Below are 55,425 nucleotides of genomic sequence, written 5' to 3' on the forward strand. Positions count from 1 at the left end.
CGTCACCGCCGTCGTGCGCGCCGCCCAGCTCTCCAGCCAGACGGGCAGCGAGCAGAAACTCGAAGTCTTCGTCAACCTCGCGCGCCGGCTCCAGTCGCTCGTGCACCGGGAGATCTCGATCCTCGACGAGCTGGAGAACGAGATCGAGGACCCGGACCTGCTCAAGGGCCTGTTCCACGTGGACCACCTGGCCACCCGCATCCGGCGCCATGCCGAGAACCTCGCCGTGCTCGGCGGCGCCGTCTCCCGGCGCCAGTGGAGCAACCCGGTCAGCATGACCGAGGTCCTGCGCTCCGCCATCGCCGAGGTCGAGCAGTACTCGCGGGTGAAGCTGGTGCCGCCCATCGACGGCGAACTGCGCGGCCACGCCGTCGCCGACGTCATCCATCTGCTCGCCGAACTCATCGAGAACGCCTCGGTGTTCTCCGCCCCGCACACCCAGGTGCTGCTCCGTGCCGGCCTCGTCACCTCGGGGCTCGCCGTGGAGGTGGAGGACCGCGGTCTGGGCATGCCCGTCGGCGAACAGAACCGGATGAACGCCCTGCTCGCCGACCCCGACCAGGTCAACGTCGCGAGCCTGCTCGCCGACGGCCGCATCGGTCTCTACGTCGTCTCCCAGCTCGCCCGGCGGCACGGCATCCACGTGCGCCTGCAGAGCAACATCTACGGCGGTGTGCAGGCCGTACTCGTCGTCCCGCAGGCGCTGTTGGGTACGGCGCCCGGCGCGGTCGCCGGAACCGGCGCACCCCAGCCGCACGCTCCGGCCGGCACCGGCGCGGCGCCCCCCGTGCGGATCCCGGGACCGGGGCAGGGACAGGTGCCGGTCCCGGGGCACCAGCACGGGTACGCGCAGGGCGAGGGGCATGCCCTCGGACAGGGACACGGGGCCGGGCGGGCGCCGGGGCCGGTGGCCGCGCCGAACGGTGACGGCACCAGCCCGGCGACAGGGGCTGCCCTGCCCGCCTCCGGGGCGGCCCCTGTCGCCCCCGCGGGCGAGACCGGCTCCGGTGCCGGACAGGCACCCGCGACCGGGCGGCGGCGGCACGCCCAGCCCGGAAGCGGGTGGCGCGGTACCGGGAGCGGCGGGGAAAGCGGCACCGGAAGCGGCACGGAAAGCGTCACGGGGAGCGGTGACAGCGGGCGGAACGACGGCGCTCCGGTGCCGCTTCCGGTGCGGGGCCTGCGGCAGGAGCGGCCCACCCCCGCCGCGGCCGTGCCCGGCGTCAGTGCCGAGGACCGGGCGGCGGTCGAAGCGCACGCGGGCATCCTGCCCACGCCACGCACCGGCATCGTGCGCGGGACCATGGGCAAGCCGCCGCTGCCCCGCCGCCGTGCCCAGGAGCACATCGTCCCCCAGCTGCGCGGCGGCCCCGCTCCCCGCCAGGACGCGGACACCGTCCCGGGCCACGACCCCGGGCTGATGGCGGCCTTCCAGCGCGGGATCGGACTCGCCGAGGCGCAGCAGCACATGGAGCGCATGGAGCACATGGAGAGCCAGGACCACATGGGCTCCGCCCACATGGAGTCCGCCCACATGGAGTCCGCGCACATGGACTCCGCGCATCTGATGAGCCACCAGCTTCAGCCGTCACTGCCGGAGTTCACCGACCCGGCGCCCCCCATAGCCCAGCAACGCGCCCCCGCGCCCGTATCCGACGGTGCTCGTGGTGCCGGCCGGCCCGATGGGAGCACCCCGGCCGGCTGAACACCCGCACCGTACCCACCCCCACCACCCCAACCCATCCACCCCCCCAGCGCTCCCGCAGACCTTACGTACCCCAAGGAGTCGATCCACCATGGCGAGCGATGCGCCGACCGCCCACGCGTCCGACCTCGACTGGCTGCTGAGCGGCCTCGTGCAGCGCGTACCGCACACCACCAGCGCGGTGCTGCTGTCCTGCGACGGGCTCGTCAAGTCCGTGCACGGTCTCGACATCGACAGCGCCGACCACATGGCGGCGCTGGCCTCCGGCCTGTACTCCCTCGGCCGCAGCGCGGGCGTCCGGTTCGGTGACGGCGGGGACGTCCGCCAGGTCGTCGTCGAACTCGACTCGACCCTGCTGTTCGTCACCACCGCCGGCTCCGGCACCTGTCTCGCCGTGCTCGCCGGCCGCGAGGCCGACGCCGCCGTCCTCGGCTACGAGATGGCGATGCTCGTCAAGAGCGTCCGGCCCTACCTGGTGACCGCGCCCCGGCAGCACGCGGTCGAACCCACGGCGACGAGGCCTTGAGGGTGGCCGCAGCCGGCGACGGGCCCTGGCTGGACGACGCGGCCGGACGGCTGGTGCGCCCGTTCACGGTCAGCAACGGACGCACCGAGCCCAGCGTCGCCATGGACCTGATGTCGCAGGTGATGGCCACCGGCGTCACCCCGCTCGGCTACCTCGGCCCCGAGCACGCCCAGGCGCTCGACCTGTGCCGTTCCCCCGTTTCGGTCGCCGAGGTCGCCGCACATCTGAAACTGCCCGCGGTGGTCACCAAGGTGCTGCTCTCGGACCTCGTCGACGGCGGGGCGCTGACCACCAAGCCCCCCGTCTTCCACCACACACCCACTGACCGGTCTCTGCTGGAGGCAGTGCTCGATGGACTACGACGACAGCTCTGACCCGTTCCCCACCGCGCTGAAGATCCTGGTGGCGGGCGGGTTCGGGGTCGGCAAGACGACCTTTGTGGGCGCGGTCAGCGAGATCGCGCCGCTCAGCACCGAGGAGCTGCTCACCACGGTCAGCGTCGGCACGGACAGTCTCGACGGCGTCGAGAACAAGATGGAGACCACCGTCGCCATGGACTTCGGCCGGATCACCCTCGATCCGGACCATGTGCTGTACCTGTTCGGCACACCGGGCCAGGAGCGGTTCTGGTTCATGTGGGACGAGTTGTCCGAGGGCGCGCTCGGCGCGGTGATCCTCGCCGACACCCGCCGGCTGCAGGACTGCTTCGCGGCCGTGGACTTCTTCGAGGAGCGCGGGCTCGGCTTCATCGTCGCCGTCAACGAGTTCGACGGCGGCCACCGCTACGACCCCGAGGAGGTGCGTGCCGCCATCGACCTCGACCCCGAGGTCCCCGTCGTCCGCTGCGACGCCCGGATCTCCAGCTCGGGCGTGCAGACCCTGCTCACCCTCGTACGCCACCTCCTCGCCCACGCCCCGGCGCCCGCGCCGAGCCATGGCGCCCACATGTGATCCCGCCCCATAGCCCACGGAGCCGCCCTATGAGCCACGCCCACAGCGCCGGAGCCCGGCCATGACATACGAGCCGCCCCGGCCGGTCCGGGGTCTGCTGCTCACCCCCGAGGACAAGGAGGCCCCCGCGCGCGTCCACCGGCTGCGCCTGCTCGGCCTGGCGGACCGTCCCGACCCGGCGCTGGACGCCTTCGCGGACCATCTCGCCCGGCTCACCGGCGCGCCCTACGCGATGGTCAACTTCATCGGCGAGGACCTCCAGTTCTTCGCGGGCCTGCGCGTCCCCGTCGTCCCGCCGTTCCTCCGCGAGGACGGCAGCAGACCGGAGCTGGGCCGGGTCCTGCCGCGCGACCACGGGTTCTGCCCCCATGTGGTGGTCCGCCGCAAGGCACTGGTGCTCGACGACGTCCGCGACTATCCGCGGTTCGCCGGCAACCCGGTCGTGGACGAGTACGGCATCCGCTCCTACCTCGGCGCCCCGCTCATCGACAGCTCCGGCATGGCGCTCGGCACCGTGTGCGTGGCCGACACGGCCCCGTGCACCTGGGGGCGGGAAGGCCTGGAGGCCATCAAGGCGCTCGCCGCCGACCTCGTCGTACGCCTCGAACGAAGTGCCGAGGACGGCCTGCCGCTGTGAGGGGGCACGGCATGGCCTACGCTCCCGGCACCAGGGGCGTGAAGGAAAGCTGAGGCGGCGGTTAAGAAAAGCTCGATGGACCCGCGCCCCTCGCATACGGCAGATTGCACGGTGATTCCACCCCTCTGACCCGGTGCGGGCTTCTTCGGCATGCCCGCGGGCCGGGACCTCACCCCCAGGAGCGGCACGCGTGAAGGCGCTGGTCAAGGAGAAGGCGGAGCCGGGGCTCTGGCTGACGGACGTCCCGGAGCCCGAGATCGGTCCCGGCGACGTGCTGATCAAGGTCATGCGGACCGGTATCTGCGGGACCGATCTGCACATCCGGGCCTGGGACGGCTGGGCGCAGCAGGCGATCCGCACGCCGCTCGTGGTCGGGCACGAGTTCGTCGGACAGGTCGTCGAGACCGGGCGGGACGTGACCGACATCCGCATCGGCGACCGGGTCAGCGGCGAGGGCCATCTGGTGTGCGGCAAGTGCCGCAACTGCCTGGCCGGCCGGCGCCATCTGTGCCGCGCCACCGTGGGCCTCGGCGTCGGCCGCGACGGGGCGTTCGCCGAGTACGTCGCCCTGCCCGCGTCGAACGTGTGGGTGCACCGCGTCCCCGTCGACCTCGACGTCGCCGCGATCTTCGACCCGTTCGGCAACGCCGTGCACACCGCGCTGTCCTTCCCGCTGGTCGGCGAGGACGTCCTGATCACCGGCGCCGGACCGATCGGCCTGATGGCCGCCGCCGTCGCCCGGCACGCCGGCGCCCGCAACGTCGTCGTCACCGATGTCAGCGAGGAGCGCCTGGAGCTGGCCCGCAAGATAGGGGTGAGCCTCGCCCTGAACGTCGCCGAGTCCACCATCGCCGACGGGCAGCGGGAGCTGGGCCTGCGCGAGGGCTTCGACATCGGACTGGAGATGTCCGGCCGTCCCGAGGCCATGCGGGACATGATCGCCAACATGACGCACGGCGGACGCATCGCCATGCTCGGCCTGCCCGCCCAGGAGTTCCCGGTCGACTGGTCCCGGATCGTCACCTCGATGATCACCATCAAGGGCATCTACGGCCGCGAGATGTTCGAGACCTGGTACGCGATGTCGGTGCTCCTTGAGGGCGGCCTGGACCTCGCCCCCGTGATCACGGGCCGGTACGGCTACCGCGACTTCGAGGCCGCGTTCGCGGACGCCGCGAGCGGCAAGGGCGGCAAGGTCATCCTGGACTGGACCGTCTGAGACGCAGAACGCGCAACTCCCTCACCCCGTCAGCACTTTCAGGAGCCCTCCTCATGTTCGAAACCGTCCGCGACGACCTGCGCGCCACCCTCGACGAGATCCGGGCCGCCGGCCTGCACAAGCCCGAGCGGGTCATCGGCACCCCGCAGTCCGCGACCGTCGACGTCACCGCCGGCGGCCGCCCCGGCGAGGTCCTCAACTTCTGCGCCAACAACTACCTCGGCCTCGCCGACCACCCCGAGGTCATCGCCGCCGCCCACGCCGCGCTCGACCGCTGGGGATACGGCATGGCCTCCGTCCGCTTCATCTGCGGCACCCAGGAGGTGCACAAGGAGCTGGAGGCCCGGCTGTCGTCCTTCCTGGGCCAGGAGGACACGATCCTGTACTCCTCCTGCTTCGACGCCAACGGCGGTGTCTTCGAGACCCTGCTCGGCGAGGAGGACGCGGTGATCTCCGACGCCCTCAACCACGCCTCCATCATCGACGGCATCCGCCTGTCCAAGGCCCGCCGCTTCCGCTACGCCAACCGCGACCTCGCCGACCTGGAGACCAGGCTCAAGGAGGCGTCCGACGCCCGGCGCCGCCTGATCGTCACCGACGGCGTCTTCTCCATGGACGGCTATGTGGCGCCCCTGCGCGAGATCTGCGACCTCGCCGACCGCTACGACGCGATGGTCATGGTCGACGACTCGCACGCCGTCGGCTTCGTCGGCCCGACCGGCCGCGGCACCCCCGAGCTGCACGGCGTCATGGACCGCGTCGACATCGTCACCGGCACCCTCGGCAAGGCCCTCGGCGGCGCCTCCGGCGGCTATGTGGCCGCCCGCGCCGAGATCGTCGCCCTGCTGCGCCAGCGCTCCCGGCCGTACCTCTTCTCCAACACCCTCGCCCCGGTGATCGCCGCGGCCTCCCTGAAGGTCCTCGACCTGCTGGAGTCCGCCGACGACCTGCGCGTCCGCCTCACCGAGAACACGGCTCTGTTCCGCCGCCGCATGACCGAGGAGGGGTTCGACATCCTCCCCGGCGACCACGCCATCGCCCCGGTGATGATCGGTGACGCGGCGCAGGCGGCCCGTATGGCCGAGCTGCTGCTGGAGCGGGGCGTGTACGTGATCGGCTTCTCCTACCCGGTCGTCCCGCAGGGCCAGGCCCGCATCCGTGTCCAGCTGTCCGCCGCGCACTCCACGGACGACGTCAACCGCGCGGTCGACGCGTTCGTCGCGGCGCGCGCCGAACTGGAGGCCTGACCAGGGCGGACGCCTGGGATACTGGAGGGCATGATCGAAGCACGGCGGCTCCACATCCTCCGCGCGGTGGCCGACCACCGCACGGTCACCGCGGCGGCCGCCGCGCTCTACCTCACCCCCTCGGCCGTCTCCCAGCAGCTGACCGCGCTGGAGCAGGAGACCGGACACCGCCTGGTCGAGCGCGGCGCCAAGGGGGTGCGGCTCACCCCGGCCGGCGAGATCCTGCTCAGCCACACCAACGCCGTACTCGCCCAGCTGGAGCGGGCCGAGGCGGAGCTGGCGGCCTACGGCTCGGGCGAGGCGGGCACGGTCACCGTCGCCGCCTTCGCCACCGGCATCGCCCAGGTCGTGGCTCCGGCCGTGGCCCGGCTGGCGCACACCGCGCCCGGCATCCGCATCCGCGTCCAGGACGCCGAGGGCGACGCGAGCCTGCCCATGGTGCTGGACCGGCAGGTCGATGTGGCGGTCGCCGTGGAGTACCGCGGCGCCCCGCCCGCCGACGACCCCCGGCTCGCCCATGTCCCGCTGTACGCCGAGCCGTTCGACGCGGTCGTCCCCCTCGTCCACCGCCTCGCGGACGCCGCCGAGATCCCCCTCGCCGAGCTGGCCAAGGACCCCTGGATCGGCCCGTACCCCGGCAACCCCTGCCACGACGTCGTCGTCCTCGCCTGCGAGCACGCCGGCTTCCAGCCCCGCCTGGAGCACTCCTCCGACGACTTCCGCGCCGTCGTGGCCCTCGCCTCGGCCGACGTGGGCGTGGCCCTCGTGCCGCGCTCCGCCCTGAACGGCATGGACCTCACCGGCGTCGTCGTACGCCCCGTCGACGGCGTGGCGCCGACCCGCCGCGTGTTCGCCGCCGTACGGCGCGGCGCCGAGGAACATCCGCTGATCCGGCCGGTGCTGGAGGCGCTGGCGCGGGCGGCACAGGAGGCGTGAGGGTCCCGGGCCAACGGCTCGGAGGGTGACTGTCAGTGGGAGGGGCTACGGTGCGTTGCATGCCGGACGCACACGATGTACGCCGTATCGCCCTGTCCCTGCCGGACACCACGGAGAAGATCGCCTGGAGCATGCCCACGTTCCGGGTCGCCGGGAAGATGTTCGCGACGCTGCCCGAGGACGAGACGTCTCTCGCCGTGCGCTGCCCCAAGGTGGAGCGCGACGAGCTGGTGCTGGCCGAGCCGGAGAAGTTCTGGATCGCCGGCCACGAGGCCCAGTTCGCCTGGGTCAGAGCGAGACTCGCCGCACTGGACGACGAGGACGAGCTGCGCGACATCCTCGCCGACTCCTGGCGGCAGGCCGCCCCGCCCCGACTCCTCGACGCCCACCCGGAGTTGGGGCTGCCGCCCGGGGCCCGCGGCTAGGGCCTCACGAACTGCCTGATCCGCTCCCGCAGGCTCGCCGGGTCCAGGCCGTGTGCGGCCACGTGCTCCTCGATGGTGCCGTAGCGGCGCAGTTCGCGGCGGCCTACGCCGAGGCCCAGCACCCGGTGCGGCACGTCGGACAGCGCCTCGCTCACCGCGGCCGTCGACGTCCCGGCGAGATACGGCTCGACCAGCACCACATCGGTTCCAGCCGTCGCCGTCGCGCGGCGCAGTCCCGCCCCGTCGAAGGGCCGCACCGTCGTCGCGTACAGCACAGTGACGTCCAGGCCCTCCGTGGCGGCGAGGACCGAGTCGAGCACCGGGCCCACGGCGACGACCACACCGCGGCGGCCCTCGCGGACCGTCACGAAGTGCTTGCCGTCGGTCTCCCGGCCCTGCCCGTTGGCCTGCACGGAGAGTCGTACGTACACCTTGTCGTCGCCCGCGGCGACCGCGTGGCGCAGCAGCGTCTCGGCCTCGTCGGGATGCCCGGGCACATGCACGGTCCAGCCGTCCAGCGTGTCGAGCAGTGCCACATCACCGGGGGCCATGTGGGTGAAGCCGCCGGCCGGCCAGTCGAAGGAGGCGGCGGCGCTCACCAGCACCGCCCCGGTGCCCTGGTGCCCCAGATCCAGTTTGACCTGCTCGAACGGCCGCTCCACGAGGAAGCTGGCGAACGTGTGCACGACCGGCCGCAGCCCGGTGAGCGCCAGCCCGGCCGCCGCCCCGACCAGGAGCTGCTCGCGGATGCCTACGTTGATCACCCGGTCGGGATGCCGGGCCATGGCCTCGCGGAAGCCGTCCTTGCCGATCTCGGCGAGGACCACCGCGACCCGGGGGTCCTCGTCCAGCAGCCGGGAGACGACGGGGGCGAAACGGTCACGCATGGTGTCCATGAAGGGGGCCCTTTCGGGAGAGCAGGTGAGGTTCTGGCGTTCGGCGGCGGGGGGTCAGGCGTTCTTCGGCTCCACGCGGGCCACGACCACGTGCGGCCGCCCGGGGTGTGGTGCGGTGAACGCGGCGTACAGGGCCTTGTGGTCGCGCCCGTCGACGCTCACCGCGGACCAGCCCGCCGCCTCGAAGCGGGCGGCGATGCCGCCGGGGCGGGCGTGGCTGGCGGAGGAGTTGTCGACCACCACGGTGTGCAGCCGCTCCAGACCGGCGGGCCCGGCGAAGGCGATCGCCTCGTGATTGCTGCCCTCGTCCAGCTCGGCGTCCCCGATCAGCACCCACACCGCGGGATCGTGCAGCCCCTGCGCCCGCAGCCCCAGCGCGCTGCCCACGGCGATCGGCAGCCCGTGCCCGAGCGACCCGCTGCCGATCTCGGCACCCGGCACCAGCACCCGGTCCGGGTGGTGCCCGAGCGGGGAGTCGTACGATCCGAACCCGGGCAGCCACTCGACGGGCACGAAGCCCTTCGCGGCCAGCACCGCGTAGTACGCCATGGGGCCGTGCCCCTTGCTCAGCAGGAACCGGTCCCGGCCCGGATCCTCCCGCCGCTCCGGCGCGACCCGGAGCACCTGGTCGTAGAGGACCCACAGCACATCGAGCGTGGAGGTGGCCGCCGGGCCGTGCTTCTCGTCGCCCGTCATGAGACCCATCAGGCCGGGCAGGTCGTCGTAGCCGTAGGTGCGGCTGTGGTCGGCTGTGATCGTCATGCCGCGATCGTGCAACCTCAACCGAGCTTGAGGTCAACCGGGAAAGCGGTGCGCGATCACCGACCCGAGTGCGGTATTGTTTCCCTGCGCGTTTCGACCGGGGAAACCCCAGGTCAAACGGCATCGGGACGTGGCGCAGCTTGGTAGCGCACTTGACTGGGGGTCAAGGGGTCGCAGGTTCAAATCCTGTCGTCCCGACTTTGCGGAGTCGCAGGTCATGGGCTGTTCCAGAGATGTCTGGGGCGGCCCGTTGATCGTTTCGCGCGATGCGCTGCTCCAGTTGGCCGTCGGCCTGGTGCCAGGCACCCGAGGACGTCCACCAGCTCCCGCAGATGACCGGGCCGCGGTCCGGCCGCAGGTCCGGCGCAGTTCGGCCGGGTTGCGCGGCGCGAACACGTTGAGGACCACCGCCGCCGACGTCGACCACACAGCCGGCGTTCCCGGACGCCGGCGCCGGAGCCGTCTCGCGGGCCGGCGCGGCCAACGACTCGGCGATCGGCGCGTAATGACCGGCGGCGAGGAAGTCCGAGCGGGCCGCGACCATCTCCGCGGTGTCCGCGCAGAACCTGGCGGCCCCGCGCAGCAGGTTCACGCAACCCTGCTTCGCCATGTCGCGGCTGTGCTCCTCGGCGCAGCGCAGGATGTTCCCGACGATCGTCACTTCGCCGGAACAGTGAGGACAACGAAGGCCGAGCTCAAGAAGTGCGCGCGGCGCGTCGGGCATCGGGCCGCCCGTGCGGAACCCCGCGGGGCAAGGGGCAGGGGAGAACCCCTTGCCCCTCACTCCGGAGGGCCAAGGGGTCGCGGGTGCGGGTCCCGTGGGGCGCGGGAGGCGCGATCAGGCGGTGGGCTCGGTGTCGCGGTGCGACACCGCCAGGTAGGTCACGAAGCCCACGATCGCCGCCGTCCAGGACAGGGTGACCGGGCCCAGGCCCCAGGCGAGGCCGCCGCGCCCGGCCGGCAGGGCCATCCAGTCGGCGAGGGAGGCGCCGAGCGGGCGGGTGAGAACGTACGCCGACCAGAACGCGGCCACCGCGCCCAGCAGCCCGCCGCGGTGGGCGAGCGCCGGAACGCAGATCGCCACGGCGAACAGGACGACCGAGCCGGCGTACCCCAGGCCGATCGTCGCGGTGAGGTCGCCCGCCGCGGTGCCCAGCGCGAACGTGGCGAGAACGGCCGCCCAGTAGAAGAACTCGCGGCGCCGGGTGCGGATGGAGTGGATGGACAGGGTCCGCTCGGTCGCGTACCAGAGCGCGAACACGGCGGCCAGCGCGAGGAGGAAGAACGGGGTGGACAGGGCGTAGGGGACGCCGAGACCCACGTGGAGCACGTCCGCGGCCATCGTGCCGAACACGCTGACCATGACGATGGCCGTCCAGTAGATCCAGGCCACATACCGGCGGACGGCGAACTGGAGGACCAGGGACGCCGCGAAGGCGAGACCGCCGAGCCCGACCGCCGGGATCGGGCCCAGCAGATGGGCCAGGAAGTCGGAGGCGGTCTCGCCCATGCCGGTGGTGAGGACCTTGATGATCCAGAAGTAGACGGTGACCTCCGGCACCTTCGTCGCGCTCTCGCGTATGCGCGCGCGGGTGTGCCCGCGAGGCCGGTCGTCCAGGACGTGCTCTGTGCTCATGGCCCGCACCCTGACACGTCCAACTGCACCCTCCCCAGCCCCCTTTGCCATTGTTTTGAGGCTTCTGGTGCAGCTGTTGCCACGGGGGACCGTGAACCTGAACGCGACCTGAACGCGTCACGGAAAGCCCTGGTCGGCGGCCCGACCGGCCTGGTAGACAGGCGGGTCGGGCCGCCGTCGGCCTCAGTACACCAGGCCCACGTGGGCGAGCGCCTGCTTCAGGAGGACTCCGTGCCCGCCCGGCATCTCGTTCTGTACGGCCGGGGAGGCGGCCTCCTGGGGGCTGAACCAGACGAGGTCCAGCGCGTCCTGCCGGGGGCGGCAGTCGCCGGTGACCGGGACGATGTAGGCGAGGGACACCGCGTGCTGACGCGGATCGTGGTACGGCGTGATGCCCGCCGTCGGGAAGTACTCCGCGACGGTGAAGGGCTGCAGCGACGCCGGGACGCGGGGGAGTGCGACCGGGCCGAGGTCCTTCTCCAGATGGCGCAGCAGGGCGTCGCGGACCCGCTCGTGGTGCAGGACCCGGCCGGAGACCAGGGTCCGGCTGACCGTCCCCTCGGGGCCCATCCGCAGCAGCAGCCCGATGCTGGTGACTTCGCCGCTGTCGTCCACGCGCACGGGCACGGCCTCGACGTACAGGATCGGCATCCGGGCCCTGGCCATTTCCAGCTCGTCGCTGGTCAGCCAGCCGGGCGTCGTCTCGGTCATGTCAGACATTGCTTGATCATACTTTCCGGGTGGGGCGTTCGCCGGGGTCACGGGCCGGAGCGTCGTCGGACACGGGCGGTCCGTAGAGGCGTCGGGCGTTGTCGCGGCCCGTCCAGGCCGCGATCCGCAGGGCGTCGGGCAGGCTCAGTTCATCCGCGTCGACGCGGGCCTGGAGCAGATCGGCGAGCCCCTGACGGAAGCACAGGGCGCCGAGGTGGTGGAATTCGGCCACTCCGTAGGCGTCGGAGCTGTACAGCAGTTTGCGGAACGGGGTGATCTCCAGCGCCTCCTCCAGCACGGCCCGGCAGCGGGCCGGGCCCGTGTGGTGCAGGGCGAGACCCACGTCCAGGTACACCTGCTCGAACACCGCGGCCAGGTAGGCGGCTTGACGGTGGTAGGGCCAGCAGTGCAGCAGCAGGACCGGGACCGTGCCGGAGACCAGGCGCAGCCAGTCGGTCAGCAGGGCCGGGTCGGCGTGGTGCAGCCGCAGGTCGGCGTCCCCGAAACCGGTGTGCAACTGCAGGGGCAGGCCCAGGTCCACGGCGGTCCACAGCAGGTGCCGTACCAGGACCGGGTCGGTGAGCCGGCCGCCGCCCGCGAGCCAGCGCCGGGCGGCCCCGGTCACCTCGTCGTCCGCCGGACGGGCCGGGTCCAGGGCGAAGCCGGTGCGGTAGGCGGCCACCGACTTCACCGCGACCACGCCCGGCCGGCGCACGGCCTCCTCGGCGGCCGTACCGAAGGCGGCCGCGTACGCGTCCGGCTCGACGCCCCGCGCGGCCACCGCCTCCGCCACCTGCTCCAGGCGTACGACCTCGAAGGCGGCGGCGCCGGCGGCGTCCGCCAGCTCGGCCGGGGAGGTGAGCGGGTGCGGGGCGTAGCCGGTGTCCACGAGGAACGCCCCGGCCCGCGCGGCGCGCAGGAAACGGCGGTTGACCTCCCGCCAGCCCAGGGCCGAGCGGCGCGCCACGTAGTCGGCCGGCGGTGCGTGCCGGGGCAGGTCCAGCAGGGGCGCGCAGTGGCGGCGTACGGCCACGCCGACGGGGCTGTCGAAGGGCGAGACACCGGGCCAGGCCTCGCCCTCGGTCAGGAGCGGGGCGAACTCCCCGGACGGGAGGTCGGCCGTCACCGCGCCGTGGCAGTGGTGGTCCACCAGCTTCAGCTCGGCGAGGGCCGCGTGGACCGGTCCCGGCGTGCCCATGGTCAGTACACCCAGCGGTAGGCCGCCGCCACCCGCGCGTCGTCGAGCCCCTCGACGGCCGCCGCCTCGCCGAGCCGGACCGCGGTCACCGCGTCCGCGAGGACCGGGCCCAGCGCCGCCCGCAGCACCTGGTCCGCCCGGAACTCCCGGGCGGCCTCCGGCAGCGACTGCGGCAGCCGCCGTACCCCGAGGGCCGCCGCCTCGTCCGGGCCGTACCGGGCCGGGTCGCCGGTGATCTCCTCCGGGAGGGCCAGTGACGAGTCGATCCCGTCCAGGCCGGCCGCGATGACACAGCCCACGGCGAGATAGGGGTTGGCGGCCAGATCGACCGGTTTCACCTCCAGGTTGGCGTCCTGCGCCCCGCGGCCCGCCGTGCCGGTGATCATCCGCAGCGCGGCCTCGCGGGTCTCCCGGCCCCAGGCGGTGAACACCCCGGCCCACTGCGAGGGCCGGAGCCGCAGACAGCTGGCCGGGCTCGGCGCGGTGACCGCCGTCAGCGCGGGCAGCCGGGCCAGGATCCCGGCCGCGAAGGACTCCGCCTCGGCCGTCATGCCGTACCGGCGCTCCCCGCCCGCGTGCAGGTTGACCCCGTCGCGCCAGCAGGACAGGTGCAGATGGCCGCCGTTGCCGACGCCCTCGGCGAGCACCGCGGGCGAGAACGAGACCCTGAGGCCGTGCCGCTGGGCGACCGCCCGGATCGTCTGCCGTACCAGCACGCTCCGGTCGGCCGCCGCCACCGGGTCCAGCGCGCCCACCGAGACCTCGAACTGCCCGGCCGCGTACTCGGGGTGGAGCTGGTCGACGTCCACGTCCTGCGCGGCGAACGCGGCCAGCAGATCGGCGCAGTAGTCGCTCAGCTCCACCTGCCGGATCCCGCCGTACGCCGGACCGGACACCGCCGGCACGAACTCCCCGGCCGGCGCCGAGCCGAGCCCGACCGCCCACTCCACCTCGATCGCCGCCTTGAAGGCGAGGCCGTGGCGTTCGGCGGCGCCGGCGACGATCCGGCGCAGGAAGGTCCGGGCGCAGCCGGGGTGCCGCTCGCCCTCCTGGGTGATCCGGTCCACCGGCGCCCACGCCCAGCCGGGCTGTCCGGCCAGTGCGACCAGCTGGTCCAGGTCCGGATAGAGGCGGAGGTCACCGTCGGGGGAGCCGAGGACGTCGGTGCTGACGATCGAGTCGCCGGCCAGGAAGGTGTCGAACACCGGGGACATGCCGACACCCCAGGACACCGCCGCCTCCAGCCGCGCCGTCGGGATCGTCTTCACCCGGCAGACACCCGCGGTGTCCACGTAGGCCAGCACGATCCCGCGTACGTCCTTCGCGGCGAGGCGCGCCGTGAGCCCGGCGACCCGGCGCAGATCCTCCGGGCGCCCGCCGGGCACGGGGTCGGCAAGGGTGGTCATCCGTCCTCCTCCGCTGTCCGCGCGGTGCCGGTGTCAGGGTTTCACGGCCACGGCGCCGTACTGCGGCACCGCGGCGGCGTCCGCCCCGGCGCGCCACAGCGAGCACGGCACCAGACCCGGCTCGACGAGCTCCAGGCCCTCAAGGAAGCCGGCGATCTCGGTGCGGCTGCGGGCGGTGATCGGCGGGGTGGCGTTGGCGTTCCAGAACTCCATCGCGGCCGCATTGCCCTCGCCGCCCACGTCAGCGTCGTGGGTCGGGTGGGTGAGGACCAGGTGGCTGCCCGGCGGCAGCGCCGCCATGAGCCGCCGCACGATGTCCCGGGCCTCGCCGGTGTCCAGGACGAAGTTCAGGATGCCGAGCATCATCAGCGCGACCGGCCGGGACAGGTCCAGGGTGTCGGCGGCGCGCTGCAGGATGCCGTCCGGGTCGTGGACGTCGGCGTCGACGTAGTCCGTGACGCCCTCGGGGGAGCTGGTGAGCAGCGAGCGGGCGTGCACGAGCACGATCGGGTCGTTGTCGACGTACACGATCCGGGACTCGGGGGCGATCCGCTGCGCGATCTCGTGGGTGTTGTCCACGGTCGGCAGGCCGGTGCCGACGTCCAGGAACTGCCGTATCCCGCGCTCGGCCGCGAGGAACCGCACCGCCCTGGCCAGGAACTCCCGGTCCGCGCGGGCCACCGCCCGGATCACCGGGAACATCCCGGCGACGTGCTCACCGACCCGCTGGTCGACCTCGTAGTTGTCCTTGCCGCCGATCCAGTAGTTCCACACCCGGGCGTTGTGCGCCACGGAGGTGTTCAGCTTCCCCGGTCCGGCCGCCGGGGAGTGGCCCTCGGTCACGTAGCCGCCCTTCTCAGGTTCTCGGTGTTCCGCCGTCATTCTGCCGCCCGTTGATCGCGCTGTCCCGGGAAACGCGCACCCCGTGCGGTACCAGGCGGTACGGGCGCCCGACGGTCCCCTCGGGGCATGGGGAACACTGGACCGGTACGCCGACCGCGACCGGAAGCAGGACATGACCGCCACGCCCGCGCCCCTCCTGAACGTCCCCGGCCTGCCCGCAGGCCCCGCCGACATCCGGCTGATCGTCACCGACATGGACGGCACCCTGCTGGACGACGCCCGGCGGATCCCTGACGGGCTGTGGCCGATGCTCGCCGAACTGCGCCGGCGCGGAGTGCTGTTCAGCCCGGCGAGCGGCCGCCAGTACGCCACGCTGGCGGGGCAGTTCGCGGATGTCGCCGAGGGCATGGTGTTCATCGCCGAGAACGGCACGTACGTGGTCCGCGACGGCGTGGAGCTGAGCTCCGACACGATGGACGGGTCCGTCGCCGCAGGGGTGGCCCGTACGGTGCGGCGGCTGGTCGCGGACGGCGTGGACGTCGGCGCCGTGGTGTGCGGCAAGCGGGCGGCGTACGTCGAGCGGACCGACGAGGCGTTCCTCGCCGAGGTCCGCCAGTACTACGCCGAGCACCGGGTCGTCGAGGACGTCACCGCCGTCGACGACGAGGTGATCAAGGTCGCGCTGATCGACTCCGGGCGCGCCGAGCACACCACCGCCCCGGCCCTCGCCGCCTTCGCCGCCACCCACCAGGTCGTGGTCTCCAGCGAGCACTGGGTGGACGTCATGAACCGCACGGCCAACAAGGGCACCGCGCTGCGCGGCCTCCAGCGGGCCCTCGGCATCACGCCCGCGCAGACGATGGTCTTCGGCGACTACCTCAACGACCTGGAGATGCTCGACGCCGCCGAGTGGTCGTTCGCCATGGCCAACGCCCATCCGGAGGTGGTCCGCAGGGCCCGCCACCTCGCACCGTCCAACAACGACAACGGGGTGCTGCGGACCATCTCCCGCGTCCTCGGCCTGTAGCTGCCTGTCAGGGTTCCGTGGGCCGGTCCCCGGGCCGCGCCGGCCGTGCCGCCGGTCCAGCTGCACGCCGCCGCGCCGTCAGCGCCCGGGTGTGCGGCCCACGGCCCCGTACAGCGAGTCCGGTCCCGCGCCGTCCGGGGCCTCGTCTCCGGTTCGAAGTCGGCCGTCATCGTCGGCAGCACCAGCAGGCTGCCCGGCGCCAGAACCGCGCGTCGGGCGCCGCCGAGCAGTCCGACATGGTCATCCGGCGCGGCGGAGACAGTCCTCGGCCACCTCCTTGTCGAGTGCCGCACGCACCAACGCGGCGGCGAGGACGGCCGGTTCGGTGTCCTTGGCCAGCTTCGTCAGCTTCTCCGGGTCCTTCGGCAGCCCGAGGCGCCGCGCTCCGTCGAGCGCCTTGCCGTCGATGTAGGGCGCGATCTCGGGCCACACGCGCTGGGCCTCGCGCAGGAAGATGTCGGCGCCGGCCGGACCGACCCCCGGCTCCTCCTGGAGCAGCCGCCTGAGTTCGCCGGTGTCGCCGTGCGCCTCCTCGTGCAGCCGGCGCAGGTCTCCGGCCCAGCGGTCCAGCAACAGCTCGGCGCCGTCGCCGAGTTGGGTGGCGGTGCGCTCGTCGTAGCGCCGGTAGCCGCCGCGGCCGAGCGCGTCCACGCGCTGCTGCCAGTCGGCGTCGGCCATGCGGCGCGGGCTGTCGAGGTGGTCCTCGTGCAGGGCCTGCGCGGCGGCCACCGCGACCGAGGCGCGGATCCGGGCGCTGAGCAGCAGGGCGAGCACCAGCAGCCGGTACAGCGGCTGCGGGGTGTCCTTCAGCCTGATGCCCGCCTCCTCGGCGTACGTCTGTCCGTACGCGGACACCAGCTCGCGCAGGACCCGTTCGTCACGGTTCATGACCAGGCCCTCCCGGTCTACGGCTTGAGCGGGTCGTGGCCCAGGGTCATCAGGCGGTGGCGGCGGGCGTCGTCCGCCGCCGTCTCCCGCTCCGGCTCGTCCGCCATGTCCACGAGGCTTTCGACCGTGTCGACGACCTCGTGCATCACGCGGATGTCGTCGTCGGTGAGGTCGGTACGGCGTTTCTGGAGGATGGCGAGGACATGCTGCCCGGTCGGCGTGCCGGCCTCCTCGGGCAGCGGCTCGGCCTCCTCGTCGGCGTCGCGGACCCGGAGCCAGGCCGCGAGTTCGGCGGAGGTCATGTTCACCACGCGGTGGAAGTCCTCCCACAGCGCTTCGGTTTCGAGGGCGTCGGCCACGGGTCTCCCCTTCCGTGCGGGGCGGTCGTGCTGGCTGCGGTCGTGCCGGCTCGGGGCGTTCTCGCGCTAGCCGGGGGCGTTCTCGCGCGGGTGGTTCTCGGCCTGGAACATCCAGCGCTGCTTCTCCAGGTCGGCCGTGACGGAGATCAGCAGGTCCTGGGTGACCGGGTCGGGCTTCTCCGTCGCCGCGATCCGCTCCCGCAGCCGGCCGACGGCGGCCTCCAGCGCGGACACCATCAGCTCCACCACCTCGGTGTCACGCAGCCAGCCGTCCTTGGTGCCGGGCAGCGCGAGGGTCGCGGCGAGGGTCTCGGGCCTGCCGTCCGGGGGCACGCCCAGCGCGGCGGCGCGTTCGGCGACCGTGTCGGAGTGGGCGCGTGCCGTCGCGACCACCTCGTCGAGCTGGAGGTGGATCGACCGGAAGCGCGGACCCACGACGTTCCAGTGCGCCTGCTTCCCGATCAGCGACAGCCCGAGCAGGTCCACCAGGGTGTCCTGCAGGGCGGCTCCGGTGACCCCGAGCGCCTCCTCGGGCAGCGTGCTCTTGACCACGGTCATGTGTCTCCGTCCCCTTTCGTCGCGTCGGTCAGGAGTCGTCTCTGTCCGAAGGGGCGGGTGCCCAGCGCCCGGAGGGGCAAAACAGGCCTGGTCAGCGGGGGAGTGCCGCGTCCAGGAAGCGGATCACCTCGGCGAAGGCATCCTTCTTGCCGAGTTCGTTGAACACCTCGTGCCGCGCCCCGGGGAAGATCCGCTCGGTCAGCCGGGTGCCGGCGAGCCGCTCCACGCCGATCCGGCTGCCGGGCAGCGGGACCAGCCGGTCGTCGTCCCCGTGCAGCCACAGCAGCGGCAGGCCGCCCACGTCCCCGCCCCGGTCGACGGCCTCCAGGGTCCGGGTGAACGCCTCCAGCGTCGGCCGCTTCATCGGCCCGTGCCACACCAGCGGGTCGGCCGTGTAGGCGGCGCCCACCGCCGGGTCCCGGGAGAGCGCGGCCGGGCTGACCGGGGTGTCCGGGATCTCCGGAAGGGCCAGCAGCCGCCCCGGCAGCTCCCAGGCGCCGATCACCGGCCCCGACAGGACCAGCGCGCTCAGTTCGGCGCCGTACCGCTGGGCGTAGCGGGCGGCGATCAGTCCGCCCATGGAGTGGCCGACCATCACGAGCGGCAGCCCGGGGTGCGCGGTCCGGGCGAGGTCCGCCGCCGCGTGCACATCGGTGACCACGTCCTCGAAGTCCTCGATCAGCACCCGCTCCCCGGCCGACCTGCCGTGGCCGATGTGATCGGGCCCGTACACGGCCGCCCCGTGCCCGGTGAGGACGGCGGCCGGCTCGTCGTACCGGCCCGCGTGCTCGCCGTATCCGTGCACGATCAGGGCCAGGTACCGGGGCGCCGGGTGCGGCCACTCGCGTACGGCGAGGCGGCCGCGGGTCCCGTCGAGGGTGTGCTCGCGGACGTGGGGCATGTCTCCTCCGCTCTCCTCCGCCGACTCGGTGAAGGTCCGGTGGGATCTTCCCAGCGGGCCGGTCGGAGGTCTATAGTCCAAAACTAGCAGTGCTAATTAAGTGTCCCGTGTGGTCGCTGGTCCACAGCGTCGTGGAGCAGTCGTAGGTCAGGAGTCCAAGCCGTGCGTCCCGTCCACTTCGCGGCCGCCCGCCGCACCCCCATCGGCAAGCTGCGCGGAGCCCTCTCCACCGTCCGCCCCGACGACCTGGCAGCCGGCGTGATCCGCCACCTGGTGGCCGAGGTGCCCGGGCTCGACCCGGCCCGGATCGACGACGTCTACTGGGGTGCGGCCAACCAGGCCGGCGAGGACAACCGCAACGTCGCCCGCATGGCCGCCCTGCTCGCCGGCCTCCCCGACTCCGTACCCGGCGCCACCGTCAACCGGCTGTGCGCCTCCGGACTCGAAGCGGTCACCGCCGCCGCCCGCACCATCGCCGCCGGCGAGGCCGACATCGTGGTCGCGGGCGGCTCCGAGTCGATGAGCCGCGCCCCCTTCGTGCTGCCCCGCCCCGACGAGGCCCTGCCCCAGCGCATCGAGACGTACGACACCCGCCTCGGCTGGCGCCTGGTCAACCCCGTGATGAAGGACCTGCACGGCCTGCTCTCCATGGGCCAGACCGCCGAAGAGGTCGCCGAGCGGTACGGCATCTCCCGCGAGCGGCAGGACGCCTTCGCCCTGCGCAGCCACCGACTCGCCGCCGCCGCACGCAAGAACGGCCACTTCGACGACGAGATCCTGCCCGTGGCGCGCCCGGACGGGATCGTGGTCGAGCAGGACGAGTGCGTCCGCGAGGACACCTCGCTGGAGAAGCTGGGCCGCCTCAAGCCGGTCTTCCGCCCGGGCGGCACGGTCACGGCGGGCAACGCCTCGCCGATGAACGACGGCGCGGCCGGACTGCTCCTGGTCAGCGAGGAGGCCCTGAACGAGCTGGGCCTGGAGTCCCTGGGCCGCTATGTCGCGGGCGCCTCCGCCGGGGTCCACCCCGATGTGATGGGCATCGGACCCGTCCCCGCCACCCGCAAGGCGCTGGCCCGGGCCGGCTGGGACATCGCCGACCTGCAGGAGGCCGAGTTCAACGAGGCGTTCGCCGCGCAGGCCCTCGCCTGCGTCGACCAGCTCGGCATCGACCCGGACCTGGTGAACCCGGCCGGCGGCGCCATCGCCCTCGGCCACCCCCTCGGCTGCTCGGGCGCCCGCATCCTCACGACGCTCCTGCACCGGATGCGGCGCACGGGCGCCGGGCGGGGGCTGGCGACCATGTGCGTGGGGGTGGGGCAGGGCAGCGCGGTGCTGGTGGAGAGGCACTAGCGCTTCCCAACGGGGGGATCCGGTCGGTCGAGCCGCAGCAAGGAAACGGAGCAGCACTCCATGGCAACCCTGTCCGTCGCCGCCATCCTGGCCGAGAACGCCCGGCGCCGTCCCGGGAAGACGGCGCTCGTCGAAGGCGATCTGCGGCTGACCTTCGCACAGGTGTGGCGCAGGGCGCTGGCCCGGGCGGGCGCGCTCGCCCGGGCTCGGCGTACGACCGGGTGACCGGGTGGCGTTGATGGCCCCGAACACCGCCGAGTTCCCGGTCGCCTACTACGCCGTCGCCGCGGCGGGCGCGGTCGTCGTCCCCGTGCACCTGCTGCTGTCGGCCGGAGAGGTCGAGCACGTGCTCAAGGACAGCGGGGCGGCCCTGCTGCTGGTGCACCCGGCGCAGGCGGAGACCGGACGGGCCGCCGCCGACGCCCTGGGCATCCGGACGGTGGCCCTGGGCGAGGAGTTCGACGAGCTCGCGGCCGGCGCCGAGCCGCTGCCGTCGTACGTCACGCGCGCCGTCGACGACCCGGCGGTGATCTTCTACACGAGCGGTACGACCGGCGTCCCGAAGGGCGCCGTGCTCAGCCACTTCAACATCGTGATGAACGCGACGGTCAACGCCTTCGACGCCCACGACATCCGCGCCGACGACATCGCCCTCGGCGCGCTGCCGCTGTTCCACGCCTTCGGCCAGACGGTGTCGCTCAACTCCACCTGGCGGGCGGGCGCCACGCTCGTCCTGCTGCCCCGCTTCGACGCGGCCCGCGCCATCGAGCTGATGGTGAAGGAGGGCGTGAACACCTTCCACGGGGTGCCGACCATGTTCGTCGCCCTGGCGGCGGCGGCCCGGGACTCCCAGACGCTCCCGGAACTGCGCGTGTGCGTCTCCGGCGGCGCCTCGCTGCCCGTCGCCGTGCTGGAGCGGTTCGAGGCCGCCTTCGGGGCGAGGATCCACGAGGGGTACGGGCTGTCGGAGACCTCCCCGACGGCCACCGTCAACCAGCCCGACTTCGGCACCAGGGCCGGCACCGTCGGCCACCCGCTGTGGGGCGTCGACGTGGAGATCGCCCGCGCCGAGGCCGAGGGCCGCATCGAGCTGCTGCCGCCCGGCGAGCTGGGCGAGGTCGTCATCCGCGGCCACAACGTCTTCTCCGGCTACCTCGGCCGCCCCGAGGCCACCGCCGAGGCGCTGGTCGACGGCTGGTTCCGCACCGGCGACCTCGGCACCAAGGACGAGGACGGCTTCCTGAGGATCGTCGACCGCAAGAAGGACGTCATCATCCGCGGCGGCTACAACGTGTACCCCCGTGAGGTCGAGGAGGTCCTGCTGCGCCACCCGGGCATCGCCCAGGTCGCGGTCATCGGCCTGCCCGACGAGCTGCACGGCGAGGAGGTCTGCGCGGTCGTCGTACCGGCACCGGGCGCCGGCCTCGACGCCGCCGCGGTCACCGAGTGGTCCAAGGAGCACCTCGGCCGGCACAAGTACCCGCGGCGGGTGGAGTTCACCGACGCGATGCCGCTCGGGCCCAGCATGAAGGTGCTCAAGCGGGAACTCCGGGCGCGGTACGCGGACAGGGCATAGCGGGCGGCAGGTGTCACCTGGCGAGACGGTCCTTACGCCGAAGGGTTGTCCGGACATAGCATCGGTCCCCGCATGAACACGATGACGCTCTCGCACCTGTCCGGCTGGGGGTTCGCTGCGCTCGCCTGCGCGGCCCTGCTCGTCGGCTTCTCCAAGACCGCCGTGAGCGGGGCCAACACGGTGAGCCTCGCGATCTTCGCGGCGGTCCTGCCGGCCCGCGCCTCCACCGGCGTGCTGCTGCCCGTCCTGATCGCCGGTGACGTGCTCGCCGTCCTCACCTACCGGCGGCACGCCCACTGGCCCACCCTGTGGCGGCTGTTCCCGGCCGTCGCGGCCGGCGTGGTGGCCGGCACACTCTTCCTGGTGTGGGCCGACGACGGGATCGTACGGACCTCGATCGGCGCGATCCTGCTGCTGATGGCCGGTGTCACGCTGTGGCGGCGGCGCCGCGAGAACGGCGGGGCCGGGGCCGCGCCGGACCCCGTGACCACCCGGGCGGGTCGCGCCAAGGCCCGCTCGTACGGCGTGCTCGGCGGGTTCACCACCATGGTCGCCAACGCGGGCGGCCCGGTGATGTCGCTGTATCTGCTGTCGGCGGGCTTCCGGAAGCTGGGCTTCCTGGGCACGTCGGCGTTCTTCTTCCTCATCGTGAACGTCTCGAAGGTGCCGTTCAGCGCGGGCCTCGGCCTGATCGACGGCCGTTCGCTGCTCCTCGACGCCGCACTCGCGGTGTTCGTCGTACCCGGTGCGCTGTTCGGCAAGTGGGCTGTGAACAGGATCAACCAGCGACTCTTCGAGCAACTCGTGATCGCGGCGACCGTCGTGGGCGGCGTCCAACTGCTACTGCGCTAGTCCCAGCAGGGCCGGCAGGTCCGCGAAGGAGTCCAGCACGTGGTCCGGTGTGCCGCTCGCGTTCTCGTGGGTCTCCCGCTGGTACTTGCCCGTCCTGACGAGCACCCCCGTGATCCCGGCCCGCTGCGCCGCGAGCACGTCCGACTCGATGTCGTCGCCCACCATCAGCGCCCGGTCCGCGCCCACCCCGAGCCCGGCCAGTGCCGTCTCGAAGAACGCCGGGGACGGCTTGCCCGTGACCTCGGCCTCCACCCGAGCGGCCTTCTCCAGCCCGAGCAGGAACGCGCCCGAGTCCAGTTGCAGCCCGTCGTCGGTGCGCCAGTACAGATTGCGGTGCATGGCGATCAGCCGGGCGCCCCGCTGGAGATGTCCGAAGGCCCGGTTGAGCGCCGGGTAGTCGAACTCGGCCCCCGCACCGCCGAGGACGACCACGTCCGGGCGCTCCTCGACGAGGGTGAGGTCACCGAGGTCCTCCCCGATGTCCCCGCTGTTGAGCAGGGCACAGCGAGCGCCCGGGAAGTGTTCGGCGAGGTGGGCGGCGGTGACGGCGGGCGCCGTGAGCACGTCCTGCGCACTCACCTCGAATCCGGCCCCCGACAGGGTCTCGGCGATCGACGCCCGGGTACGGGACGTCGTGTTGGTCACCAGCGCCACGCCGAGCCCCGCCGCGCGGATCGCGCGCAGCGCCTCCACGGCACCCGGCAGCGGCTTCCAGGAGACGGTGAGGACACCGTCGATGTCGACCAGCACGGCACGCACGGACTCCACGGATCCCATGGCTCGACGGTAGCGACCCGCACGGTGGACCGTCCCGTACGACTCCCGGCCCGGCCTGCGGTTCACCAGGTCGCCGGCGGGCCGTACCGCCCATCCGGGAGCCATGGCCGGCGCGGTACGGACGGCGGCCCGGGCGGCGCGCAGGGCCGGCCGACCGGCCGCGCACCCACCGCATGGACGCCCTGGTCGACGCCACCCGCCCCTTCGCCGAGGCCGGTCACGGCACACGCGTCCCGGCCGCAGGGTGTTCCTCGGCACCGACGCCTGGACCTCGCCGCGCACGCCCACCTGACCGACCTGCACTTCGTCGCACGGTCGGTGTCGCACGGTCGTCAAGGACAGCGGCGCCCAGGCGACGGCCGCGCAGCCGACCGCAGCCCGGCGACTGGTCCAGACCGTGGCCGTCGCAACCTCGCCCTCCGCCGCCCCCGGCGTCACGACGAGGCAGCGGGGGCACCTCAGCCGTCGCCGGGGTTCCTGCGCAGCAGGTACGTGTCCATGATCCACCCCTTGCGCTCGCGCGCCTCGGCCCGCACCCGCTCGATGCGGGGACCGGCCTCGCCGATCGGGCCGGAGACGAGGATCTCGTCCGCGGTGCCGATGTACGCACCCCAGTAGATGTCCATGTCCTCCCCGGCGTACCGCCGGAAGGCCTGGTGGGCATCCAGCATCACGACCACGTCGTCCACGCCCTCGGGGAAGCCCTCGGCCAGCCGCCGCCCGGTGGTGATCTGCACCGGCCGGGCCACCCGGTTCAGTCCCGTGCGATGCCGGGCGACCAGCGCGGAGACACTGCTGATGCCGGGTATGACGTCGTACTCGAACGCGACCGCGCCCCGCTCCAGCACCTCCTGCAGGATCCCCAGCGTGCTGTCGTACAACGCCGGATCGCCCCACACCAGAAAGGCGCCGGTGCCGTCCTCGCCCAGCTCCTCGGCGATCAGCCGCTCGTAGATCCCCGCGCGGGCGCTGCGCCAGTCCTCCACGGCCGGTGAGTAGTCCGGCCCGCCCGCCCTCCGGTCCCGCTCCGGGTCACGGGCCTCCACCACCCGGTACGACCCCTCGGGCAGATGCGCTTCCAGCATGTCCCGGCGCAACCGGGTGAGATCGCTCTTCACCTCGCCCTTGTCGAGCAGGAAGAACACGTCCGTGCTCCGCAGCGCCCCGACCGCCTGCAGGGTCAGCTGGTCCGGGTCGCCCGCGCCGATACCGATGACATGAATCCTTCGCACGCCCCGAGTCTGCCGCATGCCACGGACAGCGGATGCGGCGCTCCGCACACCAGGCGCATCAGGAGCGGAGCCGGGGCGCCTCCGCTGCCGCGTCCACGGGACGGCCCCCGCTCTCCACTCGCGCCGCCAGTTCCCGCGCCCACCGGAGAAGCCCGGCGAGATCGATCCCGTACGGCCGGTCCTCGCCCTGCTCCGTCTCCCAGCCCTCGACCGCCCCGGCGCCCCGCCGCAGCAGCCGCGCACCGCCGACGGCGTTGCCGCGCGCCGCGTGGGTGAGCCCGACCGCCAGCTGGGCCAGGCCCCGCCACAGCACCCGCTCCTCCTCCGGGCCCGACTTCCAGGCGTCCTCGAACACCTCGTGCGCGTGGAACGGCCTGCCCGCGTCCAGCAGCTCCTGAGCCTGGGCGACCGTCTCCTGAGGCCGCCGCACGACCCCCTCCGGCTGTCGCGGTACGCCCTCCGCGCCGTAGGGCAGCGGGCGTCCGAGCCCGTCCCGGGGCCGGGCGTTGCGCGCCCGCCCCTCCCCGTCCCGGTCCCTGGCTTCCGCTGCACCCGCACTCGTCATACCGCCGATTGTCCCCCGCCTCCCGCCACGTCCTGCCGGATCCTCTTCGGAGCACCCCCGGAGGTGGGGTAAAGTTCTGTTCGCGCGATCACGCGGGTCACCGCGAGTGAGCGCATCGGGACGTGGCGCAGCTTGGTAGCGCACTTGACTGGGGGTCAAGGGGTCGCAGGTTCAAATCCTGTCGTCCCGACAGCGTGCCTGGGGATTTCCCCAGGTCAGGGCCTTGTTCCACTTCGGTGGGGCGGGGCCCTTCGTCGTTTCCGGGACGTACTTCTCACCATCCCTCACAATCACTGTCGGCCCCGCGCCCCCTAGTACTCCAGCTGTAGATCGTGAGCTTGCTGATCGGGCAGGTGTGGAGACGGCCACAGCATAGAGCCAGCGCGTTGGCGGGAGGCGTTCGAAGATCTACTCGGGCGGATCGCGGGCCGGTTCAAGCGGGTTGAGCCCCGGCGCCGGGGGGGACAGCACCTGTTGTGCCGGGCTGTCTGGGATGCCGACGCGGTCCGCGATGACGGGCGCGAATACGTCGTCGGGCACCTCCGCGACGAGGACTCACTGCTGGTCGTCGACGAGACCGGCGACGTGAAGAAGGGTAGGCACACCGTCGGTGTCCAGCGCCAGTACACCGGCACGGCCGGACGGATCGAGAACTCCCAGGTCGCGGTCTACTTCGTCTACGCCGGGGGCACGCGGCCGTGGACCGGGATCTGTACATCCCGCGCTCCTGGACGTGCAACCCCGCCGCTGCCGGGCCGCAGGGCTCAGTGAGGACACTGTCTTCACGACCAAGCCGGAACTGGGCCGGGTGATGATCGAACGGTTCCTGGATGCTGGACACCGCGTCGGCTGGGTCACGGGGGACGAGGTCTACGGCGGCAACCCGAAACTGCGGACGGCTCTGGAGAACCACGGCATCGGTTACGTCCTCGCGGTGGCCTGCTCGGCCGAAGCGCCCACCGCCGCAGGCACGTTCCGCGCCGATGCCCTGGCGCGGAAGGTGCCCAGGCGGGCCTGGCAGAAGCTCTCGGCCGGGCCCGGCGAGAAGGGGCAGCGGTTCTACGACTGGGCCGTCATCGACCTCACCGAAACGGCACCGGGCCGCTACCAACTCCTGATCCGCCGCAACCGCACCACCGGTGAACTCGCCTACTACCGCTGCCACTCCACCACGCCGGCATCCCTGGCCACCCTGGTCAAGGTCGCAGGTTCCAGATGGCGGGTGGAGGAGACATTCCAAAGCGAGAAGGGGCTGGCCGGTCTGGACGAGCACCAGGTCCGCCGCTATCCCTCCCGGGCCCGCTGGGTCACCCTCGCCATGCTGGCCCACGCGTTCCTCGCCTCCGCGCACACGAACACGCACACCACCCCGCGCCGGACGAGCTGATCCCGCTGACCTGCAACGAGATCCAGCACCTGTTCATCAGTGCCGCTGTCCGACCCGATCACGGCCTGGCCCACCGGCTCCGCTGGTCCGCCTGGCGGCGCCGCCATCAAGCCGGAGCCCGCGCCGGCCATGACCGCCGACAAAGCCGGAGGGCCGCTACTTGGGGGACATGACCTCGTAGAGGTTTCCGGCGTCATCGGTGAAGTACAGGCCGCGAGGGCACAACGGGTGGTCGATCCGGCCGTTGTCGGGCTCGCTGGGATCGTTGCCATAGGGCACCCCGGCGGAGTTGAGCCGGGCGAGGATCTCGTCGAAGGACGACGGGTCCACGTCGAAGGCCAGGTGGTGGCCGACCGGATTCTCGACGGACATGAAGTCCAGGGTCAGGGAATCGTTGACCTGGACCGGAGCGAAATGCCGGTCTGCGCCTCGATAGTCCAGTCCCATGACGGAGGCGAAGAAGCGCGCTGCTGCCTCGTTGTCGATGGCTGGAACGATGGTGTGGTTCAGCGTGATGGACATGCTCTGTCTCTCAGATATCGACTGGCTGGGACAGGACGCCGTGCAGGAAGACGTCGACGAGGTCGCGCACTCCCAATTGCAGCGCCGGATCCGTCGGCTCGCCTCCGGTTGGCGGCCTGCCGGCCCCGACGAACAGGAGACCTAGGAAGATCAATGCTGCCTGCTCGGGAGGCACCCGCAGCGACTCCCGCTCAAGCTCGAAGAGTTCGGCCAGCGCCTCTCGAACGGGAAGGGAACCGGCCGCACGATCAGGCGGCGCCCCTGCGCTGCCGGGACGGCCACTTCGTCCCCGCCCGCCCGTCGCATGAAGCGCCCCGACCACCGCGCCGACCCGGTCCAGGTGGGCGTGCAGCGCCGAGGCAGCCTCGGTCAGCCGGTCGGCAAGCGGCTGGTCCATAGATACCAGGGCGAGTTCGTCGAGGGCGTGGGCCGGACTGAGCGCCTCGGTCACGCACGCGTCAAGGAGTTCCTCCTTGTCCGCGAAGACGCGGAAGATAGTGCCCTCCCCGATGCCTGCGGCCCGGGCGACCTGGCGTGTCGTCACCGCGCTGCCGTGCTCGATCACGAGGGGAAGCGCGGCACGAACGATCATCTCCCGGCGGCTGTCGGGGTCCATCGCCGGCGCTCTTCGCCGACTGGGTGCGGTCGTCATGGAGGCAAGTATCGGAGTGAGTGCTCACTCCGGTCAAGGGATCGCCGAGCCTCGCCCAGGCCGAGACCACCGTGTCCGGTACGCCGTTGTTGGCCGTCCAGGGCAGCACTGCGTGGCGCGCGTCGTAGAGGCGTACTCGACGGACACCGGCTTGTTCCATGAGCTTGCGTGCCTCACGGCGCAGTTTGTCAGTCTTCAAGCGGGCGGCCGAGCTCGTCGACCACGACATAGCCCGAACCCTCATATGCCTCCCCTGCTGTTGGAGCGCCCACTTGAGCCCCCTTGCTGCGAGGCAGCTGCGATAACCATGGGCAAGTATTCACAAGAGCGAAAAAGCGGACACTCTATCAATGAGGAATTACAGTTTTGATTGCAACGGGTGGCACGCTCGTGTCAGCTTTGCCTCATGCGGCGAGGCACGATGTAATCACGCCATGACGCAGGAGCCTCGGTGTGAACTTGACAATGATCCCCTCGCAAAAGAAGTGTCGGACGCCCAATATCACGTAGTTGCAGCGAGGCGACAGGCTGTTGAAGACAGGGCGTGGCAGGTTCCTGCCATCATCTTTGCTGCCCAGGCGCTGCTGCTGAACGCAGCGACCGCCCATGAGGTCAGCCGCGCCGCGAGCGTCGCTGCGGGATTCGCGGCTGCTTTCGTTGCAGCTATGGCTGCCAACTTGATCATGAGACAGCGTCGCAACCAGCTGGCAGAGTATGCCTGGCTTCGTGACTTCGAACGCATGCGCCGTTGGGACCTTGCCCACCATGATTCTGACGTACGAGCAGACCGTGTCAAAGAGCTGGATATGTGTCGGGTGGGACAGCGAGTGGCCGGGATCAAGCCGCACGTCACCTGGTTGATCGGCACCCTGGTGCTCGGCCTGCTTGGATTGGCGCTGTCGATCTACGTTATCGCTACCGGCAACCGAATCTGAAGTCACACATGACTTTGGGGACCTGGTCGTGGGGAAGGCGAATGTAGGCCTCGCCGGCCAGGAGCTGCTGGATGGACTGGAGCCGCTGCCACCGGATCGGAAGGGCGGTGATTATTTCGCGCAACACAAAGAGCTTTACGCGAAAAATGAAGATTACAATCTGCAGTTTCAGGCGGCGGGAAAATGGTGGGTAGCCGACCGTGATCGACATATTGAACCAGCCGAGAACTCAGACTCAAAAACACCTGAGCAGACTTACCCCTATCGACTGGGAGCAGCTAGCACCATGTAGTTGAAATCTAGGCGAGGGGCGCATAATAGCGCCGGCGAACCCGCGGCGGCTGACCGGTCCGCTGGCATCCGCACTCGGCAAGGCCCTCGACAGCCGCTCAGTTGGTGCCGCTCCAGGTCACGTACCCGGCCAGGCTCGCGACTTGCGAGACATTGGAACTGTCTGCCCCGCCGGCCTGGATCTGGATTTTCCAGTCCCCGTCGAGCCACTTCACGGTAAAGGTGGCGACGTTGAAGGTGCCGTTGTCCATTCGGCTGACGAGGTTGATGACGGCGGTGTCGGGGGTGTAGCCGACGAACTGGAAGCCGGCCAGTTGCCCCTCGCTGCTGCCGTCTCCTACCTCGGGCCCAGCCAGTATCCGGAGATCGTGGTCTACGCCCGGGCCGGGGACGGCCTGTTGCTTGAGGATGTCGGTTGCTTCGCGGTTGGACGCCAAACCCAGCCGGTCGCCGATCTGGGAGGCGGCGATCAGTGCGCCGAGTGGCGTGTGGGCATAGCAGCGGGCGATGGGACCTTCCATCCTGCCCGGGCCGGCGCTCGGTGAAGCGGGCAGCGCATCGCCCTTGATGAGTTGCCAGGTGACGTCTTTGGGTGTGCTGGTGGGCGGGGTCTGGTTGGTGTCGGCCAGCCCGCAGCCTTTCCTTGGCCGGAACTGGTGGCCTGGGCAGTGTGGGACGGGCTGATGTGACCGGCGGCTGGTGTACGAGGTCGGCGACGGCCGGGTGACGTTCGTCCAGGAGGGGGCCGCGGTCAGGGTCGTCCCCGCCGAGCTGGCCGAACTGCCGCTGCTGCGCGGCTTCGACGACGAGGCCGTACTGCGCGCCCTGGCCGAGCGGTGCGAGCAGCGGGAGTACGAGCCCGGCCAGGTGATGGTCCGGCAGGGCCGGCCCGTCGACCACGTCCACCTGATCGCGCACGGCAAGGTCGAGAAGCTCGCGCCCGGCCGGTACGGCGAGGAGACCCGCCGCGGCGTGCTGGCCGACGGCGCCTTCCTCGGCGGGCAGGTGGTCGACGAGGAGCCGGGCACCTGGGAGTTCACGGCGCGCGCGTTGACGGCGTGCACGGTTCTGGCGCTGCCCCGCACCGCGTACGAGGAGGTGGCGGACCGGAACGAGGGGCTGCGGGCCCATGTCCGGCGGCGCCGGGCCGAACGGGCGCGGCCGCAGAACAAGAAGGGCGAGGCGGCCATCGCCCTCGCATCCGGTCACACCGGCGAGCCGGTGCTGCCCGGCACGTTCGTCGACTACGAACTGCGGCCCCGCGAGTACGAGCTGAGCGTCGCGCAGACCGTCCTGCGGGTGCACAGCCGGGTCGCGGACCTCTACAACGACCCGATGGACCAGGTCGAACAGCAGCTGCGGCTGACCATCGAGGCGCTGCGCGAGCGCCAGGAGTCCGAGCTGGTCAACAACCCCGAGTTCGGGCTGCTGCACAACGCCGACTACAGCCAGCGCATCTCCACCCACTCCGGCCCGCCCACCCCGGACGACATGGACGAACTGCTCAGCATGCGACGCGGGACGAAGGCGTTCTTCGCCCACCCGCGGGCGATCTCCGCCTTCGGCCGCGAGTGCAACAAGCGTGGGCTCGCGTTCGACACCGCCGAGGTCGGCGGACACCCGGTGCCGGCCTGGCGCGGCGTGCCCATCCTGTCCTGCGGCAAGATCCCGGTCTCCGAGCAGGGCACCTCCGCGATCCTCGCGATGCGCCTGGGCGAGGACCAGCAGGGCGTCGTAGGCCTGCGGCAGACCGGGATCCCGGACGAGTACGAGCCGGGCCTGAACGTCCGCTTCATGGGCATCAACGAACAGGCGGTCATCTCCTACCTGGTCAGCACCTACTACTCGGCGGCCGTTCTCGTGCCGGACGCGCTCGGCGTGCTGGAGAACGTCGAGGTCTTCGGCGCGCCGTCGTAGGGAGAACCCCGTGTCACTGCTGTCCCGGATCACCGCACCCGCGGCCGGTCACGACGTGGCCCGGCTCGTGGCCGCGCTGCTCACCGAGCACCCCGGTGTCCGCCCGGAGGGACCGGCGAAGCCGTCCCCCGTGCCGACCGTGCCGACCGGGCTGGGCACCTCGGCCGCCCGGATCACGGCCCGCCGCAAGGACACCGCGGGCACCGCGGTCCCCGAGCTGTACTGCCCGCCCGCGCTCCGCGACGACCCGGCGCTCGCCGCGGAGGTCAACGCCCGCCTGCTGGCGTGGGCCGAGGAGACCGGCCTCTACGCCGGCCGCCTCGACCGCGTCCGCGCGGCGGATTTCGGACGTCTGATGATGCTCGCGCACCCCGACACCGACGACCCGGACCGGCTGCTGGCCGCCGGCAAGTGCGCCCTGGCGGAGTGGGCCACGGACGACTACTACTGCGACGACGAGACCATGGGATCCGCGCCGGTGCTGCTCGGCGCGCACCTAGGCCTCGCCTACGCGGCCATCGACCCAGCTCACCCTCCGCTCCGCTACGTGCCCGCCGTCGAGCAGGCCATGCGGGACGACCCGGTGCGAACCGCCCTGCGCTCCGCCTTCGCGCACATGGCCAGGTACGCCGACCGGTCCCAACTGGCCCGGCTGCACCACGAGGTGGCGGTCCTGTTCGTCGGCTACGCACAGGAGGGATCCTGGCGCACCCAGGGCCGGATGCCCGCCGTCTGGGAGTACCTGGCGCACCGCCAGATCAACAGTTTCGTCCCGTGTGTCGCGATGACCGACATGGTCGGCGGCTACGTCCTGCCCGCCGCCGAGTACGCCGACCCGCGCGTCCGCCGCGCCGTGACCATGGCATCCACGGCCGCCACGCTCGTCAACGACCTGTACTCGATGGCGAAGGAACACCACTCGGACGGCGTGGAGTTCAATCTGCCGACCGTGATCGCCGCCGAGGAGCACTGCACGCCGCGCGAGGCGGTCGAGCGGAGCGCTGCGATCCACGACGAGCTGGTCCGCACCTTCGAGACGGAGGCGGCGGCCCTGGCCCTGACCGGCTCCCCCCAACTGCGCCGCTTCCTCGCGGGGGTGTGGGCCTGGCTGGGCGGCAACCGCGCGTGGCACAGCGGCAGCCGGCGCTACACCTCCACCACGTCCTGACTTCCGCACACGGCAAGGAGCACCCCTCTCATGACCACCACCCCTGCCCCCGTCCTCCGCACCGCGTACCAGAAGTCCGTGGCGGACTACTGGAACGCCGAGAAGAACCCGGTCAACCTGCGCCTCGGCGACGTCGACGGCCTCTACCACCACCACTACGGGATCGGCGACTACGACCCCTCCGTCCTGGACGGCCCCGAGGGCACCCGTGACGAGCGCATCATCGCCGAACTCCACCGCCTGGAGTCGGCCCAGGCCGACGTCCTGCTCGACCACCTCGGCCCCATCGCCCCCGGCCACCGTCTGCTGGACGCCGGCTGCGGCCGTGGCGGCACCAGCATCATGGCCAACGCCCGCTTCGGCTGCCAGGTCGACGGTGTCTCCATCTCCGAGGCCCAGGTGGAGTTCGCGGGCGGCCAGGCCCGCAAGCGGGGTGTGGACGACAAGGTGCGCTACCACTTCCGCAACATGCTGGACACCGGCCTGCCGACCGGCGCGTTCCAGGGCATCTGGAACAACGAGTCCACCATGTACGTGGACCTGTTCGACCTGTTCGCCGAGCACGCCCGCCAACTCGCCTTCGGTGGCCGTTACGTCGTCATCACGGGCTGCTACAACGACGTGACGGGCGGCCGCTCCAAGGCCGTCAGCCGCATCGACGAGCACTACACCTGCAACATCCACCCGCGCAGCGCCTACTTCAAGGCCATGGCCGCGAACGGCCTGGTCCCGATGAACGTCGTCGACCTCACCGACGCGACCATCCCCTACTGGGAGCTGCGCGCCAAGTCCTCGCTGGCCACGGGTGTCGAGGAGCCGTTCCTCACGGCGTACAAGGAGGGCAGCTTCCACTACCTGCTGATCGCGGCGGACCGGGTCTGAGGGACCGGTGACCTGTGGAGCGCGGACGCGGCACCCACGCTCCGCAGGACCCGCCGGCCATGCGCGCGCATCAGCCGCGCTGGAAGAACTCCACCTCCGCGAGCGCGACATGACGATGTGCCGTGAGTCCCGTGACCGACCGCAGTACCAGCCGTACGCGTACCACGTCGCTGATCCCGGTCGGGAAGGTCTGCGATCCCGGCTTGTCGCTGAGGGTGAGCTTGCTGCGGTGCACCGCGCCGTCCGCCGACGTGACCTCCAGATCCATCCGGAGTGCCCGGGCCTCACCGGCGTACTCCTGCGGTGACGTCGAGGCGCCGTTGGTGATGATGAGATCGACCAGCCGGAACGGTGTGCCGAAGGTGTACGTCACCGAGGCACCCGCGCCGGGCGCTCCCCAGTAGTGGTTGTTGAGGCCGTCCGTGGTGTTCGTCGCCGGATGCGAGGGCACCTGGGCGCCGGCCTTCACCCCGACCGGGGTGACCGCCTTCACCCCGCCGAGCTTGTCCCGGGTGTCCTCGAACAGGGCCCGGCCGGCCGGCAGCAGCAGGAACCCGGCCGCGCCCAGCGCCAGCACCACGGCCAGGGTCACCAGGAGCCGCACCGCCCGCCCGGAGCCCGCCCGTACCCGGCGCCGGAACGGCCAGACCGTCCGCCACCACGGCAGCGGCGCACGGTCCGCCGCCCGGCCCAGCGGACTGGCGCAGCGCCGGCAGAACCGGCGGCCCGGCGGGTTGGGCGTGCCGCACACCGGGCACGGCAGCCCCGGCACCGCCTCCGGTTCCGTCACGGGCCGTACGACGGGACGCGGCGCGACCGGTTTCGCGGGCCGCACGGGCAGCACGGGTTCGGGCTGCGGCGCCCCGGCCTGCCGCGCCGCCTCCGGGGCCGGGACCTGCCCGGGTACGGCGGGGCGCCCCCTCGGACCGCGGCTTCCGCCGACACCGTCACCGCTCTCCCGACCGGTACGGCCCCCGCCCCCGCTGCCGCTGTCGTTCCGGCTGTCCGAGTCGGTGCCGGTGCCGGTCCCGGTCGCGGTGTGCGTCGCGGGCAATGGCTCGTCGTGCCGCGCCGTGCCGTCGCCGGCGTCGGCCGCGGTGCCCGTGTCGACGGCCGCCGACGGAGACGGAGCGGTCCGGGGCGTCCGTCCGGCGCCCTCCGGCGACGCCGTGGCCGGTGCCGCATCACCCGGCGCCGGGTGGTGCCCGCCGGCCTCCGGTGCCGGAGGCTCAGGGGCGGTCGAAGGCGCGGACGCGCTGCGCGTGCCGCCCTCCGACCAGCCCAGATACGCCCCGCAGTTGCCGCAGAAGTCGTCAGCGGGGTCGTTGGACGCCCCGCACGAGGGACAGGCGCGCACGACGTCACCTCCCTTCGCCGGTGGGCGGGCCGGGCAGGACCTCCACCCGGCATGAGACATGCACCGGACACAGGGACCGGACGAGCTCCCGGACCCTGCCCCCGTCCACCTCCGGATCGCGGCCCGGCCACACCCGGACCACCACCTCGCCGGACGGTTCCGGCGGCAGCGCGGCGCCCGCGGTACGCGACCACACCGCCCCGCCGTCGCCGACCACATCGGCGTTCACGCCGAGTGTGAGCCGCAGCCGCTCCACCAGACCGCGCCGGGTGCCGCGCCAGCGGTGCAGTTCCAGCGCGCGTACCACCGCCTCGCGGCGCAGCTCCGCGGGCCATCCGGGATCGTCGGCGGCGCCCACCCAGGACGCCAGCCAGACCACGAAGTCGAGCGGCGCCACCCGGGGGTCGAGATAGGCGGGCAGGTTGTCGAGGGTCGCGAACACCGGGGCGAGGACGGTGTCCAGCCCCGCCGTGAACCGCTGGGCGAAGTCGTCGTCGGCGTACAGCGCGGGCAGCAGGTCGCCGATGGGATGCCGGCTCGGCAGACCGGGAACGGCGGCGCGGCTCATCCGCGGGCCTCCCCGGCGAGGGGCTGTACGGCGACCTGGTGCTGGTAGGAGAACACCAGCGCGCCCTCGGCCACGTCGATGCGGTCCGCCGGCGCACCGCGCCGCCCGGTGACCGGGTCGGCGGCGAACAGCCGGATCTCCTCCACCAGCGCGTTGCCGGTGGCGCGTTGCAGCACGCCGAACACCTCCCCGTACTGCACCGGCCGGCCGAACGGCCACCCGGTGCCGTCGGGCCCGCCGCGCAGCGGGTTGAGGTACCGGAACAGCGCGGCGAGCGCCGCCTCCCGCACCCGGTCGGTGTCCTCGGGCGGCGCCGCGAGCCGCGCGACCACGGTGACCCCCTGGTAGACCGGCGGCTCCACCAGCAGCCGGGTGCCGATCAGCCGCCGCTCGTCCAGGCTGCCGGTGATCGCCGTCAGCATCTGGTCCGACGGGATCAGCTGCTCGAACCGCAGCCGGTCGCCGTCGTCGGCCACCGCGTCCGGCACCACCAGCACCCGTACCGCGCCCGCCCCGTCCGCCGCGGGCAGGCAGCGCACCCGGTGCACGGAGGGTGCCGCCTGCCGGGCGATGATCTCGTAGTCCTCGGCGGTCACCGCCCGCTCCTGCATCCGCAGCGCGTCCGGGGCCCGCAGCTTCGCGTTGCCGACCGTCTCCCCGTCCACCCCGCCGCGCGCGGCCTCCCGGTTGCCGACCCGCGCGATGTACGGGACCGAACTGCGCAGCACCGAGATCGCGCCGCGCGCCACATTGCCGGCCGGGCCGCCGCCGGTGCGGTACCGGGCCACCCGGATCTGTGCGCCCTTCTCCGGTACGGCGCCGCACAGCCGCAGCGTGCCGTCCGGTTCGCGCAGCGCCGGCGCGAAGGCGAACTCGCCGGTGGTCGCGTCCACCTGGACGTGCCGGTCCCCGGGGCCCGAGCGGCCGAAGTGCTCCACCACCTCCCAGCGGCGCCAGCCGTCGGCCGAGGAGACCTCCACCACCGGCGGCCCGCCGTCCAGCAGCACCGGCGGCCGGCCGAGCCGGAACGTCTGCCCCGGCACCCCCTCCGATGTGCCGAGCGGCACGTCGGTGACGGTCTCCGCGTGCTCGACGGCCATGGTGCCGCCGACCGTGAACACGCTCGCCTCACGCACCGTCGGGGACTCCGAGTAGAACGGCTGGCCCGGCTCCGGCTCGGTCACCCGGCAGCGCAGCCAGCCCGCCCGGGTCCCGCCGATCACGGACGCCGTGTGCCCGGCCGGGACGTACACGACGACCTCGCCCGGCCGGTTCAGCCCGCCGGTGGTGTCCGAGCCGGTCTCGCAGACCTGCCAGTGGCCGCCGTCCCACGCCTCCCACACCAGCGGCGGCTGGCGCGGGTCCACCCCGACGCCCTCCACCCGGCTGTCCAGCCGTACGGCGACCACGCACCGCGGCACCGCCGTCGGCAGCCCGAACAGCAGCGCGTCACCCGGCTCGGGGGACACCTGGAAGCACCGTACGTCGCGGCCCTCGGCGAGTTCACCGGTCCGGTCGGCGTGCTCGCCCGTCCGGGGCGCGGTCACCAGCCTCGTCAACTCGCTGGGCACGATGCGCAGTTCACCGGTGGTCGCGAACACCACGGGCTGTTCCGCCTCGCCGTCCGCCGTGGTCACCTCGGTGCCCGCGGGCAGTGTCACCGTGTCGGGCTGCGGCGCCGACAGCCAGAAGTCGACCTCGGCCGTTGCCGCGGACGGCGGGAACAGCCGGATGCCCAGCAGGTCGAGGAAAGCCGTGTAGTTCTTGTCCGGAACCCGGTTCAGCCGGTACAGCAACTGGTCCACCAGGTACGCGAACGTCTCGATCAGGGTGACGCCCGGATCGGAGACGTTGTGGTCGGTCCACTCCGGGGCGCGCTGCTGCACATACCGCTTCGCCTCGTCGACGAGTTGCTGGAACCGCCGGTCGTCCAGGTTGGGGGAGGGCAGGGCCATCAGTCCGCGACCGCTTCCTCGGCCCCCTCCTCGGAGGGGATCGTGTAGAAGGGAAACACCAGGTTGCGCCGGTCGTTGGTGGACCGCACCGTGTAGCGCACGTCGATGTAGAGGGTTCCGGCGTCCACCGCGTCGTACGCCACCACCACCTCGTCCACGCCGATCCGCGGCTCCCACCGCTCCAGCGCCTCGCGCACCTGCTGGGCGATCCGCCCGGCGGTGGCGCCGTCGCCGGGCGCGAAGACGTAGTCGTGGATGCCGCAGCCGAACTCCGGGCGCATCGGGCGCTCGCCGGGCGCGGTGCCCAGCACCAGCCGGATCGCCTCCTCGATCTCCCGTTCGCGCTCCACCATGGCGATCCCGCCGGTCGGCCCGACCCGCAGCGGGAACGCCCAGCCGCGCCCGATGAACCGTTCGCTCATCACAGACCCCCGATCAGGACGTTCGGGGCGCCGATCTGGACCGTCGCGCCGCACGCCGTGGAGTCGCCCGCCCGCGCGGCCGGCAACCCGCCGATGAGCACCTGGCCGGAGGCGAGTGCGGCCGGGCTGGGCAGGATCACGTCGGCCGGCCCCAGGGCGAGGTGCGGCGGCATCGCACAGGTGTGCAGGCTGCCCACGACGGCGGCGGGACGGCCGCCGATCAGCACGCGCGCCACCGCCGTGGCGGCGCCGGGCGGCGGGGTGGCGATCACACCCCCGTGGCTGGTGGGGTCGCCGGTACGGGCTGCGGCGGGCATGCCGGGCTCCTCGAAGAACGGTCGCGGCCCCAAGGGCCTTGTGCGGTACATGAATGAATGTCAGTTGATGCGTACGAGGTTCGCCTTGAGCACCCCCAGCAGGCCGCCGTCCAGCGTGACGTCGGCCTGTCCGGTGACGCTCACCGACCGGCCGCCGACCCGGACCGCCGTGGTGCCGTCGATCTCCACGCTCCCGCCCCGCACGCTGACCTTGCCGGTCTTCGCGTCGAGCGTGATGCCCTGGTCGTCCAGCCGGACCAGGGACAGCGCCCGCCGGCCGCCGGCCGCGTACACCGTCAGCTCGATCCGGTTGTTCCGGTCGTCCAGCAGCACGTCCAGCCGCTCGTCCGCGGTGCGCAGCCGCACCCCGGACGGCCCCGGCGCCGGGGCGTCGAGCAGTTCCACCCGATGACCCGAACGGGACACCACGGAACGGCGGTTGACCTTGCCGCTGGTCCGGTCCACCAGCGGCACGTCGTGCGGCGAGGGCCGGTCCACGCCGTTGTACAGGCCGCCGATGACGTACGGGCTGTCCAGCAGCCCCTGTTCGAAACCGACCAGCACCTCGTCGTTGACCTCGGGGCTCACCACACCGCCCCCGCCCCTGCCGCCCCACTGCACCGTCCGCACCCAGTCGGTGACGTATGTGTCGTCCAGCCAGGGGAACCTGAGCCGCACCCCGCCGCTCTGCGCGCCGCCCGGTTCCCGTACGTCCGTCACCACGCCGATCGCCAGGCCCGGGAGGCGCGGCCCGCGGTCGGGCGCGTTCGCGCCGGTCACCAGGCCGGCCAGGGACCGGTCGGGGCTGGCACTCACCCAGACCGTGGTCCGGTAGCCGCCGTGCGGTTCCAGGCTGTGCTGCACCGCCGTCGCCGTGTACCGGCCGGAGAAGGCGGGCCCCACGTTGCCGAGCGCGACCGGCCGGCCGGCCCGCAGCCGCGGGTTGCCCTCGGCGACCGCCTCCCACTCGCCGAAGCCCGCACTCACCTGCGCGGCCGTCGCCTCCGCGACCGCCGTCGTCTCGGCCTGGGTGCGGTACGGCGTGTCGGTCACCGTCAGCTTCGCCGACTTCCCGAACCGGGCGGCGAACTGCGGGGCGAGTCCGGGCAGCACCGTCTCGCTGGTCACCGACTGGTGCCGGGCGACCAGCGGCGTCTTGGTGGTGGCGTCCCAGCCGCGCACCTCGACCGAGGACGCGCCGTCCGCCCCCGACAGCGAGGCCCGCAGCGCCAGCAGGTTCCGCCCGTACTCCAGCACCATCGGGCTCTGCGTGGCCGGGGTGGACGGCGCGGGCGCACCGGAGGCCTTCTCGGGCCGGGTGAACTGCAGCACCCCCTGGTCGTCGACCCGCACCTGGGCCCCGTGCTCGCCCGCCAGGTACCGCAGGAACTCCCAGTCGGAGACGTTGGCCTGCGACAACTGCCGGTAGGTGACCGGCGCGGCCTCCACCTTCCCGCACGGAAGCCCCGCACCGGCGGCCACCTTGCGGACGATGGCGGCGGCCGTCATGTTCCGGTACGCCACCACCTTCCGGCCGCGCTGCAGCCGGTGGGCGACGGAGTAGGCGCGCACCACCGTGAACGAGCCGGTGCCGTCGCGGTCGATCTCCACCGCCGTCACCTCGCCGTTGAACAGCCGCTCCCGCGCCTGCCCGGCCACCGTCACCACCGACACCCGCAGCGGTGTGCCGAGGGTGATACCGGTGGACTTCAGGAACTCGTGGTCGGGATCGCGGTAGGTGAGCACCGCGGTGTCCGGCAGGCCCACGTTCTCGTCCACCACACAGCTCACCAGCTGCGCCGACCAGACCGGCGGCAGCTCGCCGGGCGCCTCCACGACGGGGTCCGCCGCGAAGGACCGGCCGCCCCGCGCCTCGGGTGTGGTCATGGCCCCTCCTCACCGCCCGCGTCCCCCAGCGCCGGGACCACCAGTTCGGTGCCCGGCACCAGGGCCAGCGGGTCGTCGATCCCATTGGCCTCGGCGATGACCCGCCAGGCCGTCGCGTCGCCGTACTCCCGCCAGGCCAGCAGCGCCAGGCTGTCCCCGGCCACGAGAGTGTGGGTGCTGCGGGCCGTGCGCGCGCCGGAGGTGGGGTTCTGTCCCGGCGGGTCGACGCTCGCCTCCGCCACCGAGAGCGCGCAGGTCGCCCGCAGCGGCTTGCCGTCCACGTCGAAGAGCGAGTACGTCACCGACAGGCTCGACAGCACCCCGTCGAACGAGGTCGTCCGGGCGGTGCCCCACTCGAACCGCACCCAGGGGCTGGCCGGTTTCTTGCGGGCGAGGCTCGCCGGGGTCGGCACACAGGCCTTCATCAGCTTCTCCACCGCCTGCTCGACCGAGTCGTCGTGGGTCGAGGTCGCGTCGAGGAAGACCTCCAGGCTCAGCTCCCGCGGCCCGCTGCCCACGAACTCCGGCAGCGCCGACTGCCCGGCCATCCGGGACGGGCTGCGCCGCCACTCGGTGGTCTTGCGCAGCTGGAGGCTGGAGGGGTTGAACTGCAGGTCCAGCCGGGCGATCGTGCCGCCGGGCCGGGCACCGACCGCGGCCGGGGGCTCCTTCAGGGTCAGCTGCGCCCTGGCCCGGCTGGTGCGGACCGCAGGGGACATACGAGGGCACTCCTTCCGTGCGCTGGTGAGGGAACGTCAGGAGGGCCGCAGACCTTCATGGGCGATCTCCAGCGTCTCCACCGCCGCCTCGGCGGACGACGGGTCGAAGGACGGCCCCTGCCAGCGCACCGGCACGATGCCGAGCACCTGCCAGCTGATGATCCGGGTCAGGTCCGGACGCAGCGCCACGATCTCCCCGTCCTTGGGCTCCACGCGCCGCAGCGTCTGGTCGAGCCAGCGTCCGATCTTCGCCGTGTCGGCGGTGACCGGCCGGGTCAGTGTGATGTTCGACCAGGTGACGCGGCCGGGCAGCTGCCAGGTGAAGCCGTTGTTGCCGCCCTCGGCATAGCTCTCCATCTCCACCTCGGCTCCCATGCCGGAGCAGGTGTGGAAGGCGCCCAGGTCGTTGCCGCCGATAGCGAGCCGGAAGAACACGCTCGTCGCGAAGATGTTGTCCGTCATCCGTTGGTCATCCGTTCCCTGTTCTCAGCGGCGTCCGTCGTAGGGGCGGCCCGCGCGTTCCCGGCCGCGCCGCAGATCGGCGCGGAGCAGCCGGGCCAGCGGGTCCAGCAGGCGCCGCGCCAGCTCGTCCAGGTCGACGGCGGGCTCCTGCGGCACTCCCGCCGACCGGTCCGCACCGGTACCGGCGGCCGCCCTCGGTTGCGGGGGTGCGGAGGCCGACCGCTGCCGTCCCCCCGGGGGTACGGCCGTCACCGGCGGCCCCGCGGGGGTCGCATCCCGCTGGAGGACCGGTGCCGCCGGGCCCCCGACGGGCGCCGGACGGACGGCGCGGACCACGGGTACGGGCGGACCGGACGCGGCGGGGGGAGCGGGCCGGTCCTGGAGCGCGGCGGCCTGCGCGTCGGTCAGGGGCAGCGCGGACGGGCGTACGGCGTCGTGCTCGCCGGCCCCGGCCCGCTGGACGAGCGGATGCGGCCGCACGACGGGAACGGCCCGTTGGCTGGGTGCTGCGCTCGCCGGCGGCGAGTGGTACGGGCCTGCCGGCACCGGTGGCGTCGGCCGCGAGGGCTCCCGCACCGCCGCGGCAGGCCGCGGAGCCGGTGCCGGGCCCGGTTCGCGGTGCCAGGTCGCGGCCACGACGGGAGGCCGGGCGGCGGCAGCGGAGGGTGCCCCAAGCCCTTGCGGGACGCGGGTGTTGACGGTGAGCGGACGTGCGGCCAGCAGGGAGAGGGTGCGTGGCGCGGAGGACGTCCCCGACCGCTGGACGGTCAGCGGCTGCCCGCCTACGACACCGGGCGTCCGCGGACCGGCGCCCGGCCCGGGGTCGGGGGCGGCGACGGCTCGGGCGACGACAACCGGCGCCGGCGTGACGCGGCCACCGGCCGCGGCGGCAGGAGGCGCGGAAGACACCACGGGAGCGGAAGAGAAGAGAGGAGCGGAAGAGAATTGACGGGCCGGAGGGAACAGAGGGGCGGCATCGGCGTCTGCCGGCCGCGGGTGTGCCGTGGCCTGCGTCTCGGGCCGCTCCGGGGGCGTCGGCCGCGTGACGACCGGCACTTCCGGCGGGATGGCCGTCGCCGGTGCGGCGGAGGGTGCGGAGTCGGCGAGCGGGGTGCGTTGCCCGGCGTCCGTCACACCGAGCAGAGGGACCGTACCTCCGGCCTGCGGGCCGCCCGGAGGGGCGTCGGCTCGGCGTACCGTGGCCCGCTGCAGCTCGGCACCGGCCGGGCGGGGTGGCTCGGCGGTCGGCGGCAGGGCGGACAGCGGCGCCCCCAGCCCGCCCCGGGCCCGGGGACCGGATGCCCCGGGCCGGTCATCCCGGTGCGCCCGTCGAGCCGGGACCGGCGTGCTCGGCAACCCGGAACCACCGCCCGCCGGGGCTGCCGGGTTGCCGACGCGCGGGTCCGGCACCGACGCGCCGGAGTCCGCCTGCCGCTGCACGACCGGAAGCGCCGGTCCGTCCGTCGGGCGGACATCCCCCGCGAACGGCGTTGCCGTGGCAGGGAGTTCGGCCAGTGGTGTGCCCAGGGGTGACCTGGTGGCCGGTTCCGGCAGCGGTGTGCCCAGGGGTGCCCTGGTGGCCGGTTGGCCCGGGGTTTCGGTGCGCTGGGTTGTCGGGTGGTCGTCGGGGGGCGAGGGCTGGGCGGTGACGGGCGGTTCCGGCAGCGGTGTACGCAGGGGCGCCCGGGTAGCCGGTTGGCCGGGGGTTTCGGTGTGCTGGGTTGTCGGGTGGTCGGGGGGCACGGGCCTGGCGGTGAGGGGGAGTTCCGGCAGCGGTGTGCCCAGGGGCGTCCTGGTGGCCGGTTGGCCGGGGGGCTCCGCTCGTTGGACTGTCAGGCTGATGTCGGCGGCCACGGGCGCGGTGCTGGCGGTAGGTTCCGGCAGCGGCGTGTCCAGGGCTGCCGCAGGCGCCGGCTGTCCGGGGGATCCGGCGCGCTGGAGCGACGGCGCGGACGTCACAGGCGGTGTGGCCGGTGCCGTTGGTGTGGTCTGCGGGGCGGTCCCCGTCGAGGCCGCCGTGGGCGCCGTCTCCGAGGCCCTCTCGGGTGCCGCCGGGGCGGAGCCGGGGCGGGGGGCGGGCCGTAGCGCCGCGATCCGGCGTACCGGTCCGGTCGTCCGCCGGGCCACGGTCAGTGCGGGGCCCAGCGCACGGGGACGCACCGGCACGGTGCTCGTGGGGCGGGCTCCGGCGGACCCGGGCTCACCTGCCGTTGACGGGGGCGGGGCCACTCCACCCGAGGGGGTACGGCCCGTCCTGTCCGTGCTCCGGGTGCGGGCGGGGTCACGGCGGCCGAGCGGAGCGCGGTCCGGTCCGCCGGGTGCCGTGCGGTGCCCGGCCTCGTCGGCCGGGTCGTGCCGGACCACGGCGACCCGTCGTACCAGCGGGATCTCCGGTGCGACGGCCGGGTCCCCGGCCGGGGCGGGCCGGACCGCCTGGTCACCGGCCCCCGCCGCGGACCGCTGAACCGGTGCCGGGGTGCCACGGCTCGGCGATGTCCCGGCCGGCCGCGGGCGCGCAGGCGCCGCGGTGGTCCCGGTCGGTCCGGAGGGGGCGCTTGCCCGCCCGGCGTCCGGGCCGGCGTCCGGGCTCCCGGTACGGCGGTCGCCGGTTAGCGGGGTGGCGGGGCCGGCCTCGGCGGCCTCCCCGGTGTCCGGCCGTGGCACCCGCAGCAGCAGCGGGCCGCCGTCGGCGTGGTCGGCGCGCGGCGTCGCCGGGCCGGTGACCCCGTGGATCAGTCCCACCGGCGCGGACGGCAGCAGCGCGTGGCCGAGACCGGTGTCGAAGGACGGGTCCTGCCAGGACGCGAGGCCCGAGCGGAAGGCGAGCCCGTCGCTGACGCCCAGCGGAGCGCGCGCCACGGTCAGGGCCGGCGGCGGGGTGCGGCGCCAGCCGCCGTCCCAGTCGCCCGGCACCGACGCCTCGGCGGCAGGGGGAGCCGCCGGGCCCGCCGGGCCCGCCGGACCCGGCACGGACCGGTCGGCCGCCCCGCGCGCGGGTGCCCCCGCGGACCGGGTGCCGGACCGGCGGCGCCGTGTGTCCCGCCACGCCATGGAACTCAACCGCCTTCGTTGATACGGGTGTTGATGCGGGCGATCTCGGTCACCCAGTGCTGCCGCTCGGCATGGGTGAGGTCGAGGATCTCCTCGCGGGGCCAGTGGAAGTGGTAGGCGATGTACGCGATCTCCTCCCGCAGCCGGGGGAGCGCGTACGTCACGATTCCCCCAGGCGCCCACCCGAGAGGTCGACCTCGAAGGCGCCCTCGCAGTGCGGGCAGGTCACCGCCGCGCGGGTGTGCCCCTCGCTGTTGACGCGACGGTAGAAGTCCTGGAGGAAGGCCACATCGGTGGCGTACATCCGTTCCACGATCCCCGCGTGCACATCGGTGATGGTGCCGAGCCGGGTGATCACCTGGCTCAGCAGCACCACGCTCAGGTAGGCGGGGTTCTCCTTGACCCGCAGGTCGATCTGCGGCCGGAGCTCGTCGCGGGCGGTCGCCAGGCGCATCGCGCCCTGCCGGTGTACCGCGCCCGCCTCGTCCACGTACCCGCGCGGCAGCTCGAACTCGAACTCCGTGCGCAGCCCGGATGCCTGGGGGGCCGCGGGGCGGGCGGCGGGTGCCGGCGGCTGCTCGGCCGCCGGGGCGGGTGCCGTCGCCTCCAGGATCTCCTCCAGGCTGCCCGCCGTGACCGTACGACGCCTCATTCGACGACGATCTCCTCGAACACGATCGTGACGGACTCGGTGGCCGGTGAGGACTCGCCCGCCTTGAGGGAGGGCCCCTCCCACTTGGAGGCCCAGCCGTTCATCAGCTGGATACGGCGGACCGTGTCCCCCTTGGAGTCCTTGATCTCGATGGTGAGGTTCTGCCGTGCCGTGTCGACGGCGCCGTTGTTGAGGGTCTCCTTGATCCACTTGGTGAACTCGCTGCTCTTGTCGAGACCCCGGGTGATCGTGATCTCGCCGGCGCGGCGGGGCCCCGGCTGCTTGCGGATGATCTGCTTGCCCCGCGAGCTGACCTGCTTGACCTCGACGACCTCCTCCTCGACGGTCAGTCCGCTGATCTCCTGGACGGACTCGACCATGTACCCGCCGAGCTGCACGCCGAAGACGTGGGTGGAAAGAGCATCGCCCTCTGCCATGACTGTCTGTCACCTTTCCTTGGCCGACCCGCGGGTCACTCGTCGATGAGGCTGGTGCTGTCGGAGAACTGGGCCAGCCGGAACACCACGAACTCGGCGGGCTTGACGGGGGAGACGCCGATCTCGCAGATGACACGGCCCTGGTCGATGGACGTCTGCGGGTTGTTGTCGCGGTCGCACTTCACGTAGAACGCCTCTTCGGCCGTGCGGCCGAAGAGCGCGCCCCGGCGCCATTCCTCGGTGAGGAACGCGGTGACGTTGCGCCGGATGCTCGACCACAGCCGGTCGTCGTTCGGCTCGAACACCACCCACTGGGTGCCCAACAGGATGGACTCCTCAAGGTAGTTGAAGAGCCGCCGGACGTTCAGGTAGCGCCAGGCCGGGTCGGAGGACAGGGTGCGGGCGCCCCACACCCGGATACCGCGGCCCGGGAAGGCGCGCACGCAGTTCACGCCGATCGGGTTGAGCAGGTCCTGCTCGCCCTTGCTGAGCCGGATCTCCAGGTCCACCGCGCCCCGGACCACCTCGTTGGCGGGCGCCTTGTGCACACCGCGCTCGGCGTCGCTGCGCGCCCACACACCCGCGACGTGACCGCTCGGCGGGACGGTGGTGTTGCGGCCGGCCGCCGGGTCGAAGACCCGCACCCACGGGTAGTAGAGGGCGGCGTACCGGGAGTCGTAACCGGCCTCGTCGTTGCGCCAGTTGCGCACCTGCTGCGCGGTGAGCCCGGGCGGGGTGTCCAGCACGGCCACCCGGTCGCCCATCTGCTCGCAGTGCGAGATCACCGCGAGCTGGACCGTGCGCACGCCCTCGGCGTCGATGTCGCCCCGCTGGTGGGCGCCCATCAGGTCCGGCACCGCGACCATGGTGATCTCGTCGATGGCCTCCAGGCCGGCGAACCCGGTCCGGGCGGCGGCGTCACCGACGTACTCGGCCGGATCGAGCCGCGACACCTCCGCCGGGCCGGTCACCGCGGGCGAGGCGGGAGCGTCGGGCAGGGCCACGGTCTGGCTCTCGGGCCGCGTCTGGGCGGCGCCGCGCTGCTCGGTGACCTCGATCAGCCGGGAGGCGCGGACCTGGGTGACCACATAGCCCTTGACGCTCTTGCGGGTGGAGACGTCGTAGGTCTCGGCCACCTGGTCGCCCTGGCGGACCAGCAGCCGGAAGCGGTCCTCGGGCGGGTTCTCGCCGTCCGGGTCGGCGATCTCCACCGACACCGACGAGGTACCGGGCCGGGCCGCGACCAGGAACCCGCCGAGGGACACCGGCTCGGCCGCCCGGGACCCGCCGGAGTCGTGTCCGCGGTCCGCCGGGGCGGGGGAGGAGCCCGCGCCGGGGCCGCCGATCCGCACGATGTAGGCCGCGCCGCCGCCGTTGGAGAAGTAGCCGTACACGGCGTGCGCGAGGTAGGTGCCCTCGGTGAAGCCGCCGAACAGCTGCGTGTACTGGTCCCAGGTGGTGACCAGCGTCGGTTCGTGGAAGGGGCCGGCCGGGGCGAACCCGACGAACGCGGCGACGGCGGTGCCGACCCCCTCGATCGGACGGGCACCGGACTGCACCTCCTCCACGTACACGCCCGGGGTGAGGTACGTCGGCATGCTCGCTCCTTCGGGTTCCATCGGGTCACCTGCGTCGATGCCGAGTCTCCGAGGCACCCCGGGCCCCGCGACAGGGGCGGGCGTACCTGGCCGGGGGCAACCACACTGCCTTTTGGTACGGTCGCCCGGACCGTCCGGGCGCCTCGCCGGGCGGCCCCCGGCTGCCCGTGCGGTCCTGGACACCGCACCGTGACGCACGGTCCACCGGAGGGCCGCGACGGATGGGGAAGGGGCCCCGCTCAGCCCTCGGCGAGCAGCTCCCGTGCCCACGGTCCGAACTCGCTCTCCAGGACCAGCCGGCCGAGTTTGCGGTACTCCTGGACCACGGCCGTCACCAGCTGCCGCATGGTGAGCGGTTCCCCGGACTCCGCCGCGAGGTAGGCGGCGGTCACCGCGCAGGCCCGGATGGAGCCGCCGGCCAGTTCGAAACGGTCGGCGCAGAAACGGAGATCGAGGCCGGGCGCGCGCGGCAGCCGGCCGCCCAGGCAGCGTTCCCACAGGGCGAGCCGGTGGGCGGCGTCGGGCACGGGGAACTCCGCCACCACGTCCAGCCGCCGCGTGAACGCCTCGTCCAGGTTGGCCCGCAGATTGGTGGTCAGCACGGCGATCCCGTCGAAGGACTCCATGCGTTGCAGCAGGTACGCCGACTCGATGTTGGCGTGCCGGTCGTGCGCGTCCTTGACCTCCGAGCGCTTCCCGAAGATCGCGTCGGCCTCGTCGAAGAGCAGCACCGCGTTGACCGCGGACGCCTCGGTGAAGATCCGCTCCAGGTTCTTCTCGGTCTCCCCGACGTACTTGTCGACCACCGTGGACAGGTCGACCACATACAGATCCATGCCGAGATCCGCCGCGACGACCTCCGCGGACATCGTCTTGCCGGTGCCCGACTCGCCGGCGAACAGCGCGATCACCCCTCGCCCCCGGCCGCCGCCCGGCCGCATCCGCCACTGCCCGAGCACCTGCTCGCGGTGGCGGGCGCGCACGGCGAGTTCCCGCAGCCTGCGCTGGACCTGCGGGGGCAGTACCAGGTCGTCCCAGCCGACGCCCGGCTCCACCCTGCGGGCCAGCCGGGCCAGGCCCGCGCCGTTCTGGGCCCGTACGGCCCAGCGCAGCTCGTCCGGACCGACCGGGCGGCCCGCCAGCGCGGCACCGCGCACCGCCGCCTCGGCGGCGCGGCGCAGCTGCCCTCCGTCGAGGCGGTGCGCGGCGACCGCCCGGGCGAGCGCGTCGGTGTCACCGTGCGCCGAGTCCCCGGCGCCGGCCAGGGCGAGGGCGTGCCGCCAGCGTGCGGCCTGCCGCGCGGGGGCGGGCGGGGCCACCGGCAGGACGACCGGGGTGTCGTCCGCCCATGCCGGGTCCCAGCCGGCCGTACCGTACGTGAACAGGGGGGTGCCGCGCAGCGCCGTACAGAACTCCCGCAGCGCACGGGCCTGTTCGGCGGGTTCCGGGGGCAGCGCCTCCAGCGGGCCGAGGACGGCCCCCGCACCCGTCAGCCGGGCCTCCAGCGCGGTGACCCGGGCGAGCGCGGGGATGTCGCCGGGGCGCCGGGTGAGTGCCGCCGCGTCCAGGACCAGCGACGGCAGTCCGGCCGCGCGCAGGGCCGCGACGGCGAGGCCCGGCGCGTCACCGCCCCGGTCGAGCAGATGCACCAGGCCCGGCCCGGAGCGGGCCGCCGAAGCCGCCCTGCCGACCTCGTCCGCCTCCGCCGTGGGGTCGTCCCCGGTTTCGCCGAGCACTCCCGCGAGCCGGGCGTCGGGCTCCGTCCCGCCCAGCAGATGCGCGGTCACCCGGTCCGGCACCGTCAGCGCCCGCGACAGCGGCGGCCGGTGCGGCTCGGTGACCTCCACCAGGCCTCCGGCGACCAGCGGCGAGCCCGGGGAGAGACGGAAGCGTGCGGCCGACGCCGGCGGGAGCCCGCACAGCTCCAGAGCCAGCCCGACGGTGGGCCGGCGGCGCGTCAGATCGTCGTTGAGATAGCCGTACAGCCGCTCGAACCGCGCGTCCAGATCCGGGGCCAGCGCGACCAGCAGCAGATCCGTGTCCAGCGGCGACAGACCGAACCGCGCGGCGAGGGCGCCGAGCACGGACCCCGGCGGCGGGGGCAACGGCTCGTACCCCGGCACCTCCAGCCCGCCCCGCTCGTCCAGGATCCGTGCCACGGCCTCGGGTGTGAGGTACTGCCCCCGGTAGGGATCGTCCGGGTCCGGGTCGGTGGCGCGCCGGGCCGCCACCGCTTGCCGCACCCGCTCCTCGACCAGGCGCAGCCGCGTCCACAGGGGATCCCCGCCGGCGGGAGGGCCGGTGCCGGCGCGGGGGCGGTGGACGGTGTCGGCGGTGCCGGTGTCGGCGGTGTACGTCACGGCTGGCGGTCTCCTCGACGGCGGCGGGCGGGGGCCGGGCGCCGCTCGCGCGGACCGGCGAAGCCGTCCGCGCCCGGGTCGCTCACGCCCTCGTACCGCAGCCTGCGCCCCGGCACCGGATCCCCGTGCTGCCGCAGGTCCGTCCCGCGCACCACGAGCCCTTCGGTGACCGGCGGCGCGGCGGCCCTGGTCACCCCCGCGAGCGGCGCCCGGACCCGCACCCCGAGCGACGCCTTCAGCTCTCCGCCGAGCGCCGACCACACATCGGAGGCGGCCGGCGCGTCCAGCGCTGCCCCGGCGGTCTCCAGCCCGACGGTCAGACCGAGTTCGGCCAGCGAGCCCGTGAGCAGCCGTTCCGGCAGCGCCTCGGCGGCCACCAGAGTGGCCAGCACCTGCGACAGCAGCCGGTGTTCGTCCTGCGGGCGGCTCGCCCACGCCGTGACCAGGTAGGTCAGCTCGAACCAGCGGGGCGGGGTGCGCCGTGCCACCACGTGACCGTCCGCGTCGTACACCTCACCGGCTCCGCTGCCGCGCCGGCCCGGGTCCTCCCGGATGTCGTAGAGGAAGGCGCAGACGGTGGGCGCGTTGCGGCGGGCCGCCCAGTCGCGGGTGGGCGCGTCGAAGACGATCTCGACCCCGGACGCCTCAAGGCCGGACTCGCCCAGCAGGCCGCGCAGCGCCTCGTCGACCTCGTGGATCACCGGCGGGTCACCTCGTCGGGCGGCTGCACGCTGCCGTTCACCACCAGGAATCCGGTCTTCACGGGCGAGAATCCCGGGCCGCGCGCGGTGATGGTCCGCGGACCCGTCTGGTCCTTGGCGAGGATGAGCAACTGGCCGATGAACGTGCCGTCCGGCTGGGGCACGGTCGGCGCCGCGGCCGCCGTGATCCCCGGCTTCCAGGAGAACCGCACCGGGACGCCCGGCGGGAAGTCCTCGCCGCGCACCGAGGTGACGAATCCGGGCCTGCCGATCGGCGGTACGGCGACGATCCGCGGCTGCAGGATCCGCAGGGTCGTGCGCGCCCTGTTGTCCCCCGGGTCGGCGTCCGTCCCGGTGGTGGTGAGGACGCCGGTGGCACGTGCGGTGAGCGCGTGGTCGGGGGCGAGCACCACCCGTACGACGGTGGAGGCGCCCGGTGCCAGGTCCGGCAGCGCGCACACCCAGCCGGTGTCGCAGCCGGGCGGCGGCCCGCCGCCCGGGATTCCGGCGGGCAGCCCGATCCGCAGCCGCAGCCCGGTGGCCAGCGCGTTGCGTCCGTTGCGGACGGTGTACGTCACCACCACGCGCCCGCCGACATAGCCCGGGTCGGGCTGGGCGGTGACCCGGACACCGGGCCCGGCCTCGGGCGCGGGCGGCGTCGGCACCGGCCGGGGAGTGGGCGGGGTCGGGCGCGGGTGCGGCGGGGTCGGGGACGGGCGGGGGTGCGGCGGGGCGGCCGGGCGCACCGGCACCACGGTGCGGGCGGTGTTGTCGTCCGGCTCGGGGTCGATCACGCTGCCGGTGACGGACCAGTCCACCGGCTGGTCGCCCACGGTCCGCCCGGTCAGGGTCACGGTCAGCGGCACGGTCGCGCCGGGCGGCACCACCCCGATGTCGCACTGGAGGGAGGCGGCGTCGCAGGTACCGCCCGGGCGGCGGATCCGGGTGACGGCCACGCCGGCCGGCGGGGCGATGGTCAGCCGGGTGCCGGGCGAGGCGGCGGGGCCGTTGTTGACGACGTCGACGCGGATCGCCGTGGCGGTGCCGACGGTGACGGCGGCCGCCGTGCCCGGCGCGTGCACCGCCAGGTTCACCGACTGCTGGACGCCGGGCTCCTTCTGGCGTCCCGGCAGCTCCGTGGTGAGCGGGGACAGATGGCCGGTGGCGACGTTCAGCAGGTACAGGTTCTCAGGGCAGTTGACGGGCAGGTCGGTGCGGGCGCTGAAGACGATCCCGGTGCCGTCCGACGTCCAGGCGGCGTCGCGGGGCTGGTGCGGGCCGGTGACCGAGGTGTCGGGCAGCTCCCGGTGGCAGGCGTCGGCGCTGCCCCGGGCAGGCGCGGGCAGCACGGCCCGGCAGTCGTCGCCGGACACGGAGGTGACCAGGAGCCCGTTGTGCTCGTCGATCCGGCCGCCGCCGTTCTTCCGGTTGAAGGCGATCGAGCGCCCGTCCGGTGAGAACGCGGGACTGTCGTCGATGACCGCGCAGGTGCCCGGGCAGATCCGCGCGCTCAGATCGCGCTGCCGGTCCAGGGCGTTCACCGGCACGGTCCAGATGTGCTTGTTGCCGCCGCCCCCGTCGATCACCTCGTTGCGGGTGAAGGCGAGGACGGTGCCGTCGGAGGACCAGGTGGGCTGGGCGTCGCCGCCCGCCTGCTGCCCGGCCGGCGGCACGATCTCGTGGACGATCGCGCCGGTGGCGGCGTCGGCGATCAGGATGCGGCCGGGACCGGAGGCGGATCCGGCCCCGCCCGGTGAAGTCCGCGTGAACGCGAGGTACTTGCCGTCGGGCGAGAACGTGGGGTCGGTGTCCCAGTCCTTCGGCCCGCGTCCGGCCAGCGGCATCGGCGCCGGGTCCGAGCCGTCGGCGTCCACCGTCCAGATCCGCTCGATCCGCCCGGCGGGACCGTCCTCGAACCGGGTCACCACGATGCGGCGGCCGTCGGGCGTGTAGTTCTGCCGCTCGGTCCACGGGTCGTACCCGGCGGCCGGGTTGAACAGCGGATCCCTGGCCGGATCGGTGTTGGTGTCGGCCGCCGGGTCCTCCTTCAGGACGGTCAGCCCGAGGTCGCGCGGGTCGGCGCCGTCCATGCGGGCGTCCTGCAGGGTCACCGTGTGCGGGCCCGCCGCCGAGGTGCGGTCCACCACCACCTGGCCGCCGTTCAGCGGGCCCAGCCAGGTGGGCGAGCCGACCGCGCGGTCCTCGCTGAGCACCAGCTGCGGGGTGTCCGCGGCATGGGCCCGCACCCGGAACACATGGTCCCAGTCGCCCTCGCAGCCGCAGGTGCGGTCCGGGCTCAGGAACAGCAGCTCGTCCCCGCCGGGCAGCCAGGCCGCCCCGCGGGTCCGCCACTGTGCCTGCGCGCCCGCCAGCAGCGGCTGGTCGCCGGCCGTCGCGCCGGTCACCCGCAGCCGTGGGCCCGTCGCCCCGTCGGCGGTGAAGGTGTACGCGATGAGGTCCCGGTGCGCCGGGTCGTTCACGGGATTCCACACGGGTTCCGCCGCCGTGCCGCCGAGCGCGCCGGTGACCCGGGTGGCCGTACCACCGGCCAGCGGGCGTACGTAGATCTGCTGCCCGAGCGCCGGATCGCCGTCGCCGGCGTACGCCAGCCGGGTGCCGTCCGGGGAGACGGTCGGGCTGATCTCGTCGTACGGGGTGTCCGTCAGCCGGGTCGGCCCCGTGCCGTCGGTGCGCACCAGCCACAGGTCGCGCTGCTTCTTCCCGTGCGGGCCGCCCGGCTCGGCCGAGTCGAACACCACCGCCCTGCCGTCCGGGGTCAGCCGCGGGTGCGCCGCGTCCCGGCCGCTGGTCAGCTTGCGCACCGAACCGTCGGGGGCCCGCAGATAGATCTGCGGGCGCTTGTCGTCGCGGCGGCTCGCGAACACCAGCGCATCGCCCTGTGCCGACGGCTGGACGTCGTAGTGCGCCGGGCCCGCACCGAACAGCGGCTTGCTGGAGGTGGTGGTGGCGACCCGGCCGAGACTGCGGTGTCCGGTGCCCGCGTAGGCGATCCGGGTGGCGGGGGCGGCGGCCGCGCGTGGCGCCGGGGCCGCGCTGCCCGGCCCCGAGGCCGCCGTCACCGCGAGCAGGGGAACCAGCAGGAGCAACGACGCGCCGAATCTCCCCAGCCGGGGCCGCCCGCCGGGGCCAGCGGTGCCGTTCACGGTCCACCTCGCAGTCTCGGAACACCAGGGTCGCCCCGCCACTGTGCGCCGGCTCGCGCGGCGCACGTCAGGGCGGCGGGGCCGTGCCCGGGGGAAGCGCGGGGTGCGCTTTCGGGCAGCGGCCGGGGCCGGGCCGTCCGCGCGGCGGCCGGCGCCCCGGGCCGGGCAGCCGCCGTACGGTCCCCGGGGACCTCAGATCAGCCCGTTGCGCAGCGCGTAGCCGACCGCGTGTGCCCGGTTGCGCAGCTGGAGCCGTGTGGTGATCTCATGCAGCACGTTCTTGACGGTCCGTTCGGAATAGGCGGTCTTCTGCGCGATCTCCGAGGTGTCGAACCCCTCCGACACCAGGCGCAGCATGTCCGCCTCGCGTGCGGTCAGCGTGGACAGGGCCAGAGCGCGCGGATCGAGCGCCGAGCGCTGGAGGCCGCCCACATGGCTCAGTAACTTGCCGAGCAGATCACCGGGGAGCATTCCCTCGCCGTTGGCCAGGGCGAGCACAAGGTGGAGCAGCCGGTCCTGGTCCGCATCGGCGCGCCGCAGCACGGCCGCGACCCCGCACTCGATGACCCGTTGCAGCGCGGCCGACTCGAACGTGCCGACCACGAGGCCGGTGCGGGTGGCGCCGTTGTGCTGCAACCGCCGCAGCAGGGCCATCACCTCGTCGTCCACGGCGTCGACGACGACGAGCGACGCCCGCGCCCGGTCCGCCTCGGCGTCGGTGACCAGCTCCACCTCGGGGCGCTGGCGCACCTGGTGGACGACGCCGATGCGCAGCACGGGATCCTGCGCGTAGACGGCCACGGTCACCCGGTGCGGACGGCCGGCGGGGGCGGTACCACGGGGTGTGCCGGTGGTGCTGAGAGCGTTCTCTCTTGTGGAGTGGGACATGGCGTGTTCCTGATTCATGAGGGGGATCGGAGACGGGCGGCGGGACGGGCCGGGGACGGCGGAGAGCGGCCGGCGCCGCCGGCCGGTGGGCCGCGCGCGGCGGCGGGTGCGGTCAACTGCCCCGCCGATCGGCCGGGCCGGCGTTGACCGCGCGGGGCATACCGACTGCCCGGGTGTTGCCCTCGCACCTCTCGTGACGGCGCGGCCCGGCTTCTACGGTCGTGGCGTGACGCCATCTGCAGCCTCTTCCGGACCCGGAGCGCCCGGTCTCGACATCCCCGCCGTGACGGTGACGCCGGGCGGCACCGCCTCGACCAGCCTGACCGTCCGCAACGACAGCGACATCGTCGAGGCGTACACCCTGGAGGTCGTCGGCGACTGCAAGGCCTGGGCCGGCGTGGAACCCGAGCGGGTCTCCCTCTACCCCGGCACATCCGAGACGGTGACCATCCGCCTGGACCCGCCGCGCTCCCCCGAAGTCCGGGCGGGCGACGTGCCGCTGGGCATCCGGGTGCTGCCGGCCGAGCACCCCGAAGCGGTCACCGTGCCCGAGACCACGGTGCACATCGAGGAATTCCGCGAACTGCGGGCGGAGTTGCTCCCGCGCCGGCGGCGCGGCTGGCTGCGGGGCCGCTACCGGCTGGCGGTGCGCAACGAGGGCAACTCCCCGGCCCGGGTGGTCTTCACGCCGGAGCAGCCGGGCGAGGAGCTGCGGTTCGGGTTCACCCCCGGGGAGCTGAAGCTGGAGCCCGGTGAATCGGCGGAGGCCCGGCTGCGGGTGCGCACCGGCAAGCCGGTCTGGTTCGGCAGGCCCGCCGTCTGGCCGTTCACCGTGCGCCCCACCGACACGGCGGCGGAGGGCGCCGAGCGGCCCGAGGCTTTCGTACGGCCGCCGCTGGAGGCCGAGTTCGTCCAGATCCCGGTCTTCCCGAAGTGGCTGCTGGCCGCGCTCGCGGCCCTGCTCGCGCTGGTGCTGGCCTGGTTCGCGCTGGTGCGCCCGGCGGTGCGCAGTGCCGCCAGGCAGGCCGCCGACGAGGCGGTCCAGCCGCGCCCCACCCCCGGCGGACCGAACGGGCAGGCCCCGGGGGCCGGCTCCGGCAACGGAACCGGCACCGGCGCGGGTTCCCGGCCGGGCGGACAGGGCACGGGCGTCGCGCCGGACACCGGCGGCGGGGGATCCGGCGGGGACGGCGACGGCCGGCCCGGGACCGGCCAGCAGAGCTCGGCCACCATCGACGTACAGACGTCGGGAGGCGGGAACAAGACCGGGACGTATGTGGTGCCGGCGGGCAAGGTCTTCGGTGTGACGGACATCGTCGTCGCGAACTTCCAGGGCGACGAGGGCGTCATGACCATCACGTTCGGCCAGCGGAAGATCACCACGATCGCCCTGGAGACCTTCCGCAACCAGGACTACCACTGGGTCACTCCCATCAAGATCCCTGAGGGTGCCGACGTCACCGTGAACGTGACGTGTGCGAAGCCGGGTACGCCGGCGACCGGCCGGCAGGCGCAGCAGTGTCATGAGGTCCTGAACGTGAGTGGTGTGCTCAGCGACACGAAGCGGTGAGACAGGGTTCTTCGAACATCGTTCGCCGCGTGGGGCCCAAGGGGAAGAGGAGACTCCCAATCCGTCCGAAACCGACGGGCCGCCGGGCGTAACCCGGCTTGTTCGTGACCGCGTCCGCACGACGGGGCGGGGCGGCGGGCCGTCGCGGGCCAAGAATGCTTCAAATCCGCGACCGCCGGTCCGCATTCCGGACGGAAGCGGCGTGCGCCGGTCAGCCGTCCGTGCGCGGAGCGTGGGCGCCCGGCCCGGCGCCGTCCACGATGCGTGGCGTCCGGCCCGGCCGCGACGGCCTGACGAGCGGGGATCCGGGGCCCGGGCGGGCGGCGTTCCGGCCGGGCGGGCGGCTTGAATCCTTCCTTGTTGCGCCGTGGGGGCGTCGT

Annotated in this window: 52 protein-coding genes, 2 tRNA genes and 3 pseudogenes; 22 read left to right on the forward strand and 35 right to left on the reverse strand. The window is 73.3% G+C overall.

The genetic code is table 11. The annotated features are described in order from the left end of the window. The 9 genes from ABT171_RS35250 to ABT171_RS35290 all read left to right on the forward strand — a co-directional run. A partial coding sequence (locus ABT171_RS35250) for an ATP-binding protein (RefSeq protein ID WP_351250481.1) occupies nucleotides 1-1,705 on the forward strand: 1,705 nt, incomplete at its 5' end. A 91-nt stretch (nucleotides 1,706-1,796) separates the two neighbouring features. Further along, nucleotides 1,797-2,231, forward strand: coding sequence for a roadblock/LC7 domain-containing protein (locus tag ABT171_RS35255; RefSeq protein WP_228619279.1), 435 nt, complete (start codon nucleotides 1,797-1,799; stop codon nucleotides 2,229-2,231). A gap of 2 nt (nucleotides 2,232-2,233) precedes the next feature. After that, nucleotides 2,234-2,605, forward strand: a complete 372-nt coding sequence (locus ABT171_RS35260) for a DUF742 domain-containing protein (RefSeq protein ID WP_351250482.1) — start codon at nucleotides 2,234-2,236, stop codon at nucleotides 2,603-2,605. After that, nucleotides 2,583-3,182 (forward strand): GTP-binding protein, encoded by a 600-nt coding sequence (locus ABT171_RS35265; RefSeq protein WP_351250483.1) that lies wholly within the window; start codon nucleotides 2,583-2,585, stop codon nucleotides 3,180-3,182. Before ABT171_RS35260 ends, ABT171_RS35265 begins: the two co-directional genes overlap by 23 nt. Nucleotides 3,183-3,243: 61 nt before the next feature. Further along, complete coding sequence (locus tag ABT171_RS35270) at nucleotides 3,244-3,819, forward strand: GAF domain-containing protein (protein ID WP_351250484.1); 576 nt, start codon at nucleotides 3,244-3,246, stop codon at nucleotides 3,817-3,819. Between the two features lie 190 nt (nucleotides 3,820-4,009). Continuing rightward, nucleotides 4,010-5,038, forward strand: a complete 1,029-nt coding sequence (gene tdh / locus ABT171_RS35275) for an L-threonine 3-dehydrogenase (protein WP_351250485.1) — start codon at nucleotides 4,010-4,012, stop codon at nucleotides 5,036-5,038. Between the two features lie 53 nt (nucleotides 5,039-5,091). Then, nucleotides 5,092-6,285, forward strand: a complete 1,194-nt coding sequence (locus ABT171_RS35280) for a glycine C-acetyltransferase (protein WP_351250486.1) — start codon at nucleotides 5,092-5,094, stop codon at nucleotides 6,283-6,285. 30 nt (nucleotides 6,286-6,315) lie between these two features. Beyond that, complete coding sequence (locus ABT171_RS35285) at nucleotides 6,316-7,221, forward strand: LysR family transcriptional regulator (protein WP_351250487.1); 906 nt, start codon at nucleotides 6,316-6,318, stop codon at nucleotides 7,219-7,221. A 59-nt stretch (nucleotides 7,222-7,280) separates the two neighbouring features. After that, entirely contained in the window at nucleotides 7,281-7,646 is a 366-nt protein-coding gene (locus tag ABT171_RS35290; RefSeq protein WP_351250488.1) for an MmcQ/YjbR family DNA-binding protein, read from the forward strand. Here the strand turns inward: ABT171_RS35290 and ABT171_RS35295 are convergent. Continuing rightward, on the reverse strand, nucleotides 7,643-8,542 hold the full coding sequence (locus ABT171_RS35295) for a transketolase family protein (protein ID WP_351250489.1): 900 nt from the start codon (nucleotides 8,540-8,542) through the stop codon (nucleotides 7,643-7,645). The two genes, ABT171_RS35290 and ABT171_RS35295, sit on opposite strands and share 4 nt — an antisense overlap. A 54-nt stretch (nucleotides 8,543-8,596) precedes the next feature. Beyond that, entirely contained in the window at nucleotides 8,597-9,304 is a 708-nt protein-coding gene (locus ABT171_RS35300) for a thiamine pyrophosphate-binding protein (RefSeq protein WP_351250490.1), read from the reverse strand. 124 nt (nucleotides 9,305-9,428) lie between these two features. Between ABT171_RS35300 and ABT171_RS35305 the strand changes: the two genes are divergently transcribed. Continuing rightward, a tRNA-Pro gene (locus ABT171_RS35305) sits at nucleotides 9,429-9,502 on the forward strand. Here the strand turns inward: ABT171_RS35305 and ABT171_RS35310 are convergent. The 6 genes from ABT171_RS35310 to ABT171_RS35335 form a co-directional block, all read right to left on the reverse strand. Continuing rightward, nucleotides 9,468-10,028 (reverse strand): putative RNA methyltransferase, encoded by a 561-nt coding sequence (locus ABT171_RS35310; RefSeq protein ID WP_351250491.1) that lies wholly within the window; start codon nucleotides 10,026-10,028, stop codon nucleotides 9,468-9,470. The two genes, ABT171_RS35305 and ABT171_RS35310, sit on opposite strands and share 35 nt — an antisense overlap. Before the next feature lie 114 nt (nucleotides 10,029-10,142). Beyond that, nucleotides 10,143-10,940 carry a COG4705 family protein gene (locus ABT171_RS35315; RefSeq protein WP_351250492.1) on the reverse strand — a complete coding sequence of 266 codons (798 nt, stop codon included), beginning with the start codon at nucleotides 10,938-10,940 and terminating at the stop codon, nucleotides 10,143-10,145. A 183-nt stretch (nucleotides 10,941-11,123) separates the two neighbouring features. After that, a complete protein-coding gene (locus tag ABT171_RS35320; protein WP_351250493.1) occupies nucleotides 11,124-11,660 on the reverse strand; it encodes an NUDIX hydrolase family protein in 537 nt (178 codons plus the stop codon). A gap of 7 nt (nucleotides 11,661-11,667) precedes the next feature. After that, entirely contained in the window at nucleotides 11,668-12,849 is a 1,182-nt protein-coding gene (locus tag ABT171_RS35325) for an amidohydrolase family protein (protein ID WP_351250494.1), read from the reverse strand. Nucleotides 12,850-12,851: 2 nt separating this feature from the next. Next, nucleotides 12,852-14,255 carry a type I glutamate--ammonia ligase gene (locus ABT171_RS35330; protein WP_351250495.1) on the reverse strand — a complete coding sequence of 468 codons (1,404 nt, stop codon included), beginning with the start codon at nucleotides 14,253-14,255 and terminating at the stop codon, nucleotides 12,852-12,854. Nucleotides 14,256-14,288: 33 nt separating this feature from the next. Next, a complete protein-coding gene (locus ABT171_RS35335) occupies nucleotides 14,289-15,098 on the reverse strand; it encodes an SAM-dependent methyltransferase (RefSeq protein ID WP_351250496.1) in 810 nt (269 codons plus the stop codon). A gap of 172 nt (nucleotides 15,099-15,270) precedes the next feature. Between ABT171_RS35335 and ABT171_RS35340 the strand changes: the two genes are divergently transcribed. Further along, a complete protein-coding gene (locus tag ABT171_RS35340; protein ID WP_351250575.1) occupies nucleotides 15,271-16,125 on the forward strand; it encodes a Cof-type HAD-IIB family hydrolase in 855 nt (284 codons plus the stop codon). 240 nt (nucleotides 16,126-16,365) lie between these two features. Here the strand turns inward: ABT171_RS35340 and ABT171_RS35345 are convergent, their stop codons facing one another. The 4 genes from ABT171_RS35345 to ABT171_RS35360 form a co-directional block, all read right to left on the reverse strand. Beyond that, nucleotides 16,366-17,013, reverse strand: a complete 648-nt coding sequence (locus tag ABT171_RS35345; RefSeq protein ID WP_351250497.1) for an endonuclease — start codon at nucleotides 17,011-17,013, stop codon at nucleotides 16,366-16,368. A gap of 17 nt (nucleotides 17,014-17,030) precedes the next feature. Beyond that, entirely contained in the window at nucleotides 17,031-17,372 is a 342-nt protein-coding gene (locus tag ABT171_RS35350) for a DUF3140 domain-containing protein (RefSeq protein ID WP_351250498.1), read from the reverse strand. Between the two features lie 66 nt (nucleotides 17,373-17,438). Beyond that, the gene (locus ABT171_RS35355) at nucleotides 17,439-17,930 is read right to left on the reverse strand and encodes a Dps family protein (protein WP_351250499.1); all 492 of its coding nucleotides are present in this window, start codon (nucleotides 17,928-17,930) and stop codon (nucleotides 17,439-17,441) included. A gap of 91 nt (nucleotides 17,931-18,021) precedes the next feature. Continuing rightward, complete coding sequence (locus tag ABT171_RS35360; RefSeq protein WP_351250500.1) at nucleotides 18,022-18,831, reverse strand: alpha/beta hydrolase; 810 nt, start codon at nucleotides 18,829-18,831, stop codon at nucleotides 18,022-18,024. Between the two features lie 162 nt (nucleotides 18,832-18,993). On the opposite strand from ABT171_RS35360, the gene ABT171_RS35365 reads away from it, so the two are divergent. From ABT171_RS35365 to ABT171_RS35375, 3 genes and pseudogenes are all read left to right on the forward strand, one after another. Then, nucleotides 18,994-20,181: a thiolase family protein gene (locus ABT171_RS35365; RefSeq protein WP_351250501.1), complete on the forward strand. Its 1,188-nt coding sequence runs from the start codon at nucleotides 18,994-18,996 to the stop codon at nucleotides 20,179-20,181. Between the two features lie 60 nt (nucleotides 20,182-20,241). Further along, a pseudogene (locus ABT171_RS35370) lies at nucleotides 20,242-21,757 on the forward strand (long-chain-fatty-acid--CoA ligase). Between the two features lie 72 nt (nucleotides 21,758-21,829). Beyond that, nucleotides 21,830-22,609 carry a sulfite exporter TauE/SafE family protein gene (locus tag ABT171_RS35375; protein WP_351250502.1) on the forward strand — a complete coding sequence of 260 codons (780 nt, stop codon included), beginning with the start codon at nucleotides 21,830-21,832 and terminating at the stop codon, nucleotides 22,607-22,609. Here the strand turns inward: ABT171_RS35375 and ABT171_RS35380 are convergent. From ABT171_RS35380 to ABT171_RS35390, 3 genes are all read right to left on the reverse strand, one after another. After that, nucleotides 22,598-23,491, reverse strand: a complete 894-nt coding sequence (locus ABT171_RS35380; protein ID WP_351250503.1) for a TIGR01458 family HAD-type hydrolase — start codon at nucleotides 23,489-23,491, stop codon at nucleotides 22,598-22,600. The genes ABT171_RS35375 and ABT171_RS35380 overlap by 12 nt on opposite strands. A 353-nt stretch (nucleotides 23,492-23,844) precedes the next feature. Continuing rightward, nucleotides 23,845-24,618, reverse strand: a complete 774-nt coding sequence (cobF, locus tag ABT171_RS35385; protein WP_351250504.1) for a precorrin-6A synthase (deacetylating) — start codon at nucleotides 24,616-24,618, stop codon at nucleotides 23,845-23,847. 58 nt (nucleotides 24,619-24,676) lie between these two features. Continuing rightward, the gene (locus ABT171_RS35390) at nucleotides 24,677-25,183 is read right to left on the reverse strand and encodes a DUF309 domain-containing protein (protein ID WP_351250505.1); all 507 of its coding nucleotides are present in this window, start codon (nucleotides 25,181-25,183) and stop codon (nucleotides 24,677-24,679) included. Between the two features lie 116 nt (nucleotides 25,184-25,299). Here ABT171_RS35390 and ABT171_RS35395 point away from each other — a divergent pair. Both ABT171_RS35395 and ABT171_RS35400 read left to right on the forward strand, forming a co-directional pair. Next, nucleotides 25,300-25,373: transfer RNA gene (locus tag ABT171_RS35395), tRNA-Pro, on the forward strand. 182 nt (nucleotides 25,374-25,555) lie between these two features. Then, a pseudogene (locus ABT171_RS35400) lies at nucleotides 25,556-26,743 on the forward strand (IS701 family transposase). On the opposite strand, the gene ABT171_RS35405 reads toward ABT171_RS35400, so the two are convergent. Beyond that, nucleotides 26,727-27,092: a VOC family protein gene (locus ABT171_RS35405; protein WP_351250506.1), complete on the reverse strand. Its 366-nt coding sequence runs from the start codon at nucleotides 27,090-27,092 to the stop codon at nucleotides 26,727-26,729. The pseudogene ABT171_RS35400 and the gene ABT171_RS35405 sit on opposite strands and share 17 nt — an antisense overlap. 10 nt (nucleotides 27,093-27,102) lie before the next feature. Then, the gene (locus tag ABT171_RS35410) at nucleotides 27,103-27,708 is read right to left on the reverse strand and encodes a TetR/AcrR family transcriptional regulator (RefSeq protein ID WP_351250507.1); all 606 of its coding nucleotides are present in this window, start codon (nucleotides 27,706-27,708) and stop codon (nucleotides 27,103-27,105) included. A gap of 470 nt (nucleotides 27,709-28,178) precedes the next feature. Here ABT171_RS35410 and ABT171_RS35415 point away from each other — a divergent pair, with 470 nt between their 5' ends. Together ABT171_RS35415 and ABT171_RS35420 are read left to right on the forward strand one after the other, a co-directional pair. Then, the gene (locus tag ABT171_RS35415) at nucleotides 28,179-28,679 is read left to right on the forward strand and encodes a hypothetical protein (protein ID WP_351250508.1); all 501 of its coding nucleotides are present in this window, start codon (nucleotides 28,179-28,181) and stop codon (nucleotides 28,677-28,679) included. 28 nt (nucleotides 28,680-28,707) lie between these two features. Next, nucleotides 28,708-28,971: a hypothetical protein gene (locus ABT171_RS35420; protein WP_351250509.1), complete on the forward strand. Its 264-nt coding sequence runs from the start codon at nucleotides 28,708-28,710 to the stop codon at nucleotides 28,969-28,971. Between the two features lie 97 nt (nucleotides 28,972-29,068). Here ABT171_RS35420 and ABT171_RS42025 read toward each other — a convergent pair whose 3' ends face one another. Then, nucleotides 29,069-29,725: a DUF8175 domain-containg protein gene (locus tag ABT171_RS42025; RefSeq protein ID WP_503077879.1), complete on the reverse strand. Its 657-nt coding sequence runs from the start codon at nucleotides 29,723-29,725 to the stop codon at nucleotides 29,069-29,071. Between ABT171_RS42025 and ABT171_RS35430 the strand changes: the two are divergent. The 3 genes and pseudogenes from ABT171_RS35430 to ABT171_RS35440 form a co-directional block, all read left to right on the forward strand. Then, nucleotides 29,658-30,887: pseudogene (locus tag ABT171_RS35430) on the forward strand (family 2B encapsulin nanocompartment shell protein); the annotation flags it as partial. The gene ABT171_RS42025 and the pseudogene ABT171_RS35430 sit on opposite strands and share 68 nt — an antisense overlap. Nucleotides 30,888-30,897: 10 nt before the next feature. Beyond that, nucleotides 30,898-32,055, forward strand: coding sequence for a family 2 encapsulin nanocompartment cargo protein terpene cyclase (locus ABT171_RS35435; RefSeq protein ID WP_351250511.1), 1,158 nt, complete (start codon nucleotides 30,898-30,900; stop codon nucleotides 32,053-32,055). Between the two features lie 30 nt (nucleotides 32,056-32,085). Further along, nucleotides 32,086-32,937 (forward strand): geranyl diphosphate 2-C-methyltransferase, encoded by an 852-nt coding sequence (locus ABT171_RS35440; protein ID WP_351250512.1) that lies wholly within the window; start codon nucleotides 32,086-32,088, stop codon nucleotides 32,935-32,937. 70 nt (nucleotides 32,938-33,007) lie between these two features. Here ABT171_RS35440 and ABT171_RS35445 read toward each other — a convergent pair whose 3' ends face one another. From ABT171_RS35445 to ABT171_RS35525, 17 genes are all read right to left on the reverse strand, one after another. Continuing rightward, nucleotides 33,008-34,294, reverse strand: coding sequence for a zinc ribbon domain-containing protein (locus ABT171_RS35445; protein WP_351250513.1), 1,287 nt, complete (start codon nucleotides 34,292-34,294; stop codon nucleotides 33,008-33,010). Nucleotides 34,295-34,298: 4 nt separating this feature from the next. Continuing rightward, nucleotides 34,299-34,862 (reverse strand): phage tail protein, encoded by a 564-nt coding sequence (locus tag ABT171_RS35450; RefSeq protein ID WP_351250514.1) that lies wholly within the window; start codon nucleotides 34,860-34,862, stop codon nucleotides 34,299-34,301. After that, nucleotides 34,859-36,817, reverse strand: coding sequence for a putative baseplate assembly protein (locus ABT171_RS35455; protein WP_351250515.1), 1,959 nt, complete (start codon nucleotides 36,815-36,817; stop codon nucleotides 34,859-34,861). Before ABT171_RS35455 ends, ABT171_RS35450 begins: the two co-directional genes overlap by 4 nt. Beyond that, nucleotides 36,817-37,239, reverse strand: a complete 423-nt coding sequence (locus ABT171_RS35460; protein ID WP_351250516.1) for a GPW/gp25 family protein — start codon at nucleotides 37,237-37,239, stop codon at nucleotides 36,817-36,819. The genes ABT171_RS35455 and ABT171_RS35460 overlap by 1 nt, the downstream gene beginning before the upstream one ends. Next, complete coding sequence (locus tag ABT171_RS35465) at nucleotides 37,239-37,556, reverse strand: PAAR domain-containing protein (RefSeq protein WP_351250517.1); 318 nt, start codon at nucleotides 37,554-37,556, stop codon at nucleotides 37,239-37,241. Before ABT171_RS35465 ends, ABT171_RS35460 begins: the two co-directional genes overlap by 1 nt. 60 nt (nucleotides 37,557-37,616) lie before the next feature. Next, nucleotides 37,617-39,443, reverse strand: coding sequence for a VgrG-related protein (locus ABT171_RS35470; protein ID WP_351250518.1), 1,827 nt, complete (start codon nucleotides 39,441-39,443; stop codon nucleotides 37,617-37,619). Continuing rightward, on the reverse strand, nucleotides 39,440-40,162 hold the full coding sequence (locus ABT171_RS35475) for a CIS tube protein (RefSeq protein WP_351250519.1): 723 nt from the start codon (nucleotides 40,160-40,162) through the stop codon (nucleotides 39,440-39,442). Before ABT171_RS35475 ends, ABT171_RS35470 begins: the two co-directional genes overlap by 4 nt. 36 nt (nucleotides 40,163-40,198) lie before the next feature. After that, nucleotides 40,199-40,624: a phage tail protein gene (locus ABT171_RS35480; protein WP_351250520.1), complete on the reverse strand. Its 426-nt coding sequence runs from the start codon at nucleotides 40,622-40,624 to the stop codon at nucleotides 40,199-40,201. A gap of 24 nt (nucleotides 40,625-40,648) precedes the next feature. Beyond that, nucleotides 40,649-43,675 (reverse strand): hypothetical protein, encoded by a 3,027-nt coding sequence (locus tag ABT171_RS35485; protein ID WP_351250521.1) that lies wholly within the window; start codon nucleotides 43,673-43,675, stop codon nucleotides 40,649-40,651. A 5-nt stretch (nucleotides 43,676-43,680) separates the two neighbouring features. Beyond that, entirely contained in the window at nucleotides 43,681-43,839 is a 159-nt protein-coding gene (locus ABT171_RS35490) for a DUF6760 family protein (RefSeq protein ID WP_351250522.1), read from the reverse strand. After that, complete coding sequence (locus tag ABT171_RS35495) at nucleotides 43,836-44,327, reverse strand: hypothetical protein (RefSeq protein ID WP_351250523.1); 492 nt, start codon at nucleotides 44,325-44,327, stop codon at nucleotides 43,836-43,838. The genes ABT171_RS35490 and ABT171_RS35495 overlap by 4 nt, the downstream gene beginning before the upstream one ends. Next, nucleotides 44,324-44,764 carry a phage tail protein gene (locus ABT171_RS35500; RefSeq protein ID WP_351250524.1) on the reverse strand — a complete coding sequence of 147 codons (441 nt, stop codon included), beginning with the start codon at nucleotides 44,762-44,764 and terminating at the stop codon, nucleotides 44,324-44,326. Before ABT171_RS35500 ends, ABT171_RS35495 begins: the two co-directional genes overlap by 4 nt. Nucleotides 44,765-44,799: 35 nt before the next feature. After that, a complete protein-coding gene (locus tag ABT171_RS35505; protein ID WP_351250525.1) occupies nucleotides 44,800-46,362 on the reverse strand; it encodes a phage tail sheath family protein in 1,563 nt (520 codons plus the stop codon). A 239-nt stretch (nucleotides 46,363-46,601) separates the two neighbouring features. Further along, nucleotides 46,602-48,722, reverse strand: a complete 2,121-nt coding sequence (locus ABT171_RS35510) for an ATP-binding protein (protein WP_503077827.1) — start codon at nucleotides 48,720-48,722, stop codon at nucleotides 46,602-46,604. Further along, nucleotides 48,719-49,423: a Pvc16 family protein gene (locus tag ABT171_RS35515; protein ID WP_351250526.1), complete on the reverse strand. Its 705-nt coding sequence runs from the start codon at nucleotides 49,421-49,423 to the stop codon at nucleotides 48,719-48,721. Before ABT171_RS35515 ends, ABT171_RS35510 begins: the two co-directional genes overlap by 4 nt. Then, nucleotides 49,420-52,587 carry a hypothetical protein gene (locus ABT171_RS35520; RefSeq protein WP_351250527.1) on the reverse strand — a complete coding sequence of 1,056 codons (3,168 nt, stop codon included), beginning with the start codon at nucleotides 52,585-52,587 and terminating at the stop codon, nucleotides 49,420-49,422. Before ABT171_RS35520 ends, ABT171_RS35515 begins: the two co-directional genes overlap by 4 nt. 192 nt (nucleotides 52,588-52,779) lie before the next feature. Further along, nucleotides 52,780-53,475: a helix-turn-helix transcriptional regulator gene (locus tag ABT171_RS35525; RefSeq protein ID WP_351250577.1), complete on the reverse strand. Its 696-nt coding sequence runs from the start codon at nucleotides 53,473-53,475 to the stop codon at nucleotides 52,780-52,782. 226 nt (nucleotides 53,476-53,701) lie between these two features. Between ABT171_RS35525 and ABT171_RS35530 the strand changes: the two genes are divergently transcribed. After that, complete coding sequence (locus tag ABT171_RS35530; RefSeq protein ID WP_351250528.1) at nucleotides 53,702-55,045, forward strand: COG1470 family protein; 1,344 nt, start codon at nucleotides 53,702-53,704, stop codon at nucleotides 55,043-55,045. Nucleotides 55,046-55,425 lie beyond the last annotated feature (380 nt).

It is taken from the genome of Streptomyces sp. NPDC001851 (assembly GCF_040297165.1).
Classification (GTDB): Bacteria; Actinomycetota; Actinomycetes; order Streptomycetales; family Streptomycetaceae; genus Streptomyces.

What these genes read in the sequence shown, in the direction of transcription:
- ABT171_RS35355 (WP_351250499.1), bottom strand. Translation starts at nt 17,930, where the DNA reads ATGACCGTGGTCAAGAGCACGCTGCCCGAGGAGGCGCTCGGGGTCACC.
- ABT171_RS35330 (WP_351250495.1), bottom strand. Translation starts at nt 14,255, where the DNA reads ATGACCACCCTTGCCGACCCCGTGCCCGGCGGGCGCCCGGAGGATCTG.
- ABT171_RS35390 (WP_351250505.1), bottom strand. Translation starts at nt 25,183, where the DNA reads ATGACGAGTGCGGGTGCAGCGGAAGCCAGGGACCGGGACGGGGAGGGG.
- ABT171_RS35280 (WP_351250486.1), top strand. Translation starts at nt 5,092, where the DNA reads ATGTTCGAAACCGTCCGCGACGACCTGCGCGCCACCCTCGACGAGATC.
- ABT171_RS35405 (WP_351250506.1), bottom strand. Translation starts at nt 27,092, where the DNA reads ATGTCCATCACGCTGAACCACACCATCGTTCCAGCCATCGACAACGAG.
- ABT171_RS35300 (WP_351250490.1), bottom strand. Translation starts at nt 9,304, where the DNA reads ATGACGATCACAGCCGACCACAGCCGCACCTACGGCTACGACGACCTG.
- ABT171_RS35505 (WP_351250525.1), bottom strand. Translation starts at nt 46,362, where the DNA reads ATGCCGACGTACCTCACCCCGGGCGTGTACGTGGAGGAGGTGCAGTCC.
- ABT171_RS35285 (WP_351250487.1), top strand. Translation starts at nt 6,316, where the DNA reads ATGATCGAAGCACGGCGGCTCCACATCCTCCGCGCGGTGGCCGACCAC.
- ABT171_RS35480 (WP_351250520.1), bottom strand. Translation starts at nt 40,624, where the DNA reads ATGACGGACAACATCTTCGCGACGAGCGTGTTCTTCCGGCTCGCTATC.
- ABT171_RS35325 (WP_351250494.1), bottom strand. Translation starts at nt 12,849, where the DNA reads ATGGGCACGCCGGGACCGGTCCACGCGGCCCTCGCCGAGCTGAAGCTG.
- ABT171_RS35360 (WP_351250500.1), bottom strand. Translation starts at nt 18,831, where the DNA reads ATGCCCCACGTCCGCGAGCACACCCTCGACGGGACCCGCGGCCGCCTC.
- ABT171_RS35455 (WP_351250515.1), bottom strand. Translation starts at nt 36,817, where the DNA reads ATGGCCCTGCCCTCCCCCAACCTGGACGACCGGCGGTTCCAGCAACTC.
- ABT171_RS35310 (WP_351250491.1), bottom strand. Translation starts at nt 10,028, where the DNA reads ATGCCCGACGCGCCGCGCGCACTTCTTGAGCTCGGCCTTCGTTGTCCT.
- ABT171_RS35460 (WP_351250516.1), bottom strand. Translation starts at nt 37,239, where the DNA reads ATGAGCGAACGGTTCATCGGGCGCGGCTGGGCGTTCCCGCTGCGGGTC.
- ABT171_RS35500 (WP_351250524.1), bottom strand. Translation starts at nt 44,764, where the DNA reads ATGGCAGAGGGCGATGCTCTTTCCACCCACGTCTTCGGCGTGCAGCTC.
- ABT171_RS35525 (WP_351250577.1), bottom strand. Translation starts at nt 53,475, where the DNA reads ATGTCCCACTCCACAAGAGAGAACGCTCTCAGCACCACCGGCACACCC.
- ABT171_RS35475 (WP_351250519.1), bottom strand. Translation starts at nt 40,162, where the DNA reads ATGTCCCCTGCGGTCCGCACCAGCCGGGCCAGGGCGCAGCTGACCCTG.
- ABT171_RS35255 (WP_228619279.1), top strand. Translation starts at nt 1,797, where the DNA reads ATGGCGAGCGATGCGCCGACCGCCCACGCGTCCGACCTCGACTGGCTG.
- ABT171_RS35440 (WP_351250512.1), top strand. Translation starts at nt 32,086, where the DNA reads ATGACCACCACCCCTGCCCCCGTCCTCCGCACCGCGTACCAGAAGTCC.
- ABT171_RS35415 (WP_351250508.1), top strand. Translation starts at nt 28,179, where the DNA reads ATGACGCAGGAGCCTCGGTGTGAACTTGACAATGATCCCCTCGCAAAA.
- ABT171_RS35270 (WP_351250484.1), top strand. Translation starts at nt 3,244, where the DNA reads ATGACATACGAGCCGCCCCGGCCGGTCCGGGGTCTGCTGCTCACCCCC.
- ABT171_RS35485 (WP_351250521.1), bottom strand. Translation starts at nt 43,675, where the DNA reads ATGGCGTGGCGGGACACACGGCGCCGCCGGTCCGGCACCCGGTCCGCG.
- ABT171_RS35375 (WP_351250502.1), top strand. Translation starts at nt 21,830, where the DNA reads ATGAACACGATGACGCTCTCGCACCTGTCCGGCTGGGGGTTCGCTGCG.
- ABT171_RS35290 (WP_351250488.1), top strand. Translation starts at nt 7,281, where the DNA reads ATGCCGGACGCACACGATGTACGCCGTATCGCCCTGTCCCTGCCGGAC.
- ABT171_RS35470 (WP_351250518.1), bottom strand. Translation starts at nt 39,443, where the DNA reads ATGACCACACCCGAGGCGCGGGGCGGCCGGTCCTTCGCGGCGGACCCC.
- ABT171_RS35345 (WP_351250497.1), bottom strand. Translation starts at nt 17,013, where the DNA reads ATGAACCGTGACGAACGGGTCCTGCGCGAGCTGGTGTCCGCGTACGGA.
- ABT171_RS35320 (WP_351250493.1), bottom strand. Translation starts at nt 11,660, where the DNA reads ATGTCTGACATGACCGAGACGACGCCCGGCTGGCTGACCAGCGACGAG.
- ABT171_RS35315 (WP_351250492.1), bottom strand. Translation starts at nt 10,940, where the DNA reads ATGAGCACAGAGCACGTCCTGGACGACCGGCCTCGCGGGCACACCCGC.
- ABT171_RS35340 (WP_351250575.1), top strand. Translation starts at nt 15,271, where the DNA reads ATGACCGCCACGCCCGCGCCCCTCCTGAACGTCCCCGGCCTGCCCGCA.
- ABT171_RS35265 (WP_351250483.1), top strand. Translation starts at nt 2,583, where the DNA reads ATGGACTACGACGACAGCTCTGACCCGTTCCCCACCGCGCTGAAGATC.
- ABT171_RS35410 (WP_351250507.1), bottom strand. Translation starts at nt 27,708, where the DNA reads ATGGACCCCGACAGCCGCCGGGAGATGATCGTTCGTGCCGCGCTTCCC.
- ABT171_RS35380 (WP_351250503.1), bottom strand. Translation starts at nt 23,491, where the DNA reads ATGGCTCCCGGATGGGCGGTACGGCCCGCCGGCGACCTGGTGAACCGC.
- ABT171_RS35450 (WP_351250514.1), bottom strand. Translation starts at nt 34,862, where the DNA reads ATGAGCCGCGCCGCCGTTCCCGGTCTGCCGAGCCGGCATCCCATCGGC.
- ABT171_RS35495 (WP_351250523.1), bottom strand. Translation starts at nt 44,327, where the DNA reads ATGAGGCGTCGTACGGTCACGGCGGGCAGCCTGGAGGAGATCCTGGAG.
- ABT171_RS35295 (WP_351250489.1), bottom strand. Translation starts at nt 8,542, where the DNA reads ATGGACACCATGCGTGACCGTTTCGCCCCCGTCGTCTCCCGGCTGCTG.
- ABT171_RS35465 (WP_351250517.1), bottom strand. Translation starts at nt 37,556, where the DNA reads ATGCCCGCCGCAGCCCGTACCGGCGACCCCACCAGCCACGGGGGTGTG.